Raw genomic sequence first — 57671 nt, 5'->3', positions numbered from 1 at the left:
CGTTTGACGGCACTTCGCTGTATGAGCACAGCGATCCGCGCGAGGGGTATCACCAGGACTGGAATACCCTGATCTACAACTACGGACGTCGGGAAGTCAGCAACTACCTGGTGGGTAACGCGCTGTACTGGATCGAACGCTTCGGCATCGATGCGCTGCGGGTCGACGCGGTGGCCTCGATGATCTATCGCGATTACAGCCGCAAGGCGGGAGAGTGGATCCCCAACGAATACGGCGGTCGGGAGAATCTGGAAGCCATTGAGTTTCTGCGCAACACCAACCGCATCCTTGGCGAACAGACGCCGGGCGCGGTCACCATGGCGGAAGAGTCCACCGATTTTGCCGGGGTGACCCGTCCGCCAGCCGGCGGCGGCCTCGGTTTCTGGTTCAAATGGAACCTCGGCTGGATGCACGACACCCTGGATTACATGAAGCTCGATCCGGTGCATCGCCGCTACCATCATGACAAAATGACCTTCGGCATGCTCTACAACTACACCGAGAATTTTGTGCTGCCGCTCTCCCACGATGAAGTGGTGCACGGCAAAAAATCGATTCTCGACCGCATGCCGGGCGATGCCTGGCAGAAGTTCGCCAACCTGCGCGCCTACTACGGCTGGCTGTTCGCCTTCCCGGGGAAAAAGCTGCTGTTTATGGGCAATGAGTTCGCTCAGGGGCGCGAGTGGAACCATGACGTTAGCCTCGACTGGCATCTGCTGGAGGGCGGCGACAACTGGCACCACGGCGTCCAGCGGCTGGTGCGCGACCTGAACCATACCTACCGTCATCATAAAGCGCTGCACGAGCTGGATTTTGACCCCTACGGCTTCGAATGGCTGGTGGTCGACGACCATGAGCGCTCGGTGTTTGTCTTTGTACGCCGTGACCGGGCGGGCAACGAGATTATCGTCGCCAGCAACTTCACGCCGGTGCCGCGCCACGACTACCGCTTCGGCATTAACCAGCCGGGCCGCTGGCGCGAGGCGCTAAATACCGACTCCATGCACTATCACGGCAGCAATCAGGGCAATGGCGGCGTGGTGGAAAGCGACGCTATCGCCAGCCATGGCCGCGAACATTCGCTGTCGCTGACCCTGCCCCCGCTGGCGACGATCTGGCTGGTCCGGGAGGCGCAATGACCTCACTCGCGGCAGGCAAACCTGCGCCATTGGGCGCCAGCTATGACGGCAGGGGGGTGAATTTCGCCCTCTTCTCCGCCCATGCGGAGCGGGTGGAGCTGTGCGTATTCGACGAGCAGGGCAACGAGCAACGCTTCGATCTCCCGGCGCGCAGCGGCGACATCTGGCACGGCTGGCTGGCCGCCGCCGGGCCGGGCCTGCGCTACGGCTATCGGGTACATGGTCCCTGGGACCCGGCGCAGGGGCACCGCTTTAACCCGGCCAAGCTGTTGATCGATCCCAGCGCCCACCGGGTCGAGGGCGATCTGCCTGACGATGAGCGCCTGCACGGCGGCATGTGGCAGCCCGATCGCCGCGACAGCGCCGCGGTCGCGCCAAAATCGCAGGTGGTGGATCTGCGCTATGACTGGCGTGGCGATAAACCGCCGCGTACCCCATGGGGGGAAACGGTGATTTATGAAGCGCACGTGAAAGGGCTCACCTTGCTTAATCCGCAGCTACCGGAAGCCATTCGCGGAACCTATAAAGCGCTGGGCCACCCGGCGATGATCGCTTACTTCAAATCGCTGGGCATCAGCGCCCTTGAGCTGTTGCCGGTGGCGCAGTTCGCCAGCGAGCCGCGACTGCAGCGGATGGGGTTAAGCAACTACTGGGGCTACAACCCGTTGGCGTGGTTCGCGCTGGATCCGCGCTACGCCAGCGACCCGGATCGCGCCCTGGATGAGTTTCGCGATGCGGTTAAGGCGCTGCACGCCGCCGGTATCGAAGTGATTCTGGATATCGTGCTCAACCATAGTGCGGAAATCGATCTCGAAGGGCCCACCGTCTCCCTGCGCGGAATCGACAACCGTAGCTATTATTGGGTAAGGGAGGATGGCGATTATCACAACTGGACCGGGTGCGGTAATACGCTCAATCTTAGCCACCCCGGCGTGGTGGAGTGGGCGCGCCAGTGTTTGCGCTTTTGGGTGGATGAGTGCCATGTCGACGGCTTTCGCTTCGACCTCGCCTCAGTGATGGGGCGGACGCCGGAATTCCGCCAGGATGCGCCGCTGTTTGAGGCTATCCGCCGCGACAGCGTGCTGTCGCAGGTGAAACTGATTGCGGAACCCTGGGATATCGGCCCGGGCGGCTATCAGGTGGGTAATTTCCCACCGCTGTTCGCTGAATGGAATGACCATTTTCGCGATAGCGCCCGACGCTTCTGGCTACAGCAAAATGTCTCCCTGGGGGATTTTGCCCAACGTTTCGCGGCCTCCAGCGATCTCTTTGCCCGCGATGGCAAACCGCCATCGGCGACGGTCAACCTGGTGACGGCCCACGATGGCTTCACGCTGCGCGACTGCGTTTGTTTCAATCAGAAACACAATGAGGCAAACGGGGAGGAGAATCGCGATGGGACTAACAATAACTACAGCAACAATCATGGTATAGAAGGATTAGAAGCGAATTTTGCGGTGATTGAACGGCGGCGCGCCAGCGCGCATGCGCTGCTGACGACGCTGCTGCTGGCTCAGGGGACGCCAATGCTGCTGGCGGGCGATGAACAGGGCCACAGCCAGCACGGTAACAATAATGCTTACTGCCAGGACAACGCCCTGACGTGGCTGGACTGGCGCCAGGCGAACCCGGGATTAACCGCCTTTACCGCGGCGCTGATCCACCTGCGGCGCCGTATTCCGGCGCTCACCCGCAACCGCTGGTGGCAGGAGGGGGATGGCAACGTCCGCTGGCTTAATCGCAACGCCCAGCCCCTGACTGCCGCGGAGTGGCAGCAGGGGGCCGCGTGTATGCAGATCCAGTTGTCGGATCGCTGGCTGCTCACGCTGAACGCCACCGCAGAGGTGGTGGATATGGTTTTACCCGAGGGGGAATGGCGCGCCGTTCCTCCATTCGCCGGAGAGGATAATCCGGTCATCATGGCTGTCTGGCATGGGCCCGCGCACGGAGTGTGCGTATTTCAAAGGTCGTAAGCCCTGAAGCTTTCGGTTGGACCCGTGGCGGCGGCGCGGCGGGATGAGCTGGAAAGCGGGGGTGTAAAAAGGAGTTAATCATGGTTAGGCTTGAAAAAAACGATCCGCTGATGCTGGCGCGTCAATTACCCATCAAATCCGTGGCGTTGATCCTCGCGGGCGGGCGTGGCACCCGGCTGAAGGATCTCACCATTAAGCGTGCGAAACCTGCCGTTCACTTTGGCGGCAAGTTCCGTATTATCGATTTCGCATTATCTAACTGCATTAACTCAGGGATCCGCCGCATCGGCGTTATTACCCAGTATCAGTCGCACACGCTGGTGCAGCACATCCAGCGCGGCTGGTCGTTCTTCAGCGAAGAGATGAACGAGTTTGTCGATCTGCTGCCGGCTCAGCAGCGCGTGCATGGCGAAAATTGGTATCGCGGCACGGCGGATGCGGTGACGCAGAACCTGGATATCATCAGCCGCTACAAGGCCGAGTACGTGGTGATCCTCGCGGGCGACCATATTTATAAGCAGGACTACTCGCGCATGCTGATCGACCATGTCGAAAAAGGGGCGCGTTGCACCGTGGCCTGCATGCCGGTGCCCATTGAAGAGGCATCCGCCTTCGGCGTCATGGCGGTCGACGAAAACGAAAAAATCATTGAGTTTGTCGAGAAACCCGCCAACCCGCCGGCGATGCCGACCGACCCGACCAAATCGCTGGCCAGCATGGGCATTTATGTCTTTGACGCCGCCTATCTTTATGAGCTGCTGGAAGAAGACGATCGCAACGAGAACTCCAGCCACGATTTCGGCAAAGACATCATTCCGAAGATCACCGAAGCTGGCATGGCTTATGCACATCCTTTCCCGCTCTCCTGTGTGCAGTCCGACCCGAACGCCGAACCTTACTGGCGCGACGTGGGGACGCTGGAAGCCTACTGGAAGGCTAACCTCGATCTGGCGTCAGTCACGCCGGAGCTGGATATGTACGACCAGAACTGGCCGATCCGCACCCATATGGAATCGCTGCCGCCGGCGAAGTTCGTGCAGGACCGCTCCGGTAGTCACGGCATGACCCTGAACTCGCTGGTTTCCGGGGGGTGCATTATCTCCGGGTCGGTGGTGGTGCAGTCGGTGCTGTTCCCGCGCGTGCGGGTGAATTCGTTCTGTAACATTGATTCGGCAGTCTTGTTGCCAGATGTCTGGGTGGGGCGCTCATGCCGCCTGCGTCGCTGCGTGATTGACCGCGCCTGTGTTATCCCGGAAGGAATGGTGATTGGTGAGAATGCGGAAGAGGATGCACGCCGCTTCTATCGCTCAGAGGAAGGTATCGTGCTGGTGACCCGCGACATGCTGCGGAAATTAGGGCACAAACAGGAGCGCTAATGCAGGTCTTACATGTATGTTCTGAGATGTTCCCGCTGTTAAAGACGGGCGGTCTGGCGGACGTCATCGGCGCACTGCCGGCGGCGCAAATCGCGGAGGGTATCGATACGCGCGTGCTGTTGCCGGCGTTTCCCGATATCCGTCGCGGCGTGGTGGATGCCCAGGTGGTGACCCGCCGGGATACCTTCGCCGGGCGGATCACGCTGCTGTACGGCCACTTTAACGGCGTGGGGATCTACCTGATAGACGCCCCGCATCTCTATGACCGTCCGGGGAGCCCTTACCACGATACCAACCAGCACGCTTATCCCGACAACGTCCTGCGCTTTGCGCTGCTGGGCTGGGTGGGAAGTGAAATGGCCAGCGGACTGGATCCGTTCTGGCGCCCGGATGTGGTGCATGCCCATGACTGGCACGCCGGCCTGACGCCGGCCTACCTGGCGGCGCGCGGACGCCCGGCTAAATCGGTGTTTACCGTGCACAACCTGGCGTACCAGGGGATGTTTTACTCCTGGCATATGAATGACATTGAGCTGCCTTGGTCGTTCTATAACATGCATGGCCTCGAGTTTAACGGGCAGATCTCGTTTCTCAAGGCCGGCCTCTACTACGCCGACCATATTACGGCGGTGAGCCCGACCTACGCGCGCGAGATCACCGAGCCGCAGTACGCCTACGGCATGGAGGGGCTGCTGCGCCAGCGCCATCATGAAGGTCGGCTGTCGGGAATTCTCAACGGCGTTGACGACGGTATCTGGAGCCCGCAAAACGATCTGCTGCTGCCGATGCGCTACGATCGCGACACGCTGGAGGAGAAGGCGGAGAACAAGCGTCAGCTGCAGATTGCCATGGGCCTGAAGGTCGATGATAAAGCGCCGTTGTTTGCCGTCGTCAGCCGTCTTACCAGCCAGAAAGGGCTGGACCTGGTGCTTGAAGCGCTGCCGGGTCTGCTTGAGCAGGGCGGCCAGCTGGCGCTGCTGGGCGCCGGCGATCCGGTGCTGCAGGAAGGTTTCCTCGCCGCCGCCGCCGAACACCCGGGCAAAGTGGGTGTGCAGATTGGCTACCATGAGGCCTTCTCCCACCGCATTATGGGCGGCGCCGACGTCATTCTGGTCCCGAGCCGCTTTGAACCCTGCGGCCTGACCCAGCTGTATGGTCTGAAGTACGGGACGCTGCCGCTGGTGCGCCGCACCGGCGGTCTGGCGGACACCGTCGCTGACAGTTCGCTGGAGAATCTGGCCGATGGTCTGGCGACAGGGTTTGTCTTTGAGGACAGCAATGCGCTGTCATTGCTGCGCGCTATCCGTCGCGCCTTTGTCCTCTGGTCGCGCCCGTCGCTCTGGCGCTACGTGCAGCGTCAGGCGATGAATATGGATTTTAGCTGGCAGGTTGCCGCGAACTCCTATCGCGAACTTTATCAACGCTTGATGTAACCACTGGAGTCATTGTTATGAATGTACCCTTTAGCTATGCATCACCGACGCTGAGCGTTGAGGCGTTAAAGCATTCTATTGCCTATAAACTGATGTTTATCATCGGTAAAGATCCGGCCATCGCCAACAAGCATGAATGGCTTAACGCCACGCTGTTTGCCGTTCGCGATCGCATGGTGGAGCGCTGGCTGCGCTCCAACCGCGCGCAGCTCTCCCAGGAAGTGCGCCAGGTGTACTATCTGTCGATGGAGTTTCTGATCGGCCGCACCCTCTCGAATGCGCTGCTGTCGCTGGGCATTTATGACGATGTGAGCAGCGCGCTGGCGGAGATGGGGCTCGATCTCGAAGAGCTGATCGATGAAGAGAATGACCCCGGGCTTGGCAACGGCGGTCTGGGCCGTCTGGCGGCTTGCTTCCTTGACTCCCTGGCGGCGCTGGGTCTGCCGGGACGCGGTTACGGCATCCGCTACGACTACGGGATGTTTAAACAGAATATTGTCGATGGCCGACAAAAAGAGTCTCCTGACTACTGGCTGGAGTACGGTAACCCGTGGGAGTTTGAGCGCCACAACACCCGCTATAAAGTGCGCTTCGGCGGCCGCATTCAGCAGGAAGGAAAGAAAACCCGCTGGATTGAGACGGAGGAGATCATTGCGGAAGCCTACGACCAGATCATCCCCGGCTTTGACACCGACGCCACCAACACGCTGCGTCTGTGGAGCGCGCAGGCCAGCAGCGAAATTAACCTCGGTAAATTCAACCAGGGCGACTACTTCGCCGCGGTAGAGGATAAAAACCACTCCGAAAACGTCTCCCGCGTGCTCTATCCGGACGACTCGACCTACTCCGGCCGCGAGCTGCGCCTGCGCCAGGAGTATTTCCTCGTGTCGGCCACGGTGCAGGATATCCTGAGTCGCCATTACATGTTGCATAAGACCTATGACAACCTGGCGGACAAGATTGCCATCCACCTGAATGACACCCACCCGGTGCTGTCGATACCGGAGCTGATGCGTCTGCTTATCGACGAACATAAGTTCAGCTGGGACGAGGCGTTTGAGGTGACCTGTCAGGTCTTCTCCTATACCAACCACACCCTGATGAGCGAAGCGCTCGAGACCTGGCCGGTGGATATGCTGGGTAAAATTCTGCCGCGCCATCTGCAGATTATCTTCGAGATTAACGACTATTTCCTCAAGACTTTGCAGGAGCAGTATCCGAACGATACCGACCTCCTCAGTCGCACCTCGATTATCGACGAGTCTAACGGCCGCCGTGTGCGGATGGCCTGGCTGGCGGTAGTGGTCAGCCACAAGGTCAACGGGGTGTCCGAGCTGCATTCCCGACTGATGGTGGAGTCACTGTTTGCCGAATTCGCCAAAATCTTCCCAATGCGCTTTATCAACGTGACCAACGGTGTGACGCCGCGCCGCTGGCTGGCGCTGGCCAACCCGCCGCTGTCGAAAGTGCTGGATGAGCATATCGGCCGCACCTGGCGGACCGATCTGAGTCAGCTTGATGAGCTGAAACAGCATATCGACTACCCGATGGTCAATCAGGCGGTGCGTCAGGCCAAGTTTGAGAACAAACAGCGGCTGGCCAGCTATATTGCTCAACAGCTCAATGTGGTGGTCAATCCGAAGGCGCTGTTTGATGTGCAGATCAAACGTATCCATGAATACAAACGGCAGCTAATGAATGTGCTGCACGTCATCACCCGCTATAACCGGATCAAGGCCGATCCGCAGGCCGAGTGGGTGCCGCGGGTAAATATTTTCGCCGGTAAGGCGGCCTCGGCCTACTATATGGCCAAGCACATTATTCACCTGATCAACGATGTGGCGGCGGTGATTAATAACGATCCGCAGATTGGCGACAAGCTGAAGGTCGTCTTTATCCCCAACTACAGCGTTAGCCTGGCGCAGCTGATCATTCCGGCGGCAGACCTGTCGGAACAGATCTCCCTCGCAGGCACTGAAGCTTCCGGCACCAGTAATATGAAGTTTGCCCTTAACGGCGCGCTGACTATCGGCACCCTTGATGGGGCAAACGTGGAGATGCAGGAGCACGTGGGCGAAGAGAATATCTTTATCTTCGGCAACACCGCGGAAGAGGTGGAGGAGCTACGTCGCAGCGGCTATAAACCACGCGAATATTACGAGCAGGATGAAGAGCTCCACCAGGCGCTGACGCAGATCGGTACCGGCGTCTTCAGCCCGGCGGAACCGGGGCGCTACCGCGACCTGCTGGATTCGCTGATTAACTTTGGCGACCACTACCAGGTTCTGGCGGACTATCGTAGCTATGTGGACTGCCAGGATCGCGTCGACGAGCTGTATCAAAACCCGGAAGAGTGGGCCTATAAGGCGATGTTGAATATTGCCAACATGGGCTACTTCTCTTCTGACCGGACGATCCAGGAGTACGCGAAATATATCTGGCATATCGACCCGGTAAGGCTGTAAGCCAGTCAATGCAACACCACACAACACAACGGGGCCATTTGGCCCCGTTGTGTTGTGTGGCGAACGTTTTATTCGGAAAAGTGCCGGGGAGGATTCAGGCTATTGCGGGAATATACTATTGACGTGAATTCGCCAGCAGTACGATAAACGCTCAATAAGTTTACGTTCATAGCCTATGTGGGATGTAGAAACGACGGATACGTTTGATACCTGGTTCGAATTACAAAGTAGAGCTTTAAAAGAGGATATGTTGGCCACGATTCTCATCCTGTCTGAGTTTGCTCCGCAGCTTGGGCGCCCGTATGTTGATACGGTGAAAGATTCAACGTTTCAGAATATGAAAGAACTCCGGGTTCAGCATCATGGGCTCCCCATCCGCGCCTTTTTTGCTTTTGAGCCTCTGCGGAAAGCTATCGTTTTATGTGCGGGCGATAAGGATGGCATGAATGAGAAACGTTTTTACAAAGAGATGATTACTCTGGCTGACAGAGAATTCAGCCAACACCTGACTAAGGAGCGATAATGGCCACGCTAAAAGAACTCATGGCGAAACAGAGTCCTGATAGCCAGCAGCGTATTGCAGCGAAAGCGGCAGAGATACGCCAGTCTGTCGCTTTAAACTTGCTTCGAGAAGAGTTGCAAATGTCGCAAACAGAGATGGCTGCGGCTATGGGGGTAAAGCAGCCAACGATCGCTAAAATGGAACAGGCTGATAACGACCCTCGGCTTTCGACCCTAAAACGCTACATTGCGGCATTGGGGGGAGAACTCAGTATAAATGTCACATTGCCGACTGGAAAAAAAGTCTCGTTTAATTTGTGAACAGGTATCCGGGCCAAGCGCAAGCCATAGCCCGGGTATTTCTCTCCTGGCGCCGCGCGATGTCAGGACGCTAACGACAGTTCAGACTTTCCCGCATGCTGCGCCAGCCATTCGCTGATGCGCGCCTGCTGCTCGGCAGTCAGCCACATACCCTGTTTGGTTCGACGCCAGATGGCGTCATCCAGGCTGCGCACCCACTCGTGCTCCACCAGATATTTCAGCTCGGCTTCATAAAACTCGTGGCCGAAATCTTCCCCGAGATCGCTCAGGGCGCTGGCTTCCTTCAGGATCCACTCGCTGTTGCTCCCGTAGGTGCGGGCATAATGGCGGGCCAGTGATTCACTGATGAACGGGAAGCGACGGCGCAGTTTTGCCGCGTAGTCGTCGCGGTCGCCGCCGATATCGCCGCCGGGGAGCACCGCGGTTTTGGTCCATGCCGGGCCGATCCCTTTGTAATAGGGGGTCAGTTTTTCCAGTGCATGCTCGGCCAGTTTGCGATAGGTGGTCAGCTTGCCGCCGAAGACGGACAGCAGCGGCGCCTGACCGTTCTCATCGTGAATATCCAGGGTATAGTCGCGGGTAATGGCCTGCGGCGAATCCGACTCGTCGTCGCACAGCGGACGGACGCCGGAGTAGGTCCAGACGATATCGTCCCGGCTGAGGGTCTTTTTAAAGTGCGCGTTATAGACGTTCAGCAGATAGTTGATCTCTTTATCATCAATGGCCACCGCTTTCGGATCGCCCTTATACTCGACGTCCGTCGTGCCGATGATAGAGAACTCATCCATCCACGGAATAACAAACACTATGCGTTTATCTTCGTTCTGCAGAATATAAGCCTGTTTCTGGGTATGCACCCGCGGCACCACGATGTGGCTGCCCTTGATCAGACGGATGCCGTAAGGCGAGCGCAGATGCATCCCTTCGTCGAAGAACTGTTTGACCCATGGGCCGGTGGCATTGACCAGGCCGCGCGCCTTCCAGGTAAACTTCTCACCGCTATCAATATCTTCCGCTTCCACCACCCACAGGCCATTCTCACGTTTCGCCGAGATAGCGCGGGTGCGGGTACGCACTTCGCCGCCTTTGCGGACGACCATCTGCGCGTTGGCCAGCACCAGGCGGGCATCGTCGACCCAGCAGTCGGAATATTCGAAACCGCGCACAATTTCCGGTTTAAGTACCGATTCTGCGCCAAAACGCAACCCGGTGGATCCCGGGAGGCTGGTGCGTTTGCCCAGATGATCGTACATAAACAAGCCGATACGGATCATCCATGCCGGGCGCAGATGCGGGCGATGCGGTAGGCGAAAGCGCATCGGGAAGGCGATATGCGGGGCCATTTTTAACAGCACTTCACGCTCGGCCAGCGCTTCGCTGACCAGACGGAACTCATAGTGTTCGAGGTAGCGTAGCCCGCCGTGGATCAGTTTGGAACTGGCGCTGGAGGTGGCGCAGGCGAGATCGCGCGCTTCCAGCATCAGTACGGATAAACCACGCCCGGCGGCATCTGCCGCGATACCGGCACCGTTGATGCCTCCGCCTATCACAATCAGATCTTTGGTTTCCACGTTCTTACCCTCTCACACTTTCGTTTAAGCTCATAAATGCTCGATATCGCTCACTATAGCAAACAAACGCGCTTTTGGTAACATCAAAAAAACATTTTGAAGTGATGGGTGTAACATATTGGCGTTTCTTTACCGCCTGACGGTACACTACAGGGTAAAATTGGGCCGGCCATCGCCCGTCATGACGAGAAAGAGAAGAGAATCATGGAACAGTTTGAATGCATCAATGTTGAAGAAGCGCACCAGAAACTGCATCAGCAGACGGCGGTACTGGTCGATATCCGCGATCCGCAAAGCTATGCGATGGGTCATACGCCGGGCGCGTTTCATCTGACCAACGATACGCTGGGCGCGTTTATGCGTGACAACGACTTTGACACGGCGGTGATGGTGATGTGCTATCACGGCAACAGCAGCAAGGGCGCCGCGCAGTATCTGCTGCAGCAGGGGTTTGATAAGGTCTATAGCGTTGACGGCGGGTTCGACGCCTGGCATCGCCATTTCCCGGCGGAAGTGGCGCGCGGGACGTTTTAACGACTGGCAGGTATACTATCCCCCTTTGTGTGGAATAAGCGATTCGCTGCATGTTAATGATTACCTCTTTTGCCAACCCGCGGGTGGCCCAGGCGTTTGTCGATTATATGGCGACGCAGGGGATTATCCTGACCATCCAGCAGCATACCCAGAGCGACGTCTGGCTGGCTGATGAGAGTCAGGCCGGGCGCGTCAGGGCTGAGCTGGCGCGTTTTCTCGAAAACCCGGCGGACCCGCGCTATCTGGCGGCGAGCTGGCAGTCCGGACAGACCAATAGCGGGTTGCGCTATCAGCGCTTTCCTTTCTTTGCCACGCTGCGGCATAACGCCGGTCCGTTCACCTGGGCGATTCTGCTGATCTGCATCGCGGTGTTCATCCTGCAAAATCTGCTGGGCGATCAGCCGGTGATGATTTGGCTGGCCTGGCCCTACGATCCTTCGCTGCAGTTCGAAGCCTGGCGCTATTTCAGCCATGCTTTCATGCATTTCTCGCTGATGCATATTCTCTTCAACCTGCTATGGTGGTGGTATCTTGGCGGCGCGGTGGAAAAGCGCATCGGCAGCGGCAAGCTGGTGGTGATCACCGTCATCAGCGCTCTGCTGAGCGGCTTCGTGCAGCACCAGTTTAGCGGCCCGTGGTTTGGTGGCTTGTCGGGCGTGGTCTACGCGCTGATGGGCTACGTCTGGCTGCGGGGCGAGCGCGATCCGCAGAGCGGTATTTATCTGCAGCGCGGGTTGATACTCTTCTCTTTAGTGTGGTTAATTGCTGGCTGGTTTGACGTTTTCGGCATGGCGATCGCCAACGGCGCGCACGTGGCTGGTCTGGCGACCGGCCTGGCGATGGCGTTTGTTGATACCTTACATGGGCGAAAACGCGCATAAAGACTTACCGACAGGGGTCGGGTAGGCGACATTTTTCCAGGGATATTTCATGAAACAAACACAACGTCATGACGCCATTATCGAGCTGGTAAAAAAACAGGGTTACGTCAGCACGGAAGAGCTGGTTGAGCAGTTCGCGGTAAGCCCGCAGACCATCCGCCGCGACCTGAACGATTTAGCCGAACAGAAAATGATCCTCCGCCATCACGGCGGCGCGGCGCTGCCCTCCAGCTCGGTCAACACCTCCTGGCACGATCGCAAAGCGACCCAGACGGCGGAGAAAGAGCGTATCGCCCGGCGGGTGGCCAGCGAGATCCCGGACGGGGCGACGCTGTTTATTGATATCGGCACCACGCCGGAAGCGGTGGCGCACGCCCTGCTCGATCACAACGATCTGCGGATTGTGACCAATAACCTTAACGTCGCCAACACGCTGATGGTGAAAGAGGACTTCCGTATTATTCTCGCTGGCGGCGAACTGCGTAGCCGGGACGGCGGGATCATCGGGGAAGCCACCCTCGACTTTATCTCGCAGTTCCGCCTCGACTTCGGCATTCTCGGCATCAGCGGCGTAGACAGCGATGGCTCGCTGCTGGAGTTTGATTATCATGAAGTGCGCACCAAGCGGGCGATCATTGAGAATTCACGCCACGTGATGCTGGTGGTGGACCATACCAAGTTTGGCCGCAATGCGATGGTCAACATGGGCAGCATCAGTATGGTCGATGCGGTCTATACCGACGTGCTGCCGCCGGCCGGCGTGCTGAAGGTGATCACTGATAACAACCTTCAGCTGGAGCTGTGCTAAACGGCAACGGCGTCGTCAGACGCCGTATCCCATCATCTTAAGTAACTGCTGGGCATGCTGTACCGCGTCCTGCCGGTGGGCGACGCCCAGTTTCTGATACAGGTTGCGAATGTGGGTCTTGATGGTGGTGGCCGCCACGTCAAGCTCGCCGGCAATCTGCTCGTTGCTGTAACCGGAATAGATTAAGCCAAGCACCTGCCACTCGCGCTGGGTCAGCGGGCTGGTGCGGATAAGCTCCGGCACCTCCGGATGATTCAGCAGTCGCTCGACGAACCCTTCGTCAAAGTGGGCGAATTTGTGGCGATGATGCTGGTTGATGTCGCGCAGAATACGCTGGGCGCGATGCTGCTCCAGCTCCGGCAACGTGTTCAACTGGATCAGCTGGCGCAGCTGCTGGGCCATCGCCTCGCCTTCAATCACAAAGTGGTTGATAAAACCGGTGCGGTTGGCGAGCGTCAGGGCTTCCAGCAGGGCTTTCTGCGCTTCGCTCTTGCGTCCTGACTGCCAGTACAGCTGGTTGAGCAGCAGCAGGTTGCGGTTGAGATCGCTCATCAAACGCAGCGAACGCGCATTTTCGTTCAGCTCTTCCAGCACCATTTCCGCCGGTTCGAAGTCGCCCAGCAGGATCTGCGCCCGGGCAATGTTGCGCCACTGGCTCTGCAGGAAGTGGTTGTTGGCGAACTCCGGCTTTGGCGTCTGGCGCAGCCAGTTGGCCGCCGCGGTTTTATCACCGGTCATCTGCCAGTAGATCACTCGCACCTTATCGGCGTTGGAGACCCAGTCGCTGTGATAGTGACCATTACCGAGCAGGTTTTCCAGCCGGTTCAGGTGGCTGCGGGCATTATCCAGATCGCCGCGCGCCAGTGAGCACTGGACCATCAGCGCCAGGCACTGCAGCTGCTGCTGCGGCTGATAGGTGGATAGCACGTCCATCCCCTGGCGGGCGCAAGCTTCAGCCTCGTCGAGGCGCGCCCATGCCCACAGCAGCTGAGAACGGATGCGCAGCAGGAACTCATGCATCGGCAACTGCTCAAGATGCTGTTCGCGTACCAGCTGGAAGGCTTTCTCCTGGCTCTCCCAGGCGGCCTGCAGGAAGCCCTGGGCGAAGAGGATTTCGCTTTGCTGAATGATGCTCCACAGGGCGTAATGCCATACGTCATGACGGCGGGCCATCTGTTCGGTCTGCTGCATCACGGCGAGGGATTTGGTCAGCTTTCCCTTACAATGGAGAACTTCGCCATGCACCGATGTGGCGACGATGCGGCTGTAATAGTTGGCCAGCGGCAGCTCTTCCAGGGCCACCATTGACAGACGTTCCGCCTCGTCCTGGTCGCCATCGTTAATCGCCACCTGCGCGCGCAGCGCGTTGAAGTCGCCATGCATCGCGGTGTCCATTTCCACACTCATCTCCTGCTCGGCGCGCGCCAGCAGGGTATTGACTTCGCTGTAGCGATGCTGGCTCTGCATCAGCCAGGCCTGGAGCAGGATCAGGCGCGGATTTTCCAGCAGATTGGACCATGGCAGCGCCGCCAGCGACTGCTCCAGTAGCCCCAGCTCGCTATGGTTAAACATGCCCCAGGCATGATTGAGCAAGATATCGCGCAGCATTTTGGCATCGCCGGCCGCCAGCGCATGGTGGATGGCCTCGCTGGGGAAACCTTGCGCCATCCAGCTTTCCGCGGCGGCGCGGTGGATCTCCGGTAGTTCAACCGCCAGCTCCCACTGACAGCGCTGGCGCAGGAAGCTGCCAAACAGCGGGTGATAGCGGAACCATTCGCCGGAATCATCCATCCGCTGCAGGAACAGCCCCTGGCGTTCGATCTCCTCCAGCTGCATCTGGCCATTCTCTTCGCCGGTGACGCGCACGATTAACGCGTCGTTCATTGAGCGCAGCAGAGAACTCTTCAGCAAAAAGTTGCGCGTGCGGGCGTCAACGTTATCCAGCACTTCATCCACCAGATAATCCGACAGATGGCTGGCGTTAATCCCGGCGAGGCGGCGGGCGGAGTGTTGGGCGGAGGAGTTATTCTGGCGGGCGGAGAGGGCGATGAGTTGTAGCGCGGTGGCCCACCCGGCGACATCGTCGCACAGCCGGCTACTGTCGTCGGCTTCGATAGGCGATGTCAGACGACAGTCGAAAAATTGTTTCGCCTCCTGGTGGGTAAAGGCCAGCTGCTGACTGCCAATCTCCAGAAGCTGATCGCGGACGCGCAGATTGGCAATGCCCAGCTGCGGCAGGTTACGCGACAGGACCACCAGGGTCATATTCTCCGGCTGATGGCGCAGGAAAAAGCGCATCGCGTCATGGATCACCGGATTATTGATCAGATGGTAATCATCAATGACGAGATACAGCGGGCGCTGCCAGTCGGCAAGTTCAATAAACAGCTGCGCAAAAAGAGAGGAGAGACTGGCGTACTGGCGTTTTTGCACCATCGCTTCACTGGCCGCGCAGTGGTTGCCGGTAGCCTGCTGAATCGCCGCGATCAGATAGCTGGCAAAACGCTCCTGCTGGTTGTCGCCTTCGTCCAGCGAAAACCACCCAAGATCGTTTTTACCCGCGGCCCACTGAGAAATGAGCGTTGTCTTACCGTACCCGGCAGGACTGGTGATCAGCACGAGACGATAATTGTTCGCGCCGGAAAGTTTCGCCAGTAAGCGCTCACGAACCACAGTGTGTTCAAGGCGGACCGGACGACTTAATTTGGACGGAATCAACATAGTTCTACATTTCGCTGTGCAAGAGAGAGGTTGCGATTTTTTTTGCGCTTCGTAATTAATATCTAATAAGGTCGGTGATTATGAAATTTATTGCAAGTTATGTCCGAAGTTTATGCTCTTGAATTTGCTCTATGTCACAAATTTTGACATTGGCTGAGAATGGGAAAAAATCGCAGGCAGGACTGGTCGGCCGCGGTTTTCAGGCGGTAGCTGGCGGAGTGTGGGTGGATTTATTTTACGCTAAGAGTAGTTGTTTGTTTTTATTAAATTATTGTCAGCGATTTCTTAGAAGTAATCTTTTTTGCGGGTCAATGCGATGAAAGGTGCTTATTTCTTCAGGGGCCTCTATTTATTTTGTTAATAACGTGGCGAGGAACTGGAAGATTTTTTACACGTATTGGCCTGTAACAAATTTTTAGCTACCGGAGGTAACCTCTCAATTGTCATATCGCGGTGATTTTTACAGCATATTTTTGCCTTCTCGCCCACACTATAGTGTTCAGGATCACACTTTTCGCTCATCCCCGCCACTCCTCCCTGTCTAATCCCCGTCAGGATGAGGACGATGAATCGGGAGGTCGGCACACTAGCGCCATCGTTTTAGTAAAGGACCCGGATCTCATTATGTCACAGACTACATTTAACAAAGCTCAGTTTCAGGCTGCACTGACGCGTCAGTGGCAGCATTTTGGTTTACAGTCCGCTTCCGAGATGACACAGCGTCAATGGTGGCGCGCAGTCAGCGGAGCGTTGGCGGAACTCCTGGCGGCGCAGCCGGTAGCGAAACCGGCGCAAGGACAGCGTCACGTTAACTACATCTCAATGGAGTTTCTGATTGGTCGTCTGACCGGCAACAACCTGCTCAACCTGGGCTGGTACGAGGGCGTCAGCGACGCGCTGAAAGGCTACGATGTCAACCTCACCGATCTGCTGGAAGAAGAGACTGACCCGGCGCTGGGTAACGGTGGCCTGGGACGTCTGGCAGCCTGCTTCCTCGACTCCATGGCGACGGTGGGGCAGTCGGCGACCGGTTACGGTCTCAACTACCAGTATGGCCTGTTCCGCCAGTCATTTGACGATGGCCAGCAGATGGAAGCCCCTGACGACTGGGGGCGCAGCAGCTACCCGTGGTTCCGTCATAACGAAGCGCTGGATGTCCAGGTAGGTATCGGCGGGAAAGTCAGCAAAAACGGCGAATGGCAGCCGGCGTTCGTCATTACCGGCGAAGCCTGGGACCTGCCGGTGCTTGGCTATCGCAACAACGTCGCCCAGCCGCTGCGTCTGTGGCAGGCCAAACACGCTCATCCGTTCAACCTGACCAAATTCAACGATGGCGATTTCCTGCGCGCCGAGCAGCAGGGCATCGACGCGGAAAAACTGACCAAGGTGCTGTACCCGAACGACAACCATCAGGCCGGTAAAAAACTGCGCCTGATGCAGCAGTACTTCCAGTGCGCCTGCTCAGTGGCCGATATCCTGCGCCGTCATCATCTGGCAGGCCGCAAGCTGGCCGAACTGGCGGATTACGAAGTGATCCAGCTGAACGATACGCACCCGACCATCGCCATCCCGGAGCTGCTGCGCGTGCTGATCGACGAGCACCAGCTGAGCTGGGACGACGCCTGGGCGATCACCAGCAAAACCTTTGCTTACACCAACCACACCCTGATGCCGGAAGCGTTGGAATGCTGGGATGAGAAGCTGGTAAAAGCGCTGCTGCCGCGCCATATGCAGATCATTAAAGAGATCAACGACCGCTTTAAACAGCTGGTGGACAAAACCTGGCCGGGCGATAAGCAGGTCTGGGCGAAGCTGGCGGTGGTGCATGACAAACAGGTTCGGATGGCCAACATGTGCGTGGTGGGCGGCTTTGCTGTCAACGGCGTGGCGGCGCTGCACTCGGATCTGGTGGTAAAAGATCTGTTCCCGGAATATAACCAGCTGTGGCCGAACAAATTCCATAACGTGACCAACGGCATCACGCCGCGCCGCTGGATCAAGCAGTGCAACCCGGCGCTGGCCTCGCTGCTGGATGAGACGCTGAAAAAAGAGTGGGCCAATGACCTCGACCAGCTGATCAACCTGGAAAAATATGCTGACGATGCGGCGTTCCGTCAGACTTATCGCGATATCAAGCAGGCCAACAAAGTTCATCTGGCTGAGTTTGTGAAGCAGCGTACCGGGATTGAGATCAACCCGCAGGCGATCTTCGATATCCAGATCAAACGTCTGCACGAGTATAAGCGTCAGCACCTTAACCTGCTGCATATCCTTGCGCTGTACAAAGAGATCCGCGAAAACCCGCAGTCCGACCGCGTACCGCGCGTCTTCTTGTTCGGCGCGAAAGCGGCGCCGGGCTACTATCTGGCGAAAAACATTATTTTTGCCATCAATAAGGTAGCGGAGGCGATCAACAACGACCCGAAAGTCGGCGATAAGCTGAAGGTGGTCTTCCTGCCGGACTATTGTGTATCGGCAGCAGAAAAACTGATCCCGGCGGCGGATATCTCCGAGCAGATCTCCACCGCGGGTAAAGAAGCCTCTGGCACCGGCAACATGAAGCTGGCGCTGAACGGCGCGCTGACCGTCGGGACGCTGGATGGCGCTAACGTGGAAATCGCTGAGCAGGTGGGCGAGGAGAACATCTTTATCTTCGGCCACACGGTTGAAGAGGTGAAAGCCCTGAAAGCGAAAGGCTACGATCCGCTGAAATGGCGTAAAAAAGACAAGCTGCTCGATGCGGTGCTTAAGGAGCTGGAGAATGGCACCTACAGCAACGGCGACAAGCATGCCTTCGATCAGATGCTGCACAGCCTGCTGCAGGGCGGCGATCCGTACCTGGTGCTGGCCGATTTCGAAGCCTACGTAGCGGCGCAAAAACGGGTAGATGAGCTGTATCGCGACGAGGAGGCCTGGACCCGTGCGGCTATCCTCAACACCGCGCGCTGCGGCATGTTCAGCTCCGACCGCTCGATCCGCGATTATCAGCAACGTATCTGGCAGGCGAAACGCTAAAGGAAGGCCTATGGAGAGTAAACGCCTCGATAATGCCGCGCTGGCGGCGGGCATCAGCCCCAGCTATATCAACGCGCACGGCAAGCCGCAGTCTATCGCGGCTGTCACCAAACAGCGCCTGCTGGATGCGATGCATCGCTCTACCGCCGCCACGAAAGTGGCGGTTAACCCGCTGCCGAACGTGAAAATTTTCACTCACGGCAAAAAAATGTCGCTGCCGGTGGCAGGACGCGGTGAGTATCAGTGGATCCTGACTACTGAGGACGGTAAGCAGTATCAAGGGAAAACCCGCGGCGGCGAGACGCTGCCGCTGCCGGCCAAACTGCCGGAGGGGTACCACTCCCTGACCCTCACCCAGGAGGGGGAGCGCTGGCACTGCCGAACTATCGTCGCGCCAGCGCGCTGCTATGAGCCGCAGCCGCTGAAAGAGGGGAAAAAGCTGTGGGGCACCTGCGTGCAGCTGTATACCCTGCGCTCAGAGAAAAACTGGGGGATCGGCGATTTTGGCGATCTGCGGGCCATGCTGCCGGAAATCGCCCGCCGCGGCGGGTCGTTTATTGGCCTTAACCCGATTCATGCCCTCTATCCGGCGAACCCGGAGAGCGCCAGCCCCTATAGCCCGTCTTCACGTCGCTGGCTGAACGTTATTTATATCGACGTCAACGCGGTTGAAGATTTCCAGCGTAGCGAAGAGGCGCAGGCGTGGTGGCAGTCTCCGGCAACGCAGCAGGCACTGCAGGTGGCGCGGGAAACGGACGATGTGGATTATACCGCCGTCACTACGCTGAAAATGACCGCGCTGCGTATGGCATGGAAACAATTCTCTCGTCGTGAAGATGAGCAGATGACAGCGTTCCGCGAGTTTGTTCTGCGCGAAGGGGAAAGCCTCTACTGGCAGGCGGCTTTCGATGCGCTGCACGCCTGGCAGGTACAACAGGACCCGCTGCGCTGGGGCTGGCCGGCCTGGCCGAAGGCCTTTCAGGATATCGACAGCCCGGAGGTGAAAGCCTTCTGCGTCGAGCATGAGGATGACGTCAGTTTCTATCTCTGGCTGCAGTGGCTGGCCTGGAGTCAGTTTGCCGCCTGCTGGGAAACCAGCCAGCGTGACGGCATGCCGATCGGCCTCTACCGCGACCTGGCGGTGGGCGTCGCCGAGGGCGGGTCGGAAACCTGGTGCGATCGTGAACTGTACTGCCTGAAAGCATCCGTAGGCGCGCCGCCGGATATTCTGGGCCCGCTGGGCCAGAACTGGGGCCTGCCGCCGATGGATCCGCATATCATTGCCGCCCGCGCCTATGAGCCGTTTATCGACCTGCTGCGCGCTAATATGCAGAACTGCGGCGCGCTGCGCATCGATCACGTGATGTCTGTGCTGCGTCTGTGGTGGATCCCGTATGGTGAAACCGCCGATCATGGCGCTTACGTTCAGTATCCGGTCGACGATCTGCTGTCGCTTCTGGCGCTGGAAAGCCAGCGTCATCGCTGCATGGTGATCGGTGAAGATCTGGGCACGGTACCGGTGGAGATCGTCAGCAAGTTACGCAACAGCGGCGTCTATTCTTATAAGGTGCTCTATTTTGAGAGTGATGCAGAGAAAACGTTCCGCGCGCCGGCGCTGTACCCGGAGCAATCAATGGCTGTGGCGACGACGCACGACCTGCCCACTCTTCGCGGCTACTGGGAAAGCGGCGATCTGACGTTAGGTAAAGCGCTGGGCCTCTATCCTGATGAGGTGGTGCTGCGCGGACTGTACCAGGACCGCGAGCTGGCGAAGCAAGGGCTGCTGGACGCGCTGCATAAGTACGGCTGTCTGCCCAAGCGCGCCGGCCATAAGGCCTCGCTGATGAGCATGACGGGGATCCTCAACCGGGGGATGCAGCGTTATATTGCCGACAGCAACAGCGCCCTGCTGGGCCTGCAGCCGGAAGACTGGCTGGAGATGGCGACGCCGGTTAACATTCCGGGCACCAGCACCGAGTACCCGAACTGGCGCCGGAAGCTGTCCGTCACCCTGGAGCAGATGTTTGCCGATGAACGGGTCAATAAGCTGATTAAGGATCTGGATAAACGGCGCAAGGCGGCGAGCAAGAAAGCCGCCTCCTGATAACTTCCTGCCGCGCGCTCCTCTGCGCGGCGAAGAGCATGTCCGATAAAAAAGGCCGGCCCGCTTCACGCGGACCGGCCTTTTTCTGTGGCGGGAGTGACCTTACACCACCATCCCCAGCAGCAGACAGCCCACCAGGCCGCAGACTGAGATAATGGTTTCCAGCACCGACCAGGACTTGATGGTCTCGCCGATGGTCAGGTTAAAGTACTCTTTGAACAGCCAGAAGCCCGGATCGTTAACATGGGAGAAGATAACGCTGCCGGAGCCAACGGCGATAACCATCAGCTCCGGGCTGACGCCGGTGGTGGCGATCAGCGGCGCGGCGATCCCGCCCGCGGTGATGGCGGCCACGGTCGCCGAACCCAGCGCGATACGCAGCACCGCGGCGATAGACCACGCCATAAACAGCGGAGACATGTTCGATTCGTGCATGATAGAGGCGATGTATTTATCCATGCCGCTATCCACCAGCACCTGCTTGAAGGCGCCGCCGCCGCCGATGATCAACAGCATCATGGCGATGATTTTAATCGAAGAGGTCAGGGTATCGTTGATCTGCTCCATGGAGCGGCCGCGGTTCAAACCGAAGGTGAACAGGGCAATCAGTACCGCAATCAGGGTGGCCATCACCGGGTCGCCGAAGAACTCGGCAATTGGCAGGAAGGCGTGGCCTTTCGGCAGGATCATCTCAGCCACGGCGCGCATCGCCATCAGGATCACCGGAACCAGCGAGGTCCAGACGCTGACGCCAAAGCCTGGCATCTCTTCTTCAGTGAACACTTTCGGGTTATGCAGGCCTTCCGGGATCGGCTTATCTATCCCTTTCAGGAAGCGCGCAAACACCGGTCCCGCCAGGATAACCGTCGGGATAGCCAGAATGGTGCCGTAGAGCAGCGTTTTGCCCATATCGGCATGGAAGATGGTGGCGATCGCGGTCGGACCCGGATGCGGCGGCAGGAAGCCGTGGGTGACGGAGAGCGCGGCTGCCATCGGTACGCCGACGTACAGCAACGGAATACGGGCCGAGGCGGCGATGGTGAACACCAGCGGCAGCATCAGCACGAAGCCCACTTCATAGAACAGGGCGAAGCCAACGGTGAAGCCGGTCAGGACCACCGCCCACTGAATATGCTTCTTACCGAACTTATTGATAAGCGTGGTGGCGATACGCTGGGCGCCGCCGCAGTCTGCCAGCAGCTTACCGAGCATAGCGCCGAAGCCCATGATCAGCGCGAGGCTGCCAAGGGTGCCGCCAACGCCGTTTTTGATGGAGACGATCACTTTATCCAGTGGCATACCCTGCATTAATCCGACGGCGAGCGCCACCAGAACCAGCGCAATGAAGCCGTTCATTTTGAAACGGATCATTAACAGCAACAACAGGGCAACCCCGATAGCAACGATGACTAATGGCATGATTTACCTGGCCTTAATTTGTTATGGGTAACGTCAAAGTTCGAACCTGTAGAGCATCCGCTCCGTCAGGGAGCAAAATAGTCTGGCGCCGTAAACGCTTGCATTATCCTTACCCAGAGAAAGGATAGCTGGCTATTTTTTTGCCGGTGGCGCCTGAAATGGATGATACGGGTAACATGTGAGGGTTGAGAATCACCTGACGGGGGAAAATGTTAAATATGAGACTTAAGTCATACTCTTTCCCCGGTTTTTGCCGGTCATTTAGCGGGAGATGTTGCGCGGTAACACAGAAAGGGCCAGGGAGGACCGGCGGCAGGGTGCCGCCGGAGGAAGGGCTTAGTAGTAGGAGTGCTCGCCGCGCTGATGCTCGGTCAGATCGCGAACCCCTTTCAGCTCCGGAAACTCGTTCAGCAGCTGTTTTTCAATACCTTCTTTCAGGGTCACGTCGACCATCGAGCAGCCGTTGCATCCGCCGCCGAACTGCAGGATAGCCAGACCGTCGTCGGTGATCTCCATCAGCGATACGCGGCCGCCGTGGCCCGCCAGCTGCGGGTTAATCTGCGACTGCAGCAGGTACTCGACGCGCTCCATCAGCGGGGCATCGTCAGAGACTTTGCGCATTTTGGCGTTCGGCGCTTTCAGCGTCAGCTGCGAGCCGAGCTGGTCAGTGACGAAATCAATTTCAGCGTCTTCCAGATAGGGCGCGCTGAGCTCATCGACATAGGCGGTCAGCTGTTCAAATTTCAGCGCCGTGTCGGTGTCTTCCACCGCATCCGGTGGGCAGTAGGATACGCCGCACTCAGCGTTTGGGGTGCCGGGATTAATCACAAATACGCGAATTTGCGTCCCTTCTTCCTGATTTGCCAGCAGTTTGGCAAAGTGCGCTTGTGCAGCATCGGAAATACGGATCATAGCGTTGGCCTAATAGTTGACTATTTTACTGGGTTATAATACGCCCATCAGCGGGGGTCTACAAGGTACGGCACAAACACCATACCTGAACCGTCGCGGCGCCGTTTCGCAAAAGCAGGCGGGATATCTCGGCGACGGTGCTGCCGGTCGTGACGACATCATCCACCAGAGCGATATGGAGTCCCTGCACGGCAAATTCAAGCTGAAAGGCATTTTTCAGGTTCTGCCTGCGCTGGCGGGCATTGAGCGAATGTTGGACGGCGCCGGCTCGCTGGCGAGTCAGGCCTTCGCGATGCCAGACGCATCCTCGCCAGCGGGCTAACGGTCGGCACAGTTCGTCGCACTGATTATAACCCCGGCGCCAGCGACGGCGATGCCATAGCGGCACGCCGACCAGAGCGTCTACTGGCGGCAAATCGTCACGCTGCAGAAGGCGCTGCAGCAGCAGACGCGCGAGGGCGGCCCCCAGCTCCGGGCGATGGTGAAACTTCAGCTGCTGCACCAGACCGCTCAGCGGCGGGCGATAGTCATTGACCGCCACCAGCCGATGCCAGGGAGGCGGCTTTTGCAGGCAGCGGCCGCAGGGGTGACGGGATGCCGCCGCCGGCAGGCCGCACTGCGGGCAGAGCGGGGGACAGGCGAGCAGGGCGCGGCTGCAGCGGGAGCAGATCCCCCAGCGGGCGACTGCCAGCGGCATTTGGCATAGCCAGCATAAGCTGTGTGCTGTTAGCATATTTGGCCTTCTGTCCAGTAAAAAGAGAACGGTAACGGATGAACGACATCTGGTGGCAAACAATCGGCGAAGGAGATTGTCATCTTGTGCTGCTGCACGGCTGGGGGCTGAACGCTCAGGTATGGGATTGCATCACGCCGCAGCTGGCTTCGCATTTTACCCTCCACCTGGTGGATCTGCCGGGCTATGGCCGCAGCGGCGGGTTTGGGGCGATGTCGCTGGAGGCGATGGCGCAGCGGGTGCTGGAGCAGGCCCCTCCACAGGCGGTGTGGCTGGGCTGGAGCCTGGGCGGGCTGGTGGCCAGCCAGGTCGCGATTATGCGTCCGGAACGCGTGCAGGCGCTGGTGACGGTTGCCTCTTCCCCCTGTTTCGCGGCTCGTGACGACTGGCCCGGCATCAAGCCCGAGGTGCTGGCCGGATTTCAGCAGCAGCTGAGCGACGATTTCCAGCGCACCGTCGAGCGATTCCTCGCCCTGCAAACCATGGGCACAGAGAGCGCGCGTCAGGATGCGCGGGCGTTAAAGCAGGCGGTGCTCTCGCTGCCGATGCCTTCCGCCGAGGCGCTGAATGGCGGACTGGAGATCCTCAGAACCGTCGATCTGCGTCAGGCGCTGGTCAGGCTGCCGATGCCGTTTCTGCGGCTGTATGGCCGGCTGGATGGACTGGTGCCGCGCAAGATCGTCCCGTTGCTGGATGACCTGTGGCCGGAAAGCGAGTCAATCCTCTTCGATAAGGCCGCGCATGCGCCGTTTGTTTCCCATCCCGCGGCCTTCTGCGAGCCGCTGCTGGCGCTGAAGAGGCGGCTGGGGTAATTTTTTTTGCCGCGCCATGGTAAAAGGGCCATTCCTAGCAATACTTAGGTTGTTACGGTGGTTGATTATTTCAATCCGCCACCGTGACCTACAATAACAACCTTATGGAGAGTAGAGGCTATGAAACTTGTTACAGGAATGGTTGCATCTCTGGTGATAGGCACCCTCTCTTTCGGCGCATTCGCCGCGAAAGAGATCCAAAAAGAAGACGTGGCGAAGATGAATCTGACCAAGGTCGGTAGCATTACGACCTCCAGGACGACGTCGCCGATGGATGCCCGCCGCGATCTGTCGAAAAAAGCCGATGAGCTGGGTGGGAAATACTTTGTGGTGATTGCCGGGCAGAAAAACGAAAAAACCGTACACGCGAACGCTGACGTTTATAAATAATCCAGTCATAAGAAAACGGGCCTGCTGGCCCGTTTTTCATAGCTGTCTTACTCGTTTTACCTCGTTGCGCGACCAGGCCTGACTCCTTTCATCGCAGCGCCCACCACTCCTGCCGGCACGCCGCTTTCCCTTCAGGGCAACTTTTACAGCTGCCGGAGAGGCAGCCCTCGCTCGTTTCGCTGATCCGGACCACCTTACCCATGGCTTCCATTCGCTCAAGCATGGCGTCAATCAGCGGCTGAGGCGTCTGCAGGCGAGCACTGAGCTGTTTCGCCTCCATGCGGCCCTGCAGGGCCAGCATATCGCGGACTTCCATTAACGACGCCACAGTCCCTCCTTAGTGGCAATCGCCAGCCGGGCTGGAACAGCAGGAGGCCGGCGTTTTTCGCGTGGCCAGCAGCGAGACGTCCACCCGGCTGCGCGCCCGGCGCAACAGGCCGAAGAGCACCACGTTGAACAACACTACCGCCAGGATACATACCAGACTGTAGCGCGGGTGATCGCTAAAGCTAACGGTCTGGTAATAGAGCGTCGAGAGCGAATAGGCGATATTCAGCCCCCACAGGATGGAGAAGGTCATCCAGCCGCGGCTTGATTCGCGGGCGATGGCGCCCATCACCGAGATGCAGGGAATATAGAGCAGGACGAAGATCAGGTAGCTGTATGCCGCCGCCGCGCTGCCAAATTTACTGCCCATCACCCCCATGGCGCCGGTGGCCATTTCGCCATCGCCTTTGCTGGCTTCGATGGGGTTGGCCAGGACGCTGAGGCTGAAGGTGTCTTTCAGTCCCTGCCATGTCTCATCGACGGCGGCGAGCAGTTCTTCGCCGAGACTGAAGGTCTGCGGATTGAATTCCTCATTCTGGATATCTTCGGCGGTATAGAGGGTGTTCAGCGTACCCACTACCACCTCTTTCGCCATCGCGCCGGTAAACAGGCCGACGGTGGCCTGCCAGTTATCTTCATGCACGCCGATCGGTTTAAACACCGGCGTAATGACCCGGCTCACCGAGGCCAGCGCGGAGTCGTTGATGTTGTCGACGACCTTACCGCTCAGTGAGAAGCTGTTCAGCGCGCTGAGGAAGATGCTGACGATGACGATCACCTTCCCGGCGCGCAGCACAAAGCCTTTCAGGCGCTGCCAGGTCTGGATAATCAGGCTCTTGATATGCGGGACGTGGTACACCGGCAGCTCCATCACGAACGGCGAGGCTTCGCCGCGCATAATGGTGTGCTTCAGCATCAGGCCGGTGAGGATGGCCATCACAATGCCCAGCACATAGAGCGAGAAGACCGCCAGCGCGCCGTTCTGCCCAAAGAAGGCGGCCGCGAAGACGGCGAAGATCGCCAGCCGCGCGCCGCAGGACATAAACGGCGCCATCATAATGGTCATCAGACGCTCGCGCGGCGCGTCAAGGGTACGGGCGCCCATCACCGACGGCACGTTGCAGCCAAAACCGACAATCAGCGGGACGAAGGATTTCCCCGGCAGGCCGAGGGCTTGCATCAGGCGATCCATCACAAAGGCGGCGCGCGCCATGTAGCCGGAGTCCTCAAGGAAGGAGAGAAACAGATACATCATGCCGATCTGCGGCACCAGCGGCAGCACGGTGTTGATACCCCCGCCGATCCCCTGGGCGAGGAACACGGTCAGCCAGTCCGGGAAGTGCAGGGTGTAACCCAGCCATTGAATGCCATGCACAAAGATCGCGACCGAGCCGGCATCGAAAATCGGCTGCAGCGCGCCGCCGATGTTGATCGCCAGCAGGAACATCAAGTACATGACAAAGAGAAAAATCGGCAACCCGAGGAAGCGGTTGAGGATCACTTTGTCCATCGCGGCGGTGAAGCGGCTTGGTTCGGCGGTCAGGGTATTGCTGACGGCGTCGCAAATGGCGGCGATGGTCTGATAGCGCGCGTCAGCGATGTGCAGCGCCGGGTCGTCGATCTCGTCGCTGAGATTCGCCAGGGCGATATCCAGTTTATCGGCGGCGTCGCCGGCATAGGCCCGGCTGTAGATATCGCCCTCCAGCATCTGCAGACCCAGCCAGCGCCGCTGCCGGGGCGGGATCTGCGCTGACATCTGCTGCGCCAGCAGGTCAGCTTCGCGCAGCAGCGGCTGCGGATAGTGGACCAGCGCAAGATCGCTGTTCGCCTGATGACGGTCGAGGGCGATCTTCAGCGCTTCGATCCCCCGTCCGCGAGTCGATACCAGCGGAATGACCGGGCAACCGAGACGGGCGGCGAGGGCGTCGATATCGATCCGCACCTGCTGCTTTTCGGCGATATCCAGCATGTTCAGCGCGACGACGCAGGGGATCCCCAGCTCGAGCAGCTGCAGCGTCAGATAGAGGTTGCGCTCGAGGTTGGAGGCATCGACCACGTTAATCAGCATGTCGGCGTCGCCGCTCAGGATGTAGTGGCAGGCAATCTGCTCGTCCAGCGAGGTCTGCGAGGAGATGGTGGTCAGGGAGTAGGTTCCCGGGAGGTCGACCAGCGTGACCTGGTGGTCAGTGGTGGCGAAAATCCCCTCTTTACGCTCAACGGTCACCCCAGCCCAGTTGCCCACGCGCTGGCGAGCGCCGGTCAGCTGATTAAATAAGGTGGTCTTGCCGGAATTAGGATTACCAATTAAACCAACGGTTAATTTTTGCATATTTCAGACTCTTGTGCCGGGCCAGCCGTTATTGTGCAACCGCTTCCAGTTCGATTAAGGCGAGATCTTTTTTGCGTAATACCAGACTGACGCGTCGGGTTTCAATATGAACAGGATCGCCGAGCGGCGCCACGCGAACCACATGAAAAGAGGAACCGGGCAGCATGCCGAGGGAGAGCAGTTTCTGACGGTATGCTGGGCTAATATCGCGAGAAAAACCGGTAATTTTCCACGCACTATCAGGTGTGAATTGCATAGGGCCTACTTGTCTATCGCTAACCGAAGAAGAATTTTCCGGACGCCTGGAGGCAGTTGCGCCGGGGACCGTAGCCAACGAAAAAAGAAAAAACGTTCTGTAATCGATGATAATGAGAATGGTTTTTATCATCAATACATATGATGCGCTGCAGGCTATTTTTAAAGTGAAAATCACCTTTTTATTGATATGCCGCAAAGTCAGCCTGTAATCAAAAATGCGCGAAATATTATTTCGACGATCTAATGTTTAATTAAGGTTTCTGAAGTTAACGAAATGAAAATATTAATTTCGCTGCCTTTCAGGCATGGAATAAAAGCAGGTTATCAGAAACAACTGAACCTGTTTTGCGCGTGATGGCGATGGCCTGGTCATGAAAAAAAACTGCCCCTGAAAAAGGGGCAGGGAGAGTTTAGCGTTTTTTACCCATCGCTGCGGCGAGGGCATCCATCATCGCGCTGTTGCCGGCAGGCTGCGCCTCGCGACCGCGGGGTTTGGCGGCTTTCGCAGCCGGGCGATTTCCCTGCGGGCGCTCCTGACCACCGCCGCGGCGGGCGTTGCTGTCGCCCGGCTGCTCGTCGAGACGCATGGTCAGGGCGATACGCTTACGCGGCAGATCGACTTCCATCACTTTGACCTTGACGATGTCGCCCGCTTTCACCACGGTGTGCGGATCCTCAACAAACCGGTCAGAAAGCGACGAAATGTGTACCAGTCCGTCCTGATGAACGCCGATATCAACAAACGCGCCGAAGTTGGTGACGTTGGTGACGGCACCTTCCAGAATCATTCCCGGCAGCAGGTCATTCATGGTCTCCACACCATCGGCGAACTTCGCGGTCTTAAACTCCGGACGCGGATCGCGGCCCGGTTTTTCCAGCTCTTTGATAATGTCGGTGACCGTCGGGACGCCAAACTTCTCATCGGTGAAGTCCACTGCCTTCAGGTGGCGCAGCGCACTGCTATTGCCCATCAGATCTTTTAGCGCCTGCTGGGTGGCGGCCAGAATACGTTCGACCACCGGGTAAGCTTCCGGGTGAACGGTGGAGGCATCCAGCGGGTTGTCGCCGTGGTTGATACGCAGGAAGCCCGCGCACTGTTCAAAGGCTTTCGGCCCCAGACGGCTGACTTTCAGCAGCTGCTGGCGGTTCTGGAACTGACCATTCTCGTCGCGCCAGGCGACGATGTTCTGCGCCATCATGCGGGTCAGGCCGGCGACGCGGGTCAGCAGCGGAACGGAGGCGGTGTTCAGGTCAACGCCGACGGCGTTCACACAGTCTTCCACCACCGCGTCCAGCTTACGCGCCAGCTGGGTCTGGCTGACGTCGTGCTGATACTGGCCGACGCCAATGGATTTCGGGTCGATTTTCACCAGCTCGGCCAGGGGATCCTGCAGACGGCGGGCGATGGAGACCGCGCCGCGCAGCGACACGTCGAGGTCCGGAAACTCCTGCGCCGCCAGCTCGGAGGCGGAGTAAACGGAAGCCCCGGCTTCGCTGACGATCACCTTCTGGGCGGTGACCTTCGGGAACTGTTTCTGCACGTCGAGGAAGAAACGCTCGGTTTCACGCGAGGCGGTACCGTTGCCGATGGCCACCAGCTCAACGTTGTACTTCTCACACAGCGCGGCGACGGCGACGGCCGCTTTGGCGGCCTGGCCGGTGTGGGGATAGATGGTATCGGTAGCGACCAGTTTACCGGTGGCGTCGACGACGGCCACTTTCACCCCGGTGCGCAGGCCCGGATCGAGTCCCATGGTGGCGCGCAGCCCGGCGGGCGCGGCCATCAGCAGATCGTGCAGGTTGCGGGCGAAGACGTTGATTGCCTCGTCCTCCGCGCGTTCGCGCACGGTGCCCATCAGCTCGGTTTCGAGATGCATCAGGACTTTGATCCGCCAGGTCCAGCTGACGACGCCTTTACGCCAGCTGTCCGCCGGGGCGTTATTCAGGCGCAGGCCCAGGTGGTCGATAATAATTTGCTCGCCGTGGCTCTCTTTCGGCGGCTCGTCAAACTGCGGGTCAGCGTTTAAAGAGAGCTGCAGGACGCCTTCGTTGCGACCGCGGAACATCGCCAGCGCGCGATGCGACGGCACGGTGGCGATCGGTTCATGGTGATCGAAGTAGTCGCGGAATTTAGCGCCTTCCTCTTCTTTACCGCTGACGACGGTGGAGACCAGGTGGGCGTTTTTCCACAGATAGTCACGGACCTTCGCCAGCAGCGCGGCGTCTTCGGCAAACCGCTCCATCAGAATATAGCGCGCGCCGTCCAGGGCCGCTTTGCTGTCGGCTACGCCCTTATCGGCATCAATATATTTTGCGGCCTCCGCTTCCGGATCGTGGGCCGGTTCGTTCCACAGCAGGTCAGCCAGCGGTTCGAGCCCGGCTTCGATAGCGATCTGCCCGCGTGTACGGCGCTTCGGCTTGTAGGGCAGGTAGAGATCTTCCAGTTCGGTTTTGCTGAGCGTGGTGTTGATGGCTTTTTCCAGCGCGTCGGTCAGTTTGCCCTGTTCAGCGATGGATTTGAGGATCGCCTGACGACGGTCTTCGAGTTCGCGCAGATAGCCGAGGCGAGTTTCCAGATTACGCAGCTGCGTGTCATCCAGACCGCCGGTGACTTCTTTACGATAACGTGCAATAAACGGCACGGTGTTCCCTTCATCAAGCAGGCGAACGGCAGCTTCTACCTGTTCGGCTCTGGCCTGAAGTTCACCCGCAATAATGCGGCAGAGCGAATCATTCATCATGGCTTTTAATTCATCTTTAGGGTCAAAAAACAGGGACTAGTTATACGGACTGACGGCTAAAAATACCAGCCGCGCCGGGCGTCTCTCGGAAAGTTCTTGTCTATTTAACGTATTCGATCTCGTTGACATACCAGCTGGCTTCGCCCGCCGGCGTGTTGACGATGGCCAGATCGCCAACCTCTTTTTTTAACAGTGCGCGCGCCATCGGCGAGTCGATGGAGATATAGTCTTTGCGGCCAAAAATTTCATCGTAACCGACGATGCGAAAGCGCTTGATATCGCCTTCATCGTTTTCAATCTCTACCCAGGCGCCGAAGAAGACTTTACCTTCCTGTTGCGGCGAGTAATCGACGATTTTCAACTGTTCCAGACATTTGGTCAGATAGCGGACCCGGCGATCGATCTCCCGCAGGCGCTTTTTGTTGTACTGGTAGTCCGCGTTCTCGCTGCGGTCGCCGAGGCTGGCGGCCCAGGTCACCTTTTTGGTCACTTCCGGACGCTCCTGGCGCCACAGGTAGTCCATCTCCTGCTTCAGTTTTTCATATCCCTCGCGGGTGATCAGCGGCGTTTTCATCGTGAGTTCAACCTTCTGACTGTCTGTCGTTGCGCACAATTTGTAGCGCGTAATAATACCGACAGGATAAATACTGTGTCTTATGATTAAATGTATACTTAACCTGCTGTTAAATATGCTTTGTAACAATTTAGCCTGGAATATATACCAGATTTAGCTGGTGAGCGCGCCGGGCTTTTTTGAGAATACGCACTGACTATTGCAGTGAACCTTTGGGAGTACAAACAATGCAAGAGAATTATAAGATTCTGGTTGTGGATGACGACATGCGCCTGCGTGCGCTGCTCGAGCGTTATCTGACCGAGCAGGGCTTCCAGGTTCGTAGCGTGGCGAACGCCGAACAGATGGATCGTCTGTTAACCCGTGAATCCTTCCACCTGATGGTGCTGGATCTGATGCTGCCGGGCGAAGATGGTCTATCTATCTGCCGTCGTCTGCGCAGCCAGAGTAACCCGATGCCGATCATTATGGTGACGGCGAAAGGCGAAGAGGTCGATCGGATCGTGGGTCTGGAGATCGGTGCTGACGACTATATTCCGAAGCCGTTTAACCCGCGCGAACTGCTGGCCCGCATCCGGGCGGTGCTGCGCCGCCAGGCGAACGAGCTGCCGGGCGCGCCGTCGCAGGAAGAGGCGGTTATCGCCTTTGGTAAATTCAAACTGAATTTAGGCACCCGCGAGATGTTCCGTGAAGACGAGCCGATGCCGTTGACCAGCGGCGAATTCGCGGTCCTGAAGGCGCTGGTGAGCCATCCCCGTGAGCCGCTGTCGCGCGATAAGCTGATGAACCTCGCCCGCGGCCGCGAATACTCTGCGATGGAGCGCTCCATCGACGTACAGATCTCCCGCCTGCGCCGCATGGTGGAAGAGGACCCGGCGCATCCGCGCTACATCCAGACCGTCTGGGGTCTGGGCTACGTCTTCGTCCCGGACGGTTCTAAGGCATGAAACGCGTGCGCTTTTCGCCGCGCAGCTCCTTTGCTCGCACACTGCTCCTGATCGTCACCTTGCTGTTCGTCAGCCTGGTGACGACCTATCTGGTGGTACTGAATTTCGCGATCCTGCCGAGTCTCCAGCAGTTTAATAAAGTGTTAGCCTACGAAGTGCGTATGCTGATGACCGACAAACTGCAGCTGGAGGATGGCACCCAGCTGGTGGTGCCCCCGGCGTTTCGTCGTGAAATTTATCGCGAGCTGGGGATTTCGCTCTATTCCAATGAAGCGGCGGAAGACGCAGGCCTGCGCTGGGCGCAGCATTATGAATTCTTAAGTCAGCAGATGGCCCATCAGCTTGGTGGCCCCACAGAGGTGCGGGTAGAGGTCAATAAAAGCTCCCCTGTGGTGTGGCTGAAGACCTGGCTGTCGCCCAATATCTGGGTGCGGGTGCCGCTGACCGAGATCCATCAGGGCGACTTCTCGCCGCTGTTCCGCTATACCCTGGCGATCATGCTGCTGGCGATAGGCGGCGCCTGGCTGTTTATTCGTATTCAGAACCGCCCGTTGGTGGATCTGGAGCACGCGGCGCTGCAGGTCGGGCGCGGCATTATTCCGCCGCCGCTGCGCGAGTATGGCGCCTCCGAAGTGCGTTCGGTGACGCGCGCCTTTAACCATATGGCGGCGGGCGTGAAGCAGCTGGCTGATGACCGTACGCTGCTGATGGCCGGGGTCAGTCATGATTTACGAACCCCGCTGACCCGCATTCGTCTGGCCACCGAGATGATGGGCGAGCAGGACGGCTATCTCGCGGAGTCGATCAACAAAGATATTGAAGAGTGCAACGCCATCATCGAGCAGTTTATCGACTATCTGCGCACCGGGCAGGAGATGCCGATGGAGCTGGCGGATCTGAATGCGGTGCTGGGGGAAGTGATCGCTGCGGAGAGTGGCTATGAGCGGGAAATCGCCACCGCCCTGCAGGCCGGCGAGATTCCGGTACGTATGCACCCGCTGTCTATCAAGCGCGCGCTGGCGAATATGGTGGTCAACGCGGCCCGCTATGGCAATGGCTGGATCAAGGTCAGCAGCGGCAGCGAAGCGAGCCGGGCCTGGTTCCAGGTAGAAGATGATGGACCGGGGATTAAACCTGAGCAGCGGGAGCACCTGTTTCAGCCGTTTGTACGCGGCGACAGCGCCCGCAGCACCAGCGGCACCGGGCTGGGGTTGGCGATTGTTCAGCGTATTATCGACAATCACAACGGCCGGCTGGAGATTGGCTCCAGCGAACGCGGCGGGTTACTGATCCGCGCCTGGCTGCCGGTGCACCGGATGCTGGCGCCGATGAAACCCGCCAGGGAGAGCTGATCGCGCCCGCGGTTAGCTGCTCAGGATGTTGCACAATAAAAAGCCGGGCAAGCCCGGCTTTTTCACCTTTGCGCCCGTTAGCGCTGCGGTCCTGCCGCCACCAGCGCGGCGCCCGCTGGCGTATCGGTATACTTCTCAAAATTCTCAATAAACAGCTTCGCCAGCTGGTCGGCTTTTTCCTGCCACTGCTCCGGGGAACCATAGGTGCTGCGCGGATCGAGGATGTGGGTATCCACGCCCGGGAGCGCCGTCGGGATCTGCAGGTTAAACATCGGCAGGGTAAAGGTCTCCGCGTTGTCCAGCGAGCCATTGAGGATGGCGTCGATGATCGCGCGGGTATCTTTAATCGAGATGCGCTTGCCGGTGCCGTTCCAGCCGGTATTGACCAGATAAGCCTGTGCGCCAGCCGCCTGCATGCGTTTGACCAGCACTTCGGCGTACTGCGTCGGGTGCAGCGACAGGAAGGCGGCGCCGAAGCAGGCGGAGAAGGTTGGCGTGGGTTCGGTTACGCCGCGCTCGGTGCCGGCCAGTTTGGCGGTAAACCCGGACAGGAAATGGTACTGCGTCTGGTCGGCGGTCAGGCGGGAGACCGGCGGCAGGACGCCGAACGCATCGGCCGTCAGGAAGATCACTTTGGTAGCGTGACCCGCTTTAGACACCGGCTTAACAATGTTGTCGATGTGGTCGATGGGGTAGGAGACGCGGGTATTTTCGGTCTTTGAACCGTCATCGAAATCGACCGTGCCGTCGGCGCGTACCACCACGTTTTCCAGCAGGGCGTTGCGGCGGATGGCGTGATAGATATCCGGCTCGGCCGCTTCAGAGAGCTTGATGGTCTTGGCGTAGCAGCCCCCTTCGAAGTTAAACACGCCGTCGTCATCCCAGCCATGTTCGTCATCGCCAATCAGGCGGCGTTTCGGGTCGGTGGAGAGGGTGGTTTTGCCGGTGCCTGAGAGGCCGAAGAAAATGGCGACATCGCCTTTCTCGCCGACGTTGGCTGAGCAGTGCATGGAGGCGATGCCCTTCAGCGGCAGCAGGTAGTTCATGATCGAGAACATCCCTTTCTTCATCTCGCCGCCGTACCAGGTACCGCCGATCAGCTGAATGCGCTCGGTGAGGTTGAAGGCGACGAAGTTTTCCGAATTGAGGCCCTGCTCTTTCCACTGCGGATTGGTGCATTTCGCGCCGTTCATCACGATGAAGTCGGGCTCGAATTCAGCCAGCTCTTCATCGCTCGGACGGATGAACATGTTTTTAACGAAGTGCGCCTGCCAGGCCACTTCGGTAATGAAACGTACGCTGAGACGGGTATCGGCGTTGGCGCCGCAGAAAGCGTCGACGATAAACAGGCGTTTACCGGACAGTTGCTGGGTCACCAGCCCTTTCAGATGCTGCCAGGTTTCCTGCGAAAGCGGCTTGTTGTCGTTTTTACCTTTGCCTTTATCGGACCACCAGACGGTGTCGCGGGTGGTGTCGTCGCGCACGAGATACTTATCTTTCGGAGAACGACCGGTAAAAATGCCCGTGTCGACGGCGATAGCCCCCAGAGTGGTTAATACGCCACGTTCGTAGCCTTCCAGGTTCGGGTCGAGCTCTTCCTGAAACAACATGTCGTAGCTGGGGTTGTGGACGATATCCTGGACGTCATTGATACCATAAGCCTTGAGATCCTGCGGGGTTAAACCATGATTAACGCGCATGTCACTGCTCCTTAGCCAAGATGTACTGCTGTAAATTGTAGGGTTAATTGCCGGGTATTGACCGCGACCAGGCTCATAGATTTACGTATCTCGACATTCCTCAGAATGACGATAAAAACGGTGACTCCTGTCACGAAGTGGAGTGGATTATCTCAGGAAATGGGCGGATGGTGGGGGTAGATGTTTCTCAATGGTTAAAAAGTAATTAAAAAAACTGCCGAAATGTGAATGTAATCGCTTTCCTGAAATTAAATTACGTAACTCTTTCAGGGAAAATCGATTCAACTCGCGAATAAATTAAAAGTCAGGCACAACGCGACAAACAACATTGCCGCCCTGTGCCTGAGAAAGATGCGGGGATTAATGAACCTGCGGATCGGCCGGAGAGGCGTTATTACGGATCTCGGCGATGTCCATGGCATTGAAGATATAGTGGTTACCGCAGTAGTCGCAGTGCATGTCAATTTCGCCTTCGTCGGCGAGGATGCTATCAATCTCTTCATCCGGCAGCGTCTTCAGCGCGCCGGCACAGCGTTCGCGGGAGCAGGTGCACTTGAACTCCACGCTCTGCGGGTCGTAGACAGTGACTTCTTCTTCATGGTACAGACGCCACAGCACATCATTTGCCGGCAGGGTGAACAGCTCTTCCGCCTTAATGGTCTCGGTAAGCGTCGCCAGGTGCTCGAAGTCGGCAGTCTGGGCATCCTGCGCCGGCATCACCTGCAGCAGCATCCCGCCCGCCATCGGCTGGCCTTCATGATCGCCGGTGCGGATGATAAGGCGCGTCGGCAGCTGCTCTGAACGCTGGAAATAATCTTCCAGGCAGGCGGCCAGCGTATCGCCTTCCAGACCGACCACGCCCTGATAGCGCTCACCTTCTTCCGGAGAGATGGTAATGACCAGGTAGCCGTTGCCGACCATCGTTTTCAGATCCGCATCGTCCGCAATCTCGCCTTGCACGCGCGCGACGCCGCGCAGCTGCTGCTGGTTATTGCCGTTGATCACCGCCAGCTGTAAAGGGCCATCCCCCTGCAGCTGTACGGTAATGTCGCCGGCAAACTTCAGCGTCGCGGTCAGCAGACTGGTGGCGACCAACAGCTCCGCCAGCACCGTTTTGACCGGTTGGGGATAGGTGTGATTCGCCAGAATCTGTTCCAGGGTTTCCGACACCGTCACCAGCTCGCCGCGCACGGCATAGTTTTCAAACAGATAACGATGTAATTGATCGTGTTGAGTCATAATCATCTCTCTTTCTGGCGCGAGTTATTCACTCTCGCCGTGTTTAAATCTCATCAGGTCGCGGCGCTCTTTCTTGTCCGGACGTCTGTCAGGGTGCGGCATGGTCAGGGCGTTCATTTTGCGCGCCAGGGCCATTTTTTCACGCTTCTCGATACTCTCCGCCGTCTCTTCATACAGGTTGACGGCTTCGCTTGCCGGGCGGCGCTGTTCGGTAATACCGATAATGCGCACCGTCCGCTCGTCGTTGCCCTGGCGCAGCGTCAGAATGGCGTCGAGTTCGACGATTTTTCCGGGTTTGCTACGTTGTCCGTTGTAATGAACCTTGCCGCCTTCAATCATTTCCCGCGCCAGCGCGCGGGTTTTGTAAAAGCGGGCGGCCCAAAGCCATTTGTCCAGTCTGACGGTTTCGGTGGGCTTCTCTTTCATCGCCTCTCCTTCGGGGTAAGCGAAGGGATCAGTCGTCGGTAATCATTCAGCCCCGGATGGCGCAGATACTGCTTTTCCGCCAGTCCGGAGTCAGGATTGGTAATACCCAGGCAGTAACGAATGCCAAACTCCCTCGCGGCATCCAGTATCGCCTCGCTGTCGTCGACAAACAGCGTTTTGTGCGCCTCAAGGCCAGTTTCCTCCGCCACGGCGCGCCACAGACGCTGATCCTCTTTCGGATAACCAAATGTGTGGGTGGAAAGTAATAAATCAAGGTGCGCGTCCAGGCCGGTGTGTTTGAGCTTCACCGCCAGATTGTGGGGATGGGCATTGGTCAACAGAATGCGTCGCTTACCGCAGGCCTTGAGCGCATCAAGGAACGGCACGGTATCCTCGCGCAGCGTGGCGCGCGGACCTTGTTCGCTGGTCATCGCACAAATATCCAAACCCAGGCGCTCGCTCCAGTAATCCAGACAGTACCAGTTTAGCGTATGCTGCACGGCGTGATACTCCTGGCGCATGGCGTCTTTCGCCTCCTGCAAATTGAGGCCGCGGGCGGCCCCCCAGGTTTCAGGCACCAGCGTTTGCCAGAAGTAGTTGTCGAAGGCGAGGTCCAGGAGCGTGCCGTCCATATCCAGCAGAACGGTATCGACCTCCTGCCAGGCGATATCAAAGTGCATGATGACTCTCCAGCGAGCGGAAAATGGGCGACAGGGTATCACACCCTGTCGCCGGGAAAATTAATCTTGCGAGTCAGATGAGGGGAGCAAAACCGGATTAAGGCAGCTTTCGTAATATTTCTGAATCTCTTCCATACGCTGACGATGGCGTTGATAACGACGCAGGGCCTGCACGGCGTGGTAAGCCATGCACCCCACCATTGACAGCAGCAGCAGGGTGATGCCCAGATAACGCCACAGGCCGCTGCGGTCGGGGATGCGATGCAGGTTGATATGCTGCGTGCCGTTGGCGTCAGTAAACAGGTTGGTAACGATACCTTCGGCATGGAAGGGGGTATGCATGAGCATACCGGCCAGCCGCCGCAGTTCGCCCCACTGCTCATGGGCCGGATAATCATACAGACTCACCGCCGGCCACGGCTGATTGACCAGTACGCTGCCCTCATCGCTGGCGATAAGAAAACCGCCGGGAGCCGGGCTGTTCAGCGCCTGCGCGGCCCGTGAGGTTTCGCGTATCACAAAGGGCGCGGTTGAGGTGGTCACCAGATTCTCCAGCGACTCGGCGCTGACCGGCCGCAGCAGCACGTTCACGCCATCCAGCTTGCCGGCGGTGGCGCGCTTGGTTAACGTTTCCCAGTTACGGGTATTGCCAAGATTGACCAACGCATTCTTCAGCCGCAGGCAATCATCCTTTGCCGAGCAGAGATCGTTAGTTTTCTGCACGATATCGCCGAAATCATCCAGTAGCACCATGCCTGATTTCTGAATGGCGGAGCGTAGGGCAGGGCTGACGCGGGAATCATCGTCGGTTTCCGGGTGCAGCTGGCGCTGGACGGACTGCATCAGGGCGGTCGCTTTGCTGACAATGTCAGACTCCGGCAGCGGCAGAGGAGGGGCGTCGTTCCACACAATCTGTGAACAATCGAAAGGCAGGAACGGCGAATCCTCTTTGGCGGACCAACTGCCCGGTGTGCGGATATTACACATCCCGGTACCGGTCAGGCGCAGCGTATCGCCAATGCGCACATGGGCTTTTTCCAGCTGGCTGACGGTAGTGGCTTCAATCGTTTGCGCGCCCTTCAGCCACGACAGGGTGAACTTAAACGGCATATTCAACGGTACGCTGGCCCACAGCATAATCACCACCACCAGGGCGCCGGCGGCGATAATCGCGCTGCGTAGCCAGTACTGCAGCGGGAAGTTTTTCACTTCATCATGAAGCGACAGGTAGCGTCCCTGACGGGCCACGTGGCGGTTGAGATAGATATCAATATCGGTCTGCTGCCCCAGGTCCTGGGCAATCCAGGGTTGCCAGTGGCGCGGATAGATGAGATCGATAATGCCCAGCGAGATGTTATTGATTTGCTCCTGATCGTTTTCGCCAAACAATCCCCAGCGCTTAGGGACGCCCCGCAGGCAATGGATTTCGCGCAGCGCGGCGCGACGCGGCGGGGCATAAATCCCCCACAGTCCGGCGGCGAGCAGCAACAAACCTGCGGCGACCAGCCAGGGGGTAAAGACAGCTGGCCCAATCAGGCTGAAATAAAAGAACAGAAAGGAGGCGACGATCAGGATCGCTTCGCGCAGCCCGTCCGGGCGATTCAGAGCGTGTTCTTCAGGCGTTTCCCGACGGATCTGCCGCAACTCTACCTGCTCGCTCTCTTCGCCGCGAATGGAGGCCTGGGTGGCCGAAGCGCGTTCCAGGGCGTAGCTTTGCGCTTCCTGGCGATAGTCGCTCAGGCTATGACCGTTAAGGGTGATAACCAGCGGCAGGCTGTCGGTGGGGATCAGCTCGACGCTGTTTTCATCGTTGATATGCTGTTCCCAGAACGGCGGCAGATGAACTTCAACCGAATCGAGGAAATAGCGCCATTTATTCGGCGCGTCGGTGGTGATCCCGTAGCGGGTGATGGCGCGTGTCACCGCATAGACGGTATCACTCTGTTCGTTCAGCGCCAGAGCGACAGGCGCGCTGGTCGCACCGGACGCCGGCACCTGCTGGGCGTGGCTCAACTCGGCAACATACTTCTCAATAGCCTGGCGCTCATCCGCAGGAAGCTGCCGCGTGGTAGCGTCGCTAAAGGCGTGCAGTAGGGGGAGTCGGCGGCGTCTGGCGTGAGCGCGATACCACCATCCGATGAGCAATACGCAGATTAGCAGAGCTGTAAGGAATATCAGAAAGGTGCCCATGCCCATCCCATCAAAGTTATTTTTTTCTTACGAAATCGTCGGTGAACGTGAAGACTAACGTCAAGCTGCAGTGTTAGCGGCGCACCTGCTTACAGGGTAGTGAATATGTCATGCAGCAGCGCACAAGCTTACCAAAAACGTTAAAGCGCAGAAATCGGTAAATTCTCAAAGCGAATTCAAGCTATTGACTTTTTTATCTTTATTACTTTTCCCCCTGCAGGGAAAAGGTTACAACTCTGTAAATAAGTAGCAATTTGGATTGCCGAAAGCGTGTTGCGTATCGCACAATGACTGCTTAATCACAGCATAGACCGATGACAATGAGCAAATCATTACAAAAACCCACCATTCTCAATGTTGAAACTGTCGCCCGTTCGCGCCTCTTTAATGTCGAAAGCGTCGATCTGGAGTTCAGCAACGGTGTGCGTCGCGTTTATGAACGTATGCGGCCTTCCACCCGTGAAGCGGTGATGATTGTGCCGATTGTGGATGATCACATTATTTTGATTCGTGAGTATGCCGTGGGGACGGAGTCCTACGAGCTGGGCTTCTCCAAAGGGCTGATTGATCCAGGTGAAACCGTGGATGAAGCGGCCAATCGCGAGCTGAAAGAAGAGGTTGGCTATGGCGCCAATAAGCTGACGTTTTTGAAGAAGCTCAGTATGGCCCCCTCCTACTTCTCCAGCAAAATGAATATCATGGTGGCGGAAGATCTCTATCCGGAGTCACTGCCGGGCGATGAACCTGAGCCGCTACCGCAGGTGCGCTGGCCGCTGGCGCAGCTGATGTCGCTGCTGGATGAAGAAGATTTTAACGAGGCCCGTAACGTCAGCGCGCTGTTTTTAGTGCGGGAATGGCTGCAGGCCCAGGGCCGACTCTGAACGAGCGTCCACGCTAAGCAGCAATAAAAAAGCGCCCGCAGGCGCTTTTTTTGTCAGAACAATTCGTGGGTTTCACCGCCGCCGTCAGTCAGGGTGGTGCCCACCTCACGGACTGCCTGCTGGGTGGGCTGGGTTCCTTCAATAAAGTACTCCGCCCGGCTATTGCCCCCGTTCGCCAACTGACCAGTGCTGCGGTCGATATTCACCGTGACGATACCCGGCGGCGGAGTTAACGGTTCTTCCGGAACGCCTTCCAGCACGCTCTTCATAAAGCTGTCCCAGGCCGGCTGGGCGCTTTTGGCACCGCCTTCATAGCCAGAGATCTGATCTTTAATCGCTCCGGAGGCGGTGGTCCGGCCAAGATCGCGACGATGATCGTCAAAGCCGATCCAAACCGAGGTCACCACGCCCGGTCCGTAGCCTGAGAACCAGGCGTCCTTCGAGCTGTTGGTGGTCCCGGTTTTCCCACCGATGTCATGCCGCTGCAGATCGCGTCCGGCGCGCCAGCCGGTGCCCATCCAGCCCGGCTCGCCAAAGATGTTGCTGTTCAGCGCGCTCTTGATCAGGAAGGCCAGCGGTGTGTTAATCACATGCGGCGCGTATTCCTGTGCGCCGCTCTGCGCGACCAGCGACTGGTTGGCCTGCTCCAGCTGCGGCTGCGGCGGCACGTTGCCATTCTGCGGTTCCGCGGAGGTGGCGACATCTTCCACATCCTTGTTTTCCAGCACGTTGGATTTTGGCGTATCGCCGTAAATTACCGGTAAATCACACTGCGGACAGGCAATTTTCGGACGCTCCTCGAAGAGGACCCCGCCCTGATCGTTCTCAATCTTACTGATAAAGAAAGGATTGACCAGGAAGCCGCCGTTGGCCATCACCGAATAACCGCGAGCGACCTGCAGGGGCGTAAAGGAGGCTGAGCCCAGCGCCAACGATTCCGTGTGGACAATGTTCTGCGCCGGGAAGCCAAAGCGCTGCAGATACTCGGCGGCGTAGTCTACGCCCATGGCGCGCATAGCGCGCACCATCACCACGTTTTTCGACTGCCCCAGGCCCTGGCGTAAACGAATCGGACCGGCATACTGCGGCGGCGAGTTCTTCGGCCGCCAGTCGGAACCTGCGCCCGCATCCCAGCGCGAGATCGGCACATCGTTGAGCATACTTGCCAGCGTTAAGCCTTTATCCATCGCGGCGGTATAGAGGAACGGTTTAATGTTGGAGCCGACCTGGCGCAGCGCCTGGGTGGCGCGGTTGAATTTGCTCTGGTTAAAGTCAAACCCGCCGACAAGGGCAATAATCGCGCCGTTTTGCGGGTTAATGGAGACCAGCGCTGAGTTGACGTCCGGGAGCTGGGACAGCCACCAGCTGTCACCCACCTTGCGTACCCAGATCTGCTGCCCGGCCTGCACAACGTCGTTGACTTTACGCGGGGTCGCCCCTTGCTGCGTATCAGAGATAAAGCGACGGGCCCAGCGCACGCCCTCCATCGTCAGCGAAACGGAGTCGCCGTTAGCCAACAGCGCGACAGCCTCCTGGGCATTCGCGGAGGTGACCACCGCCGGGAAAAGCGGACCGTAGCCAGACTGACGCTTCAGCGAATCGACGATCTTCTTCGTCTCCCACGGCGTTTCACCGACTTTCCACAGTACGCTGGCCGGGCCGCGGTAGCCGTGACGCATATCGTAATCCAGCACGTTATTGCGTACCGCCTGCTGGGCCGCCTGCTGGTTTTTGCGGGTAATGGTGGTATAGACCCGATAACCGTCTTCGTAGGCCTGCTCGCCGTAGCGATTCACCATCTCCTGGCGCACCATTTCACTCAGGTAAGGGGCGGAGAAGGCGATTTTCGGCGCGTGATAGCTGGCGTCGATGGGTTCGCTGCGCGCCTCATCGTATTGCGCCTGGGTGATGTATCCTTCGCTCAGCATACGCGACAGCACCACGTTGCGACGGGCGGTCGCGCGATCCATCGAATAGAGCGGGTTAAAAGTGGAAGGCGCTTTCGGCAGACCGGCAATCACCGCCATCTCACTCAGGGTCAGCTGGTCGATAGGTTTGCCAAAATAGACCTGCGCCGCGGCGCCGACGCCATAGGCGCGGTAGCCGAGGTAGATCTTGTTCAGATACAGCTCAAGGATTTCATCTTTATTCAGCAACTGCTCGATGCGGATGGCCAGAAAGGCCTCTTTAATCTTACGCATCAACGTCTTCTCGGGGCTGAGAAAGAAGTTACGCGCTAACTGCTGGGTGATGGTGCTGGCGCCCTGGGAGGCGTGGCCTGAAAACATCGCCACGCTGGCGGCGCGGAAAATACCTACCGGATCGACGCCGTGGTGCTCATAGAAGCGGCTGTCTTCGGTGGCGATAAACGCTTTCACCAGCTCGGGGGGAATTTGCTGCAACGTCACAGGGATACGGCGCTTTTCGCCGTACTGCGCAATAAGCTCACCGTCGGCGCTATAGACCTGCATCGGGATCTGCAAACGCACATCCTTCAGGGTTGCGACGTCGGGGAGTTGCGGCTCTATGTATTTGTAGAGGCCAAAAATCGAGCCTGCTCCCAGCAGTACGCAACAGACTGCAAGGATCAATAGATACTTTACGAACTTCACCGGTGTTTTCCCATTTAGTTTTATTTGGGCAGTTTATAAACAAACGCGCGGTAGTATAAAGGCAAGCCAGGTGCATTGATATAGCCGGGCAGTTTTGCCGGATAAGGAGATCGTAAGCATGGCTTTCAGAAACTGGCGGCTTGGAATGCATATCCAACAGGATAGCATTGCCATTGTCGCGCTATTGCATGAACGTTCACACTGGGCGCTGCGCCGCTGGTGGCGTATCCCATTGCCGCCGGGGCTGGTACGTCAGGGAATGGTGGCGGACGTCAGCGCACTCGGTTCGCGGCTGGCCGCCTGGCGGCGGGAGCTACCGGCGCAGCATCAGGTTAGTATCGCCTTTCCCGCGGTGCGCACACTGCAAAAGCGTCTTCCGTATCCCCAGTTCGCCCTGCGGGAGCGGGAACAGGCGACGTGGGTAGCCAGCGCCATGAGCCAGCAGCTGGCAATGCCTGCCTCCGCGCTATGTATTGATTATGCGCCCACCTCGCGGGATGACGGCTGGCAGGTTACGGCGGCGCAGCGGCTGGATATCAATGTTCTGCGGGAGCTGGCAGGGCGGCTGCGGCTGCGGGTGGCGGCCATCGTACCGGATGCCAGTGCGCTCGGCGCCTTTTTCCCCTGGATGACTGCGGCAGACCAGGGCCTGGCGTGGCGGGATGAAAAGCGCTGGCTGTGGGCGACCCGTGAGGCCTGGGGCAGTGACGCCTGCGCTGATGTCGGGTCCTTAAGCCAGCTGGCGGGGCAGCTTCAGGTTCCGCTGCGCCTGTGTATTGACGCGGGCGATGAGGCCAGTCGCTTTGATGTCTGGCAAGTGATTCACCGTCGGCAGCCCCCGCTGCCAGCCGATGGCGATCGTTACGCCATTGCCCTTGGGCTGGCGCTGGGAGGCGGGCGGCATGACGCATGTCGTTAATCTTCTTCCCTGGCGCGACCTGCGTCGCCGCCAGCGCCTGCGCTACGTCCTGTTGTTAACCATCGGCATTGTGCTGCTGGGCGGGATGGGCCTGCTGGTGAGCCGAACGGCGCGTCTGCAGCGCGACTTCCTGGCGACGCTTCACACGACGGCCGACGCGCAGCTGCTCGCTTCGCTTAAGCAGCGCGAGCAGGCGATGCGTGAGGCGTGGCAGCAGCATCAACGGCAGCGCCAGCAGTACCAGCGCAGATCGGCGATCGCCGCCTGGCAACCCAGGCTGCAGGCGCTGGCGGCAGATCTGCCCGCGCAGGCGTGGCTGACGCGGCTGGAGTACCAGGGCGTACTCCTCACGCTGGACGGCCTGGCCCTTAACCTGCAGGCGTTAACCAGCGTGGAGGCTGCGCTGACTCGCGTCGCGGGATTCGCGCCGGCAAAAGCCGGCGGGACCCAGCGCGACGCCGAGGGGCGTTGGCAGTTCAGTTTTACCCTGACGGGAGCGCGCGCTGATGCGGATTAACCTTCGGGGCACCTGGACGGGGCTGCCGATCCTGCTCGCAATGGGGCTGTCGGGAGGCGGCGTGGCGCTCTGGCGCGATCTGCGCCCTCCGCAGGCGGCGGTAACCCGTGATGCGGCGTTGCAAACGCAGTGGCGGCGGATCATGGCGCTGCGCATCCCCGGCGAGGAAAATCCCGGGGCGCGCATCGACACGCAGTCATTTTCGCCCATAGCCATTCCGCTCTCCGGAGCGAAGCTTATCGCCTGGCGTCCGCAGGGAAGCGGCGGCGAGATGGAGCTGACCCTGTCCTGGTCAACGGTACCCGCGCTTTTTTCCTGGCTGGCGCGCTGCGGGATGAATCCGCGTTCGTTTTCGCTGGGCCGTGAGGCGCAGACGCTCCGCCTGCGACTGCTGCTGGAGGCGGAAGATGAGCGGTAAACGCTGGATCTTCCTGTGGCTACCGCTGTCGCTGCTGGCGGCCGAGCGTGACCCTTTCCAGCCGGTTGAGGATCCCTGCCGCACGGCGCAGCTTTCGCAATGGCGCTATGGCGGGGCGGTTGGGGATGAGGCTGGCTGGACGGGGTTTCTGCAGGATGGGAACGGAAAGTGGCGACGGGTACGCATGGATGAGCAATTGCCCACGGGCTGGCGGGTGAGCCGGCTGACGGCCGGTGAGCTGGACATCGTCACGTCTTCGGGATGTGAACCGCCAGCGTGGCGCTGGCAACGTGAAGGGAAACAACATGATGCGATGGATAAGCCTGCTGCTTCTGCTGCTGCCGCTGGCGGTGGCCCCCGCCGCCCGCAATGATAAACCGGTTTCGCTGGTGATTGACGATGCGCCAGTGGCCCAGGTGCTGCAAGCCCTGGCCGAAATGAACCATAAGAACCTCGTCGTCGCGCCGGACGTCAGCGGCACGCTCTCCCTGCGTCTGCAGAAGGTTCCCTGGAGCCAGGCGCTGCGGGCGGTAGCGGATAGCGCGGGTCTCTCTTTGCAACAGCAGGGGACGGTCATCTACGCGCACACTCAGGCCTGGCAAAAGGCAAATCAGGCGCAGCGTGAAGCCGAACAGGAGAAACGCCTGCAGAACCTGCCCCTGCAGGCGGAGAGCGTGACCCTGCACTTTGCCGACGCTGAGGAGCTGGCTAAAAGCGGCGGAAAGCTGCTCAGCGCCAGGGGACACCTGATGGCGGACAAACGGACTAATCGGCTGCTGATCCGCGATGATGCCCGGCACCTGCCGGCGTTGAAGGCCTGGGCGCAGGAGATGGATCTGCCGGTCGGCCAGGTGGAGCTGGCCGCCCATATCGTGTCGATGAGCGAAACCAGCCTTCGTGAGCTGGGGGTGAAGTGGCGGCTTGCGGAAGCCGGAAGCCCGCCAGGCTCCGGGCAAATCACCACCCTAAGCAGCGATGTATCGGTAAACGATGCCAGCACCCGCGCAGGGTTTAACATCGGCAAGATCAACGGTCGCTTGCTTGAGCTGGAGCTATCCGCGCTGGAGCGCAAGCAGCAGGTCGAAATTATTGCCAGCCCGCGTTTATTGGCCTCCCACATGCAGCCTGCCAGCATCAAGCAGGGAAGCGAGATCCCCTATCAGGTTTCCAGTGGCGAAAGCGGCGCCACTTCGGTGGAGTTCAAAGAGGCGGTGCTGGGCATGGAGGTCACGCCGACGGTGCTGCAGCAGGGAAGAGTGCGGCTTAAGCTGCGAATAAGCGAGAATACGCCAGGCCAGGTGCTGAAGCAGGAAAACGGCGAAGCGCTGGCCATCGATAAGCAGGAGATAGAGACCCTGGTGGAAGTTCGCAGCGGCGAGACTTTAGCGTTGGGCGGCATCTTTTCGCAGAAAAACAAAACCGCCCGCGACAGCGTCCCGCTGCTTGGCGATATCCCGGTACTGGGACGTCTGTTTCGTCGTGACGGGAAAGATAATGAACGTCGCGAACTGGTTGTCTTTATTACGCCACGGATTCTGGCAGTACGTTAAGCAGGTTTTTCATGCTAAACACGTTTCAGGTGTTTGACGTGAGGACGGATTTAGCATACAAGGGGTACCGATTTGAGAGTCGGGTACGACATCAATCCTCCCTTTATTGTCCGGCGATTTTATTCAGTTGCCAAACCAGCCGGAGTATTGAGATAATTTTTAGTCTGACTCTCGCTCTATTGCATATGAGGTTTCAGTTCATGCCCTGCGGCGCTGGGTGTCTGCGAAGCGGGTTTATCATTAACGAATAGTCTTAGTAGTACCGAAAAAATGGCAGAGAAACGCAATATCTTTCTGGTTGGGCCTATGGGTGCCGGCAAAAGCACTATTGGGCGCCAGTTAGCCCAACAGCTCAACATGGAATTTTACGATTCTGATCAAGAGATTGAGAAACGCACTGGCGCTGATGTGGGCTGGGTCTTCGATGTTGAAGGCGAAGAAGGCTTCCGCGACCGTGAAGAGAAAATTATCAATGAGTTGACGGAAAAACAGGGGATTGTGCTGGCGACTGGCGGCGGCTCTGTAAAATCCCGTGAAACGCGTAACCGTCTCTCCGCCCGCGGCGTGGTGGTCTACCTGGAAACTACGATCGAGAAGCAGTTGGCCCGTACGCAGCGCGATAAAAAGCGTCCTTTGCTACAAGTCGATGCGCCGCCTCGTGAAGTGCTGGAAGCGCTGGCTGACGAGCGTAACCCGCTGTATGAAGAGATCGCCGATGTGACTATCCGCACAGACGATCAGAGTGCGAAAGTCGTCGCGAACCAGATTATTCATATGCTGGAAAGCAACTGATTCTGGCTTAATAAAAGTGCGTCAGAGTAATAGTCATTGAGGTGGATGTCGCGTTATGGAGAGGCTTACTGTTACCCTCGGGGAACGTAGTTACCCGATTACCATCGCGGCTGGTTTGTTTAACGATCCAGCTTCCTTCCTGCCACTCAAGTCGGGCGACCAGGCTATGCTGGTCACCAACGAAACGCTGGCGCCGCTTTATCTGGATACCGTCCGCTCTGCGCTGGAGCAGTCAGGGGTCAACGTTGACAGCGTCATTCTGCCAGACGGCGAGCAATACAAAAGCCTGGCGGTGATGGATACCGTGTTTACTGCGCTGTTGCAAAAACCACATGGCCGCGACACCACTCTGGTGGCGCTTGGCGGGGGGGTGATCGGTGATTTAACCGGTTTCGCCGCGGCAAGCTATCAGCGCGGCGTGCGTTTCATCCAGGTCCCTACCACCCTGTTGTCGCAGGTCGACTCGTCGGTCGGCGGCAAAACCGCAGTGAACCACCCTCTCGGCAAAAACATGATTGGCGCCTTCTGGCAGCCGGTTTCCGTGGTAGTTGATCTTAACTGTCTGAAAACTCTGCCGAAGCGCGAGCTCGCTTCCGGACTGGCTGAGGTCATCAAGTACGGGGTGATCCTGGATGGTGAATTCTTCAGCTGGCTGGAAAACAACATTGATGCGCTGCTGGCGCTGGACGATACCGCCATGGCGTACTGCATTCGCCGCTGCTGTGAACTGAAAGCGGAGGTTGTGGCAGCCGACGAGCGTGAAACCGGGTTACGTGCTTTACTCAATCTTGGGCATACCTTCGGCCATGCTATCGAAGCGGAAATGGGCTACGGTAACTGGCTGCATGGCGAAGCGGTGGCGGCAGGTATGGTGATGGCGGCACGCACGTCCGAACGGCTGGGACAGTTCCGCGCGCAGGATACTCAGCGCATTATCGAGCTGCTCAAGCGTGCAGGCTTACCGGTACGCGGCCCGCAGGAAATGAGTGCGCAGGCGTATTTGCCCCATATGATGCGCGATAAAAAGGTACTGGCTGGCGAAATGCGGCTGGTGCTCCCGCTCGCAATAGGAAGCAGCGAGCTGCGCGGCGGAGTGCCGCACGATGTGGTTCTTGGCGCGATTGCTGATACTCAGCAGGCGCAACAATAAGAAGGTCTGGCCGCGTTCGCGCGGCGTTATCATTTCGGGTGATGTGCAATAATCGTGAGCATAAGCCTTTTAGTGGGGTGTTAAATGGATGATTTCAAACCAGAAGACGATATGAAAGCCGATCGCAACGATCGTCGTGCTGGTCGTTCCCGTCAGTCTTCCGAGCGTGATGCCGATCCGCAGATCAATTTTGACGATGTTGATCTTGATGCCGATGAAGGCCGTCCGACGCGCGCTGGTAAGGCCCGTCGCGAGCGTGAAGAGGAAGAGTTCGAAGAAGAACTGGATGCGCAAGACGAGGAGATGCTCGAAGAGCAGCCTGTAGAGCGTCGTCCGCGCAAGCGTAAAAAAGCGCCGGCCAAACCGGCCTCCCGCCAGTACATCATGATGGGTGTGGGGATTCTGGTGCTGCTGCTGTTGATCGTGGGTATCGGTTCCGCACTGAAATCGCCATCATCTTCCAGCCAGCAGACCGCTTCCGGCGAGAAGAGCATTAATCTGTCTGACGACCAGTCCGCCAGCATGCCTGCTGCCGGCCAGGATCAGACTGCCGCCGCTAACAGCACCTCACAGCAGGACGTAACGGTACCGCCTATTGCCGCGAACCCGACGCAGGGCCAGGCAGCGGCTGCGCCGCAGGGCCAGCAGCGTATCGAAGTTCAGGGCGATCTGAACAATGCGTTGACCCAGCAGCAGGGCCAACTGGACGGCGCCGTGGCTAACTCGACGCTGCCGACTGAACCGGCTACCGTCGCGCCAATCCGGAATGGCGCCAATGGCACCGCGGCGCCGCGCCAGGCGACCGAGCGTCAGACAGCAGCGACCCCGCGTCCGGCTGAACGTAAGCATACCGTTATCGAAGCGAAGCCGCAGCCGAAGCCACAGGCCGTGGCGAAAACGCCGGTAGAATCGAAGCCGGTCCAGCAGAAGCATGTTGAAAGCACGGCGACCACCGCTCCGGCGAAAACGTCCGTCAGCGAAAGCAAACCGGTGGCCACCGCTCAGAGCAAGCCGACCACGACGACCACGACGACCGCAGCGGCAGCGCCGGCAGCGAAGACCGGGAAGACGGCAGGTGACGTCAGCTCAATGAAATCTGCGCCGTCGGGTCACTATACTCTGCAGCTCAGCAGCTCCTCTAACTACGACAACCTCAACAACTGGGCGAAGAAAGAGAAGCTGGATAAATATGTTGTCTATGAAACGTCGCGTAACGGCCAACCATGGTACGTGCTGGTGAGCGGTATCTATGCATCGAAAGATGAAGCGAAACGTGCTGTCACCTCGCTGCCGGCGGACGTGCAGGCGAAAAATCCATGGGCAAAACCGCTGCATCAGGTTCAGGCTGACCTGAAATAATGCCGTGGGGTAGTCTTAAGCGCAGGATGCTGTCGGAGCTTTCTCCACAGCCGGAGAACGTGTAATTAGTTAGGCAGCATGAAAAAGAATCGCGCTTTTCTGAAGTGGGCAGGGGGAAAGTTCCCCCTGCTTGACGATATTAAAAAGCATTTGCCGGAAGGCGAGTGCTTGATCGAGCCCTTTGTGGGCGCCGGGTCGGTATTTCTTAATACCGACTTTTCTCGTTATATCCTCGCGGATATCAACAGTGACTTAATCGGCCTGTACAACATCGTCAAACTGCGCACCGACGAATACGTCGCCGCCGCCCGTGAGATGTTTACCCCGGAAAATAACGTCGCTGAGCGCTACTACCTGTATCGTGATGAATTTAACCAAAGCCAGGATCCGCTGCGTCGCGCGGTGCTGTTCCTGTATTTGAACCGTCACGGCTACAATGGCCTGTGCCGCTACAATCTGCGCGGCGAGTTCAATGTGCCGTTTGGCCGTTATAAAAAGCCCTATTTCCCCGAAGCTGAGCTCTATCATTTCGCCGAGAAGGCGCAAAACGCCGAGTTTTACTGCGAATCTTACGAAGAGTGCATGCAACGTGCGGATAGCCGCACAGTGGTGTATTGCGATCCGCCCTATGCGCCGCTAACGGCGACGGCGAACTTTACCGCCTACCACACCAACAGTTTCAACCTGGAACAACAGGTACTGCTGGCGCAAAAGGCGGAATCGCTGATGAAAAAGCGCATCCCGGTGCTGATTTCCAACCACCGCACGCCGCTGACGCAGGAATGGTATAAAAACGCGGCAGAAACGCATATTGTGAAGGTGCGGCGCAGCATCAGCAGCAACGGTGGTACGCGTAAAAAGGTGGACGAGCTATTAGCGCTCTACCGTCCGCCTAAGACCAAATAAATTTCAAGGAGATGCGGATGAAGCAGTATTTGATTGCCCCTTCGATTCTGTCGGCTGATTTTGCCCGTCTGGGTGAGGATACCGCGAAGGCGCTGGCGGCGGGTGCGGATGTCGTGCACTTCGACGTTATGGACAACCACTACGTGCCAAACCTGACGATTGGCCCGATGGTGCTGAAGTCACTGCGTAATTACGGTATTACCGCGCCAATCGACGTTCACCTGATGGTGAAGCCGGTCGACCGCATCATTCCTGATTTTGCCGAAGCCGGCGCCAGCATTATCACCTTCCATCCGGAAGCCTCCGAACACGTCGATCGCAGCCTGCAGCTTATCAAAGAGCACGGCTGTAAAGCGGGCCTGGTGTTTAACCCGGCGACGCCGCTGAGCTACCTCGATTACGTGATGGATAAGCTGGACGTGATCCTGCTGATGTCGGTTAACCCGGGCTTTGGCGGCCAGTCCTTTATTCCCCAGACGCTGGATAAACTGAGTGAAGTGCGCCAGCGCATCGATGCGTCCGGCTACGACATCCGCCTGGAAGTGGATGGCGGCGTGAAAGCCAGCAATATCGGCGAAATCGCCGCGGCGGGTGCGGATATGTTTGTTGCCGGTTCGGCGATCTTCGGTCAGCCGGACTACAAGCAAGTCATTGATCAAATGCGTAGTGAATTAGCGAAGGTGAGTCATGGATAAATTACAGGCGATCCGCGGCATCGCATTTGATCTCGACGGCACGCTGGTGGACAGCGCGCCGGGTCTAACCTCGGCGGTTGATAACGCCCTGTACGCCCTGGAGCTGCCGGTGGCGGGAGAAGAACGCGTTATCACCTGGATCGGTAACGGCGCCGATGTCCTGATGGAGCGGGCGCTGACCTGGGCTCGTCAGGAGCGAGCAACGTTACGTGCGGCGATGGGTAAGCCTTCCGTCGACGATCATGATATTCCGCAAGACGAGCAGCTGCGCATTTTGCGTAAACTGTTTGACCGCTATTACGCCGAAGCGGCGGAAGAGGGCAGTTTCCTGTTCCCGGCGGTGGCCGATACGCTCGGCGCGCTGCATGCCAAAGGCCTGCCGCTGGCGCTGATTACCAATAAGCCGACGCCGTTTGTCGCCCCGCTGTTGGACGCGCTCGATATTGCGAAATATTTTACCGTGGTGATTGGCGGCGATGACGTGCAGAATAAAAAGCCGCATCCGGAACCGCTGCTGCTGGTGGCGGAAAAGCTCTCTCTGGCTCCAGCCGAGCTGCTGTTTGTCGGCGATTCGCGCAATGATATTCAGGCGGCCAAAGCGGCAGGCTGCTGCTCTGTTGGTCTGACCTACGGTTATAACTATGGTGAACCGCTTGCGCTGAGCGAGCCGGACTATCTCTTCGACCAGTTTAACGAACTCTTACCCGCTCTCGGGTTACCGCACAGTGAAACTCAGGAATTGAAACATGACTAAGCCCATCGTTTTTAGTGGCGCACAGCCCTCAGGTGAACTGACCATTGGCAACTATATGGGTGCGCTGCGTCAGTGGGTAAACATGCAGGACGATTACCACTGCATCTATTGCATCGTGGACCAGCACGCCATCACCGTGCGCCAGGATCCGCAGCAGCTGCGCAAGGCGACGCTGGACACCCTGGCGCTGTATCTGGCCTGCGGCATCGACCCGCAGAAAAGCACTATCTTCGTGCAGTCGCACGTGCCGGAACATGCCCAGCTAGGCTGGGCGCTGAACTGCTACACCTATTTCGGCGAACTGAGCCGCATGACTCAGTTTAAAGACAAGTCAGCGCGCTACGCGGAGAACATCAACGCCGGTCTGTTTGATTATCCGGTACTGATGGCCGCTGACATTCTGCTGTACCAGACCAACCAGGTTCCGGTGGGCGAAGATCAGAAACAGCACCTTGAGCTAAGCCGCGATATCGCCCAGCGTTTTAACGCCATCTACGGCGATATTTTTAAAGTGCCTGAGCCGTTTATCCCTAAATCCGGCGCGCGCGTGATGTCGCTGCTGGAGCCGACGAAAAAGATGTCCAAGTCCGACGACAACCGCAACAACGTCATCGGCCTGCTGGAAGATCCGAAATCGGTGGTCAAGAAGATTAAACGTGCGGTCACCGACTCCGACGAGCCGCCGGTAGTGCGTTACGATCTGAAAGAGAAAGCGGGCGTCTCCAACCTGCTGGATATCCTCTCCGCGGTTACCGGGAAAACTATTCCTGAGCTGGAACAGCATTTTGAAGGCAAAATGTATGGCCACCTGAAAGGCGAAGTCGCCGAAGCGGTATCGGGCATGCTGATTGACCTGCAGGAGCGCTATCACCGTTTCCGTAACGACGAAGCGTTTCTCAATCAGGTGATGAAAGACGGCGCGGAAAAGGCCAGCGCGCGGGCTTCTCAAACCCTGAAAGCGGTATACGAAGCGATTGGCTTTGTCGCCAAGCCGTAAGCGACGCAACAGCTAAAAGGGCGGGATGATATCCCGCCCTTTTTTATGCCTGTCGCTTTATGGGAGGCAGGTTAATGGTTCGAAAACCAGTTCAGTTTATCCCGCAGACCGACCACGCGGCCGACGATGATCAGCGCCGGGCTGGCCATCTGCTGCGCCAGAATATCCAGTTGTCCTAAGGTGCCGCTGACCACTTTTTGCGTCACAGCGGTGCCGTTCTCGACGATGGCGGCGGGCATATCTTCAGCCATGCCGTGAGCGATAAGCTTCTCGCGGATCGCCGGCGCCTGGTTCAGACCCATGTAGAACACCAGGGTTTGCTTCTCCACCGCCAGGTTCGCCCAGTCCAGCTCGCCGCCGGTTTTCAGGTGGCCAGTGACCAGGCGGACGCCCTGCGCGAAATCGCGGTGGGTCAAGGGGATCCCCGAATAAGCGGAGCAGCCGGAGGCGGCGGTAATGCCAGGCACAACGGAGAAGGGGATGCCCGCCTCGCAAAGCGTCTCCAGCTCTTCCCCCCCGCGGCCAAAGATAAAGGGATCGCCGCCTTTCAGCCGGACCACGCGTCTTCCTTTTTGCGCTTCGCGCAGCAGGATCTGGTTGATCTCCTCCTGCGGGACGCAGTGGTAGCCTGAGCGCTTGCCGACGAACACCCGATCGGCATCGCGGCGCACCAGATTCATGATGTCATCGGAGACCAGCCGATCATAGACCACCACGTCAGCCTGCTGGATCTGCTGCAGGCCTTTGAGCGTGAGCAGCCCGGCGTCACCGGGGCCGGCGCCAACCAGCACCACCTCGCCGCGATGCTCCAACGGCTCCGTCAGCAACTGCTCAGTGGTATCCGCGACTGCCTGCCGATCGTCATTAGCCAGCGACTGCGCCAGACGGTCGTTAACAAACAGCTTCTCCCAGAAGCGGCGACGCTCGCCTACGGTGGCAAACTGCTGCTTAACCCGCGCGCGCAGATGGCCGGCATAGCGGGCCAGCTGGCCGAGATGCAGGGGCAGAATTGACTCCAGTTTCTCGCGCAGCAGGCGCGCCAGAACCGGTGATGTCCCGCCCGAGGAGACGGCGACCATCAGCGGCGAGCGATCGATTATCGACGGCATGATAAAGCTGGCCTGGCGCGGGGCATCCACCACGTTACAGAAGATACGCCGCGCTTCGGCCGCCTCGCTAACCTGCTGGTTGACCGTCTCATCATCAGTAGCGGCGATGGCCAGCCAGCAGTTATCCAGCAGCGAGGGGATAAACTCCCCCTGCACCAGAGTTAGCATCTGTGAATCAGCCCACACCTGAAACTGGGGCGTGAAGTCGAGCGCATTGACCGTGACGTTAGCGCCAGCATCCAGCAGCAGACGGGCTTTGCGTTCGGCGACATCCCCGCCGCCAACCAGTAAACAATCGCGCTGGCGCAACTGGCAGAATATGGGTAAGTGATCCACAGAATAACCTCATAAAAATAAGGGGTAGAAAACGAGTGGTCGTAGAATAGCAGCAAAGGTAATACAAAACATGCGACATATCCCGCACTCATGCGCTGTCGGTCAGAACTGTTACTTATATCTCCCCCCGTGGCCGGGGGGAGGGAGAAGGACTTACGCTTTAAGCTGAACGTGTCCGTCTTTCACGCGGGCGTCGAAGCGGGCGATAGAGTGGCTGGCATCTTCCATGCACAGGCCGTCGCTCAGGCGGAAGCGCTGTTTTTTCAGCGGGCTGGCGACCCATAGCGCGCCGTCATGCTCGGCGATAATCCCGCGAGACAGTACGCTGGCGTTGAAGAACGGATCAATGTTGCTGATGGCGAATACTCTGTCGTCATGGTAGGGACGGAAGATCGCCACCTGCTGCTGACCGAGCAGGGCGCAGACGCCGGTGGCCGGCAGGATGTCGTCGATGCTGCAGATATTTACCCACTGGCTCATGCTTTTTCCTCCACCAGAGTAACCGGGATACGCTCATACGGCGTGGCCGGGCGGTGCTGGTCACGTTCCGGCACCACCTGAACGTTCGGGTCGCGCTGGTCGCTGTTGATAAAGTGTTTGAAGCGGGTCTGCGCCGCCGGGTTGTTGACGGTCTCGGTCCACTCGCAGGCGAAGGCGGCGCGCAGGCGAGCCAGCTCTTCTTCCAGATGGTCGTTCAGACCGAGCTTGTTATCGATGATGACGCTGCGCAGATAGTCGATACCGCCTTCCATATTGTCCAGCCACGGGGCAGTGCGGGTCAGCTTATCGGCGGTGCGGATGTAGAACATCATAAAGCGGTCGAGATATTTGATGAGCGTATCGCGATCGAGGTCCGCGGCCAGTAGATCGGCGTGACGCGGCTTCATCCCGCCATTACCGCACACGTACAGGTTCCAGCCTTTCTCGGTGGCGATGATCCCGACGTCTTTGCCCTGAGCCTCGGCACATTCGCGGGTGCAGCCGGAGACGCCGAACTTCATTTTGTGCGGGGTGCGGATGCCTTTGTAGCGGTTTTCCAGTTCCACGCCGAAGCCGACGCTGTCGCCAACGCCGTAGCGGCACCAGGTGCTGCCGACGCAGGTTTTCGCCATTCGCAGCGCTTTGGCGTAGGCGTGGCCGGTTTCGAATCCCGCTTCAATCAGCTGCCGCCAGATCTCCGGCAGGTCGTCTTTCTGCGCGCCAAACAGGCCGATGCGCTGAGAGCCGGTGATTTTGGTGTACAGATTGAATTCACGCGCGATACGGCCCACGGCGACCAGCCCTTCCGGCGTGATTTCGCCGCCAGCTGAGCGCGGGATCACCGAATAGGTACCATCTTTCTGAATGTTGGCGAGGAAGTTGTCGTTGCTGTCCTGCAGCGGCGTGTGCTGCGGCTTGAGGATGTACTCATTCCAGCAGGAGGCCAGCAGGGAACCGACGGTCGGCTTACAGACTTCACAGCCGTAGCCCTGACCGTGTTTTTCCAGCAGTTCGTCGAAGGTTTTAATGCCTTCCACGCGGATCAGGTGGAACAGCTCCTGACGGGAGTAAGCGAAGTGTTCGCACAGATTGTTGTTGACCTCGATGCCCTGTTTCGCCAGCTCGGCGTTGAGCACCTGAGTGACCAGCGGAATACAGCCCCCGCAGCCGGTCCCGGCTTTGGTTTCCGCTTTCAGCGCCGCCACGGTGTGGCAGCCTTTGTTGATAGCGGCGATCAGGTCGCCTTTGCTGACGTCAAAGCAGGAGCAGATCTGCGCGCTGTCCGGCAGTTTATCCACGCCGATCGATGGCTTGCCGCTGCCGGCGTGGGCCGGGAGGATCAGCGAATCCGGGTTTTCCGGCAGCTCGATGGCGTTGAGCACCAGCTGCAGCAGATTGCCGTAGTCGCTGGTGTCGCCGACCAGTACCGCGCCGAGCAGCGTTTTGTTGTCGGCGCTGACGATCAGGCGCTTATAAACTTCTTTGCTTTCGTCGAGATAGACGTAGCTACGGGCGCCCGGCGTGCGGCCGTGGGCATCGCCGATCCCGCCCACGTCCACACCCAACAGCTTCAGCTTGGCGCTGAGGTCGGCGCCGGTGAAGCTATTTTCACTGCCGAGGAGATGGTCGACGGCCACCTGGGCCATTTTATAGCCGGGGGCGACCAGACCGTAGACGCGGTTGTTCCAGCTGGCGCATTCCCCGATGGCATAGATATCCGGATCGGAGGTCTGGCAGCTATCGTTGACCATGATGCCGCCGCGCTGGGCGACCGCCAGCCCGCACTGGGTGGCCAGCTTATCGCGCGGGCGGATCCCGGTTGAGAAGACGATGAAATCGACCTGCAGCTCGCTACCGTCGGCGAAGTGCATGGTTTTGCGCGCCTCAGTGCCCTGCTGAACAATCTCTTTGGTGTTTTTGCTGGTGTGAACTTTCACGCCCATGCTTTCGATTTTGCGCCGCAACTGCTCGCCGCCCATCTGGTCGAGCTGTTCGGCCATCAGCATCGGCGCGAATTCGATAACATGGGTTTCCACACCGAGGTTTTTCAACGCGCCGGCCGCTTCCAGGCCGAGCAGGCCGCCGCCGACTACCGCGCCGCGTTTGCTGCGGCGGGCGCAGGATTCGATGGCGTTAAGATCTTCAATAGTGCGATAGACGAAGCAATCCTGGGTTTCCGCGCCTTTAATCGGCGGGATCCACGGGTATGAGCCGGTCGCCATAATCAGCTTGTCGTAGAACACGGTACGCCCGGCGCTGGAGTGGATCACTTTCTCCTGGCGGTTGATGGTGATCGCCCGTTCGCCGACCAGCACCTTGACGCCG

The 57671-nt window shown here is 58.4% G+C and carries 48 protein-coding genes (2 of these 48 cut by a window edge); 29 read left to right on the top strand and 19 right to left on the bottom strand.

Going from position 1 to position 57671, the window contains the following annotated elements; all coding sequences use genetic code 11:
* The 7 genes from glgB to KHQ26_RS06410 form a co-directional block, all read left to right on the top strand.
* A protein-coding gene (gene glgB / locus KHQ26_RS06440) for a 1,4-alpha-glucan branching enzyme (RefSeq protein WP_004150069.1) crosses the window boundary here: on the top strand, positions 1–1139 show its 3' portion. Its footprint begins 1048 nt before the window's first position; only the last 1139 of its 2187 coding nucleotides appear in the window; the start codon falls outside the window, past its left edge; it ends in the stop codon at positions 1137–1139.
* Entirely contained in the window at positions 1136–3112 is a 1977-nt protein-coding gene (gene glgX, locus KHQ26_RS06435; protein ID WP_049124122.1) for a glycogen debranching protein GlgX, read from the top strand. Before glgB ends, glgX begins: the two co-directional genes overlap by 4 nt.
* Before the next feature lie 80 nt (positions 3113–3192).
* A complete protein-coding gene (glgC, locus tag KHQ26_RS06430; RefSeq protein ID WP_002920566.1) occupies positions 3193–4488 on the top strand; it encodes a glucose-1-phosphate adenylyltransferase in 1296 nt (431 codons plus the stop codon).
* The gene (glgA, locus tag KHQ26_RS06425) at positions 4488–5921 is read left to right on the top strand and encodes a glycogen synthase GlgA (protein ID WP_002920564.1); all 1434 of its coding nucleotides are present in this window, start codon (positions 4488–4490) and stop codon (positions 5919–5921) included. The genes glgC and glgA overlap by 1 nt, the downstream gene beginning before the upstream one ends.
* Before the next feature lie 17 nt (positions 5922–5938).
* The gene (gene glgP, locus KHQ26_RS06420; RefSeq protein WP_002920561.1) at positions 5939–8386 is read left to right on the top strand and encodes a glycogen phosphorylase; all 2448 of its coding nucleotides are present in this window, start codon (positions 5939–5941) and stop codon (positions 8384–8386) included.
* 175 nt (positions 8387–8561) lie between these two features.
* Entirely contained in the window at positions 8562–8909 is a 348-nt protein-coding gene (locus KHQ26_RS06415) for a type II toxin-antitoxin system RelE/ParE family toxin (protein WP_032410616.1), read from the top strand.
* A complete protein-coding gene (locus KHQ26_RS06410) occupies positions 8909–9208 on the top strand; it encodes a helix-turn-helix domain-containing protein (protein ID WP_002920557.1) in 300 nt (99 codons plus the stop codon). The genes KHQ26_RS06415 and KHQ26_RS06410 overlap by 1 nt, the downstream gene beginning before the upstream one ends.
* Positions 9209–9270: 62 nt before the next feature.
* Here the strand turns inward: KHQ26_RS06410 and glpD are convergent, their stop codons facing one another.
* Entirely contained in the window at positions 9271–10779 is a 1509-nt protein-coding gene (gene glpD, locus KHQ26_RS06405) for a glycerol-3-phosphate dehydrogenase (RefSeq protein ID WP_002920554.1), read from the bottom strand.
* 204 nt (positions 10780–10983) lie between these two features.
* On the opposite strand from glpD, the gene glpE reads away from it, so the two are divergent.
* Genes glpE through KHQ26_RS06390 form a run of 3 tightly spaced genes read left to right on the top strand, consistent with a single transcriptional unit; the run spans position 10984 to position 13002 of the window.
* On the top strand, positions 10984–11313 hold the full coding sequence (gene glpE / locus KHQ26_RS06400) for a thiosulfate sulfurtransferase GlpE (RefSeq protein WP_002920552.1): 330 nt from the start codon (positions 10984–10986) through the stop codon (positions 11311–11313).
* Between the two features lie 50 nt (positions 11314–11363).
* Positions 11364–12194 (top strand): rhomboid family intramembrane serine protease GlpG, encoded by an 831-nt coding sequence (gene glpG, locus KHQ26_RS06395; RefSeq protein ID WP_004151408.1) that lies wholly within the window; start codon positions 11364–11366, stop codon positions 12192–12194.
* Between the two features lie 49 nt (positions 12195–12243).
* Entirely contained in the window at positions 12244–13002 is a 759-nt protein-coding gene (locus KHQ26_RS06390) for a DeoR/GlpR family transcriptional regulator (protein WP_002920548.1), read from the top strand.
* A 15-nt stretch (positions 13003–13017) separates the two neighbouring features.
* On the opposite strand, the gene malT is transcribed toward KHQ26_RS06390, so the two are convergent.
* Positions 13018–15723 (bottom strand): HTH-type transcriptional regulator MalT, encoded by a 2706-nt coding sequence (malT, locus tag KHQ26_RS06385; RefSeq protein WP_002920545.1) that lies wholly within the window; start codon positions 15721–15723, stop codon positions 13018–13020.
* A gap of 624 nt (positions 15724–16347) precedes the next feature.
* Here malT and malP point away from each other — a divergent pair.
* Together malP and malQ are read left to right on the top strand one after the other, a co-directional pair.
* Positions 16348–18738, top strand: a complete 2391-nt coding sequence (malP, locus tag KHQ26_RS06380) for a maltodextrin phosphorylase (RefSeq protein WP_004151407.1) — start codon at positions 16348–16350, stop codon at positions 18736–18738.
* 10 nt (positions 18739–18748) lie between these two features.
* Complete coding sequence (gene malQ / locus KHQ26_RS06375; protein ID WP_004174020.1) at positions 18749–20842, top strand: 4-alpha-glucanotransferase; 2094 nt, start codon at positions 18749–18751, stop codon at positions 20840–20842.
* A 102-nt stretch (positions 20843–20944) separates the two neighbouring features.
* Here the strand turns inward: malQ and gntT are convergent, their stop codons facing one another.
* From gntT to gntX, 3 genes are all read right to left on the bottom strand, one after another.
* On the bottom strand, positions 20945–22261 hold the full coding sequence (gntT, locus tag KHQ26_RS06370; RefSeq protein ID WP_002920542.1) for a gluconate transporter: 1317 nt from the start codon (positions 22259–22261) through the stop codon (positions 20945–20947).
* Positions 22262–22597: 336 nt separating this feature from the next.
* Positions 22598–23173 (bottom strand): Fe-S biogenesis protein NfuA, encoded by a 576-nt coding sequence (nfuA, locus tag KHQ26_RS06365; protein WP_002920540.1) that lies wholly within the window; start codon positions 23171–23173, stop codon positions 22598–22600.
* A gap of 58 nt (positions 23174–23231) precedes the next feature.
* A complete protein-coding gene (gene gntX / locus KHQ26_RS06360; RefSeq protein ID WP_004160062.1) occupies positions 23232–23906 on the bottom strand; it encodes a DNA utilization protein GntX in 675 nt (224 codons plus the stop codon).
* A gap of 38 nt (positions 23907–23944) precedes the next feature.
* Here gntX and bioH point away from each other — a divergent pair, with 38 nt between their 5' ends.
* Positions 23945–24718, top strand: coding sequence for a pimeloyl-ACP methyl ester esterase BioH (gene bioH, locus KHQ26_RS06355; protein WP_004181461.1), 774 nt, complete (start codon positions 23945–23947; stop codon positions 24716–24718).
* 120 nt (positions 24719–24838) lie between these two features.
* Positions 24839–25108: a YdgH/BhsA/McbA-like domain containing protein gene (locus KHQ26_RS06350; protein ID WP_002920510.1), complete on the top strand. Its 270-nt coding sequence runs from the start codon at positions 24839–24841 to the stop codon at positions 25106–25108.
* Between the two features lie 88 nt (positions 25109–25196).
* Here the strand turns inward: KHQ26_RS06350 and feoC are convergent, their stop codons facing one another.
* The 5 genes from feoC to greB form a co-directional block, all read right to left on the bottom strand.
* The gene (gene feoC / locus KHQ26_RS06345) at positions 25197–25436 is read right to left on the bottom strand and encodes a [Fe-S]-dependent transcriptional repressor FeoC (RefSeq protein ID WP_002920509.1); all 240 of its coding nucleotides are present in this window, start codon (positions 25434–25436) and stop codon (positions 25197–25199) included.
* A 9-nt stretch (positions 25437–25445) separates the two neighbouring features.
* On the bottom strand, positions 25446–27764 hold the full coding sequence (gene feoB / locus KHQ26_RS06340) for a Fe(2+) transporter permease subunit FeoB (protein WP_020804866.1): 2319 nt from the start codon (positions 27762–27764) through the stop codon (positions 25446–25448).
* Between the two features lie 28 nt (positions 27765–27792).
* Entirely contained in the window at positions 27793–28020 is a 228-nt protein-coding gene (feoA, locus tag KHQ26_RS06335) for a ferrous iron transporter A (protein WP_002920506.1), read from the bottom strand.
* Positions 28021–28432: 412 nt separating this feature from the next.
* Positions 28433–30763: a Tex family protein gene (locus tag KHQ26_RS06330; RefSeq protein WP_004150056.1), complete on the bottom strand. Its 2331-nt coding sequence runs from the start codon at positions 30761–30763 to the stop codon at positions 28433–28435.
* 100 nt (positions 30764–30863) lie between these two features.
* On the bottom strand, positions 30864–31337 hold the full coding sequence (gene greB, locus KHQ26_RS06325; protein ID WP_002920503.1) for a transcription elongation factor GreB: 474 nt from the start codon (positions 31335–31337) through the stop codon (positions 30864–30866).
* A 227-nt stretch (positions 31338–31564) separates the two neighbouring features.
* Here greB and ompR point away from each other — a divergent pair, with 227 nt between their 5' ends.
* Complete coding sequence (ompR, locus tag KHQ26_RS06320) at positions 31565–32284, top strand: two-component system response regulator OmpR (protein ID WP_001157751.1); 720 nt, start codon at positions 31565–31567, stop codon at positions 32282–32284.
* Positions 32281–33636 carry a two-component system sensor histidine kinase EnvZ gene (envZ, locus tag KHQ26_RS06315; RefSeq protein ID WP_002920333.1) on the top strand — a complete coding sequence of 452 codons (1356 nt, stop codon included), beginning with the start codon at positions 32281–32283 and terminating at the stop codon, positions 33634–33636. The genes ompR and envZ overlap by 4 nt, the downstream gene beginning before the upstream one ends.
* 77 nt (positions 33637–33713) lie before the next feature.
* On the opposite strand, the gene pckA is transcribed toward envZ, so the two are convergent.
* From pckA to KHQ26_RS06290, 5 genes are all read right to left on the bottom strand, one after another.
* Positions 33714–35336, bottom strand: a complete 1623-nt coding sequence (pckA, locus tag KHQ26_RS06310; RefSeq protein ID WP_002920331.1) for a phosphoenolpyruvate carboxykinase (ATP) — start codon at positions 35334–35336, stop codon at positions 33714–33716.
* A gap of 360 nt (positions 35337–35696) precedes the next feature.
* Positions 35697–36581 carry an Hsp33 family molecular chaperone HslO gene (hslO, locus tag KHQ26_RS06305; RefSeq protein WP_004188324.1) on the bottom strand — a complete coding sequence of 295 codons (885 nt, stop codon included), beginning with the start codon at positions 36579–36581 and terminating at the stop codon, positions 35697–35699.
* 18 nt (positions 36582–36599) lie between these two features.
* Entirely contained in the window at positions 36600–37001 is a 402-nt protein-coding gene (hslR, locus tag KHQ26_RS06300; protein WP_004188326.1) for a ribosome-associated heat shock protein Hsp15, read from the bottom strand.
* Positions 36998–37681, bottom strand: coding sequence for a GMP/IMP nucleotidase (gene yrfG, locus KHQ26_RS06295; protein ID WP_004181456.1), 684 nt, complete (start codon positions 37679–37681; stop codon positions 36998–37000). Before yrfG ends, hslR begins: the two co-directional genes overlap by 4 nt.
* 60 nt (positions 37682–37741) lie before the next feature.
* Positions 37742–39871, bottom strand: coding sequence for an intracellular growth attenuator family protein (locus KHQ26_RS06290; protein WP_004174025.1), 2130 nt, complete (start codon positions 39869–39871; stop codon positions 37742–37744).
* Positions 39872–40191: 320 nt separating this feature from the next.
* On the opposite strand from KHQ26_RS06290, the gene nudE reads away from it, so the two are divergent.
* Positions 40192–40752 (top strand): ADP compounds hydrolase NudE, encoded by a 561-nt coding sequence (nudE, locus tag KHQ26_RS06285; RefSeq protein WP_002920321.1) that lies wholly within the window; start codon positions 40192–40194, stop codon positions 40750–40752.
* Positions 40753–40805: 53 nt separating this feature from the next.
* Here nudE and mrcA read toward each other — a convergent pair whose 3' ends face one another.
* A complete protein-coding gene (mrcA, locus tag KHQ26_RS06280; protein WP_004185951.1) occupies positions 40806–43364 on the bottom strand; it encodes a peptidoglycan glycosyltransferase/peptidoglycan DD-transpeptidase MrcA in 2559 nt (852 codons plus the stop codon).
* A gap of 118 nt (positions 43365–43482) precedes the next feature.
* Here mrcA and KHQ26_RS06275 point away from each other — a divergent pair, with 118 nt between their 5' ends.
* The 12 genes from KHQ26_RS06275 (at position 43483) to trpS (ending at position 53421) form a co-directional block, all read left to right on the top strand.
* The gene (locus KHQ26_RS06275; protein WP_020323926.1) at positions 43483–44283 is read left to right on the top strand and encodes a hypothetical protein; all 801 of its coding nucleotides are present in this window, start codon (positions 43483–43485) and stop codon (positions 44281–44283) included.
* Positions 44267–44800: a PilN domain-containing protein gene (locus KHQ26_RS06270; protein ID WP_004174028.1), complete on the top strand. Its 534-nt coding sequence runs from the start codon at positions 44267–44269 to the stop codon at positions 44798–44800. Before KHQ26_RS06275 ends, KHQ26_RS06270 begins: the two co-directional genes overlap by 17 nt.
* Positions 44790–45218 carry a hypothetical protein gene (locus tag KHQ26_RS06265; protein WP_015959091.1) on the top strand — a complete coding sequence of 143 codons (429 nt, stop codon included), beginning with the start codon at positions 44790–44792 and terminating at the stop codon, positions 45216–45218. Before KHQ26_RS06270 ends, KHQ26_RS06265 begins: the two co-directional genes overlap by 11 nt.
* The gene (locus tag KHQ26_RS06260; protein WP_002920279.1) at positions 45208–45591 is read left to right on the top strand and encodes a HofP DNA utilization family protein; all 384 of its coding nucleotides are present in this window, start codon (positions 45208–45210) and stop codon (positions 45589–45591) included. Before KHQ26_RS06265 ends, KHQ26_RS06260 begins: the two co-directional genes overlap by 11 nt.
* Positions 45524–46768: a DNA uptake porin HofQ gene (hofQ, locus tag KHQ26_RS06255; RefSeq protein WP_004174030.1), complete on the top strand. Its 1245-nt coding sequence runs from the start codon at positions 45524–45526 to the stop codon at positions 46766–46768. Before KHQ26_RS06260 ends, hofQ begins: the two co-directional genes overlap by 68 nt.
* A gap of 270 nt (positions 46769–47038) precedes the next feature.
* Positions 47039–47560 carry a shikimate kinase AroK gene (gene aroK / locus KHQ26_RS06250; protein WP_002920267.1) on the top strand — a complete coding sequence of 174 codons (522 nt, stop codon included), beginning with the start codon at positions 47039–47041 and terminating at the stop codon, positions 47558–47560.
* A gap of 55 nt (positions 47561–47615) precedes the next feature.
* The gene (aroB, locus tag KHQ26_RS06245) at positions 47616–48710 is read left to right on the top strand and encodes a 3-dehydroquinate synthase (RefSeq protein WP_004150047.1); all 1095 of its coding nucleotides are present in this window, start codon (positions 47616–47618) and stop codon (positions 48708–48710) included.
* An 84-nt stretch (positions 48711–48794) separates the two neighbouring features.
* A complete protein-coding gene (damX, locus tag KHQ26_RS06240) occupies positions 48795–50069 on the top strand; it encodes a cell division protein DamX (RefSeq protein WP_020804862.1) in 1275 nt (424 codons plus the stop codon).
* Between the two features lie 78 nt (positions 50070–50147).
* On the top strand, positions 50148–50975 hold the full coding sequence (gene dam / locus KHQ26_RS06235) for an adenine-specific DNA-methyltransferase (RefSeq protein WP_002920260.1): 828 nt from the start codon (positions 50148–50150) through the stop codon (positions 50973–50975).
* 17 nt (positions 50976–50992) lie between these two features.
* A complete protein-coding gene (rpe, locus tag KHQ26_RS06230) occupies positions 50993–51670 on the top strand; it encodes a ribulose-phosphate 3-epimerase (RefSeq protein ID WP_020804867.1) in 678 nt (225 codons plus the stop codon).
* Positions 51663–52424 (top strand): phosphoglycolate phosphatase, encoded by a 762-nt coding sequence (gph, locus tag KHQ26_RS06225; protein WP_020804873.1) that lies wholly within the window; start codon positions 51663–51665, stop codon positions 52422–52424. The genes rpe and gph overlap by 8 nt, the downstream gene beginning before the upstream one ends.
* On the top strand, positions 52417–53421 hold the full coding sequence (gene trpS / locus KHQ26_RS06220; protein WP_002920253.1) for a tryptophan--tRNA ligase: 1005 nt from the start codon (positions 52417–52419) through the stop codon (positions 53419–53421). The genes gph and trpS overlap by 8 nt, the downstream gene beginning before the upstream one ends.
* A 71-nt stretch (positions 53422–53492) precedes the next feature.
* Here trpS and cysG read toward each other — a convergent pair whose 3' ends face one another.
* The 3 genes from cysG to nirB all read right to left on the bottom strand — a co-directional run.
* Positions 53493–54866 (bottom strand): siroheme synthase CysG, encoded by a 1374-nt coding sequence (gene cysG / locus KHQ26_RS06215; RefSeq protein ID WP_002920252.1) that lies wholly within the window; start codon positions 54864–54866, stop codon positions 53493–53495.
* A 153-nt stretch (positions 54867–55019) separates the two neighbouring features.
* Positions 55020–55346: a nitrite reductase small subunit NirD gene (gene nirD / locus KHQ26_RS06210; RefSeq protein WP_002920249.1), complete on the bottom strand. Its 327-nt coding sequence runs from the start codon at positions 55344–55346 to the stop codon at positions 55020–55022.
* Positions 55343–57671 carry the 3' portion of a nitrite reductase large subunit NirB gene (nirB, locus tag KHQ26_RS06205; protein ID WP_211777867.1) on the bottom strand. The gene runs 215 nt beyond the window's last position, so the window shows 2329 of its 2544 coding nt (coding positions 216–2544); its start codon lies beyond the right edge, outside the window; its stop codon occupies positions 55343–55345. The genes nirD and nirB overlap by 4 nt, the downstream gene beginning before the upstream one ends.

The organism is Klebsiella sp. 10 (assembly GCF_018223925.1).
Taxonomy (GTDB): domain Bacteria; phylum Pseudomonadota; class Gammaproteobacteria; order Enterobacterales; family Enterobacteriaceae; genus Klebsiella; species Klebsiella pneumoniae.
Note: the sequence above shows the minus strand (reverse complement) of the source record. Positions and strands in the feature narration are given on the sequence as shown.

Coding starts and splice junctions, on each gene's coding strand:
- greB (WP_002920503.1), bottom strand. CDS start 31,337: ATGAAAACGCCGCTGATCACCCGCGAGGGATATGAAAAACTGAAGCAG.
- malQ (WP_004174020.1), top strand. CDS start 18,749: ATGGAGAGTAAACGCCTCGATAATGCCGCGCTGGCGGCGGGCATCAGC.
- gph (WP_020804873.1), top strand. CDS start 51,663: ATGGATAAATTACAGGCGATCCGCGGCATCGCATTTGATCTCGACGGC.
- KHQ26_RS06270 (WP_004174028.1), top strand. CDS start 44,267: ATGACGCATGTCGTTAATCTTCTTCCCTGGCGCGACCTGCGTCGCCGC.
- KHQ26_RS06350 (WP_002920510.1), top strand. CDS start 24,839: ATGAAACTTGTTACAGGAATGGTTGCATCTCTGGTGATAGGCACCCTC.
- feoB (WP_020804866.1), bottom strand. CDS start 27,764: ATGCAAAAATTAACCGTTGGTTTAATTGGTAATCCTAATTCCGGCAAG.
- rpe (WP_020804867.1), top strand. CDS start 50,993: ATGAAGCAGTATTTGATTGCCCCTTCGATTCTGTCGGCTGATTTTGCC.
- pckA (WP_002920331.1), bottom strand. CDS start 35,336: ATGCGCGTTAATCATGGTTTAACCCCGCAGGATCTCAAGGCTTATGGT.
- malP (WP_004151407.1), top strand. CDS start 16,348: ATGTCACAGACTACATTTAACAAAGCTCAGTTTCAGGCTGCACTGACG.
- bioH (WP_004181461.1), top strand. CDS start 23,945: ATGAACGACATCTGGTGGCAAACAATCGGCGAAGGAGATTGTCATCTT.
- malT (WP_002920545.1), bottom strand. CDS start 15,723: ATGTTGATTCCGTCCAAATTAAGTCGTCCGGTCCGCCTTGAACACACT.
- KHQ26_RS06410 (WP_002920557.1), top strand. CDS start 8,909: ATGGCCACGCTAAAAGAACTCATGGCGAAACAGAGTCCTGATAGCCAG.
- glpE (WP_002920552.1), top strand. CDS start 10,984: ATGGAACAGTTTGAATGCATCAATGTTGAAGAAGCGCACCAGAAACTG.
- KHQ26_RS06290 (WP_004174025.1), bottom strand. CDS start 39,871: ATGGGCACCTTTCTGATATTCCTTACAGCTCTGCTAATCTGCGTATTG.
- ompR (WP_001157751.1), top strand. CDS start 31,565: ATGCAAGAGAATTATAAGATTCTGGTTGTGGATGACGACATGCGCCTG.
- hslR (WP_004188326.1), bottom strand. CDS start 37,001: ATGAAAGAGAAGCCCACCGAAACCGTCAGACTGGACAAATGGCTTTGG.
- nudE (WP_002920321.1), top strand. CDS start 40,192: ATGAGCAAATCATTACAAAAACCCACCATTCTCAATGTTGAAACTGTC.
- KHQ26_RS06330 (WP_004150056.1), bottom strand. CDS start 30,763: ATGATGAATGATTCGCTCTGCCGCATTATTGCGGGTGAACTTCAGGCC.
- glgC (WP_002920566.1), top strand. CDS start 3,193: ATGGTTAGGCTTGAAAAAAACGATCCGCTGATGCTGGCGCGTCAATTA.
- gntX (WP_004160062.1), bottom strand. CDS start 23,906: ATGCTAACAGCACACAGCTTATGCTGGCTATGCCAAATGCCGCTGGCA.
- glgX (WP_049124122.1), top strand. CDS start 1,136: ATGACCTCACTCGCGGCAGGCAAACCTGCGCCATTGGGCGCCAGCTAT.
- envZ (WP_002920333.1), top strand. CDS start 32,281: ATGAAACGCGTGCGCTTTTCGCCGCGCAGCTCCTTTGCTCGCACACTG.
- gntT (WP_002920542.1), bottom strand. CDS start 22,261: ATGCCATTAGTCATCGTTGCTATCGGGGTTGCCCTGTTGTTGCTGTTA.
- yrfG (WP_004181456.1), bottom strand. CDS start 37,681: ATGCACTTTGATATCGCCTGGCAGGAGGTCGATACCGTTCTGCTGGAT.
- hslO (WP_004188324.1), bottom strand. CDS start 36,581: ATGATTATGACTCAACACGATCAATTACATCGTTATCTGTTTGAAAAC.
- KHQ26_RS06265 (WP_015959091.1), top strand. CDS start 44,790: ATGCGGATTAACCTTCGGGGCACCTGGACGGGGCTGCCGATCCTGCTC.
- KHQ26_RS06260 (WP_002920279.1), top strand. CDS start 45,208: ATGAGCGGTAAACGCTGGATCTTCCTGTGGCTACCGCTGTCGCTGCTG.
- glgA (WP_002920564.1), top strand. CDS start 4,488: ATGCAGGTCTTACATGTATGTTCTGAGATGTTCCCGCTGTTAAAGACG.
- nirD (WP_002920249.1), bottom strand. CDS start 55,346: ATGAGCCAGTGGGTAAATATCTGCAGCATCGACGACATCCTGCCGGCC.
- KHQ26_RS06415 (WP_032410616.1), top strand. CDS start 8,562: ATGTGGGATGTAGAAACGACGGATACGTTTGATACCTGGTTCGAATTA.
- aroB (WP_004150047.1), top strand. CDS start 47,616: ATGGAGAGGCTTACTGTTACCCTCGGGGAACGTAGTTACCCGATTACC.
- KHQ26_RS06390 (WP_002920548.1), top strand. CDS start 12,244: ATGAAACAAACACAACGTCATGACGCCATTATCGAGCTGGTAAAAAAA.
- nfuA (WP_002920540.1), bottom strand. CDS start 23,173: ATGATCCGTATTTCCGATGCTGCACAAGCGCACTTTGCCAAACTGCTG.
- dam (WP_002920260.1), top strand. CDS start 50,148: ATGAAAAAGAATCGCGCTTTTCTGAAGTGGGCAGGGGGAAAGTTCCCC.
- hofQ (WP_004174030.1), top strand. CDS start 45,524: ATGATGCGATGGATAAGCCTGCTGCTTCTGCTGCTGCCGCTGGCGGTG.
- glpG (WP_004151408.1), top strand. CDS start 11,364: ATGTTAATGATTACCTCTTTTGCCAACCCGCGGGTGGCCCAGGCGTTT.
- glgP (WP_002920561.1), top strand. CDS start 5,939: ATGAATGTACCCTTTAGCTATGCATCACCGACGCTGAGCGTTGAGGCG.
- trpS (WP_002920253.1), top strand. CDS start 52,417: ATGACTAAGCCCATCGTTTTTAGTGGCGCACAGCCCTCAGGTGAACTG.
- aroK (WP_002920267.1), top strand. CDS start 47,039: ATGGCAGAGAAACGCAATATCTTTCTGGTTGGGCCTATGGGTGCCGGC.
- feoA (WP_002920506.1), bottom strand. CDS start 28,020: ATGCAATTCACACCTGATAGTGCGTGGAAAATTACCGGTTTTTCTCGC.
- damX (WP_020804862.1), top strand. CDS start 48,795: ATGGATGATTTCAAACCAGAAGACGATATGAAAGCCGATCGCAACGAT.
- KHQ26_RS06275 (WP_020323926.1), top strand. CDS start 43,483: ATGGCTTTCAGAAACTGGCGGCTTGGAATGCATATCCAACAGGATAGC.